Source organism: Longimicrobium sp., assembly GCF_036399935.1.
GTDB lineage: Bacteria > Gemmatimonadota > Gemmatimonadetes > Longimicrobiales > Longimicrobiaceae > Longimicrobium.
The window spans coordinates 1-54,778 of sequence record NZ_DASWMD010000063.1; the positions used below are offsets into that span (position 1 = coordinate 1).

Here is a 54,778-nt window from a genome sequence, read left to right on the forward strand (position 1 = left end):
GGCGCTGCCGCCGTTTGAGCAAGGACTACGAGGGCCTGCCGGAGAGTAGCGAAGCATGGATCCATCTTGCGATGTCGGGTCTCATGCTCCGTCGGCTTCGGCCAAGTTGACGTTTCTCAACACCCTCTGAGGCCCAGGCGCACCGCACTCGCCCGCAGAGCATCCCTCGCGGGCCGAAGGATCTTGCATGGGGCACGTACCAGCCCGGGGCGCGGCAGCGGGCACCGGGCCCGTGACCTCGGCGCGGCCCTGAGGTATGGTGTGCACGTCGGGATCGCCGGCGAGCTTTGGTGCGGTACAGCAGAGGCCGGCGCAGTCCCCGGCTGCCCTCTCCCCCGGCCCCTCTCGCAAGCGGGAGAGGGGAGAATTCGATCGCGCTTCGGCAGGTGCGGCGCGCGTGGTGTTGAAGCCCCGAACGGACGCGCCAGCGGCCGTGTCGGGGCTTACCGCTTTTCCAGCCGCGGGTTCACCCGCCCATGGCGGGGGTGCGCACCGGGCATTCGGGTGCCTGCATGCCACCGAAGCCACCCGGCCCTTTGGGAGCCTTTCCGCGTTCGTTGCGGCGGATTCATCCGCTCCCACGGCTGCGGCGACCGACTCCGCCTATCCTGAAACCCGCGCACTGCTAAACCCGTAGCACCCCCAAGTAAACCACCTGGCCACTTGCTGCATCCAATATCCGTTCTGCAGGACCATGCAGCACCCAGACTCGGGGCAGCGCCCATGAACAGAATCCAAACCACCATCGCCGCCCTGCTCGCAGCAGGCGTGCTCGCATCACCCGTCGCCGCGCAGGACACACACCCGGCGGGCACGCCCAGCGTGTCGGCCCACCGCGCCGCGGGCATCGTGCTGGACGGGCGGCTCGAGGAAGACGTGTGGAAGACGCCCGCACCGGCCAGCGACTTCCGCCAGGTGGAGCCCAACGAGGGGCAGCCCGCCACGCAGCGCACCGAGGTGCGGTTCGCCTACGACGAGACCGCCCTGTACGTGGGCGCGCGGATGTACGACTCGCTGGGCGCCGCCGGCGTGCGCAAGCAGCTCACGCGTCGCGACCAGAACGTGGAAAGCGACTACATCCAGCTGACGTTCGACACCTTTCACGACCACGCCGGCCGCACCGTGCTGCAGGTGAACCCGTCGGGCGTCAAGTACGACGCCGGGCAGGCCTCGGCCAACGCCGACCCGTCGTGGGACCCCGTCTGGGTGGCCCAGACGCACGTCGATTCGCTGGGGTGGACGGCCGAGATGCGCATCCCCTGGAGCCAGCTGCGCTTTTCCAGCGCCGTCGAGCAGACGTGGGGCATGCAGATCATGCGGCAGGCCCAGCGGCTGAACGAAACGTCGATGTGGTCGTTCTGGGGGAGCAAGGAAACGGGCGGGCCGCCGCGCTTCGGGCACCTGGCCGGCATTCGCGTCGAGAGCCGTCCGCGCGGGCTGGAGATCATGCCGTACGCGGTCAGCCGTGCATCGTACGTTACGCCCACGCAGCCGGGGAGCCCCTTCCAGCACGAGCGCGAGTACGACACCCGCGTGGGCGCCGACGTGCGGGCGCTGCTGGGCTCCAACCTCACGCTGTCGGCCACCATCAACCCCGACTTCGGCCAGGTGGAGCAGGACCCTGCGGTGGTGAACCTGAGCGCGTTCGAAAGCTACTTCGAAGAAAAGCGCCCCTTCTTCGTGGAGGGAAGCGGCCTGCTCAGCTTCGGCGGGCTCAACTGCTTCACCTGCAGCAACGTCAGCGGGATGTCGCTGTTCTACTCGCGGCGCATCGGCCGGTCGCCGCAGGGCGGGCTGCCGGAGCAGTACGAGTACGAGGATCGCCCCGCCAACGCGCGGCTGATCGGCGCCGCCAAGCTCACGGGGCGCACGGCGGGCGGATGGCAGATCGGCGCGCTGGAGGCGGTGACGGCGCGCGAAGTGTCGCGCGTGCGCAACGCCACCGGCCCCGTGGCGGAGCACACGGTGGAGCCGCTGACCAACTACTTCATGGGCCGCGTGCGCCGCACCACCGCGGGCGGCGCACGCACCTGGGGGCTGATGGCCACCTCCGTGGTCCGCCGCTTCGGCGACGGCGACGGCCTGCTGCGCGACCAGCTTCCCGCGCACGCCGAGGCCCTCGGCGCCGACTGGAACCTGTACTGGAAGAACCAGACGTACCGGCTGATGGGGAACGTGGCCCTGAGCAACGTCATCGGCGACTCGCTGGCCATCGGGCGCCTGCAGCGCTCGTCGGCGCGCTACTTCAACCGTCCCGACCGCGAGCAGGGCGCCAACGGGGTGTTCAGCGACCGGTACGAAACCGGCGCCACCGCGCTGCGCGGCTTCGGCGGCTACGCGCGGCTGAGCAAGGAGAGCGGCGACTGGCTGTGGGAGTCCTCCGTCAACTACCGCAGCCCGGGCTTCGAGGTGAACGACATGGCGTTCCTCACCCAGGCCGACTACGTGTGGATGCACGGCAACGTGCTGCGGCAGTGGACCCAGCCGGGGAGCTGGTACCGGAACTTCGTGGTGGGCGCGGGCGGGCAGAACCAGGTGAACTTCGACGGCGACCGCACCGACGGCCAGGTGCAGGCGTTCGCCAGCGGGACCTTCCACAACTACTGGGATGCGGGCATCTACGGCCACTATCGGCCCGAGGTGTACTCCGACCGCGCTACCCGCGGGGGCGCCGCCGTTCGCCGCGCCGCCAGCTGGTACGTGGGTCCGCGGATGAGCACCGATTCGCGCAAGCCGGTGGTGCTGTCGATGAACCCCGGCTTCGGCGGGGCGGCGGACGGGGGAAGCTTCGTGGAGGCGAACGCCAGCGTGCGCTTCAAGCCCACCACCAACGTGCAGCTCACCCTGTCGCCGGCCTACAACTACAGCGACAGCCGGGCGTCGTACGTCCGCCAGTTCACGGACCCCACGGCCACGGCCATGTTCGGCCGGCGCGCCGTGTTCGCCGACCTGGAGCAGCACACCGTGTCCATGAGCACGCGCCTCAACTGGACGTTCTCGCCCACGATGTCGCTGGAGCTGTACGCGCAGCCGTTCGTGGCGGCGGGGGACTACCGCAACTTCAAGGAGTTCGAGCGGCCGCGCAGCCTGGACCTGCGCACCTTCACCGACGCGGAGCTGTCCGTAGCCGCCACGCGCGCCGACGGCACCCCGGCAACGTATCGCCTGGATACGGATGGCGACCCCGCGGCGGACCAGGGCTTCCGCTTCGGCAACCCGGACTTCAACGTGCGCTCGCTGCGCGGGAACGCCGTGCTGCGGTGGGAGTACCGGCCCGGAAGCACGCTCTTCCTGGTGTGGCAGCAGCAGCGTTCGGATGGGCAGACGTACGGCGACTTCGAGTTCGGCCGCGACGCGAACGGGATCTTCGATTCCAAGCCCGACAACGTGCTGGTGATCAAGGCCACGTACTGGATCGGCCGCTGATCACTGCATTTCACGCAGAGGTCGCAGAGAACTGAAGGAGGACGCAGAGAAAAGAAGGTGTTTTTCTCTGCGTCCTCTCTTTTGTCCCTGCGTCCTCTGCGTGAAACCAGGATGGTCAGTCGTGTTCCACGTGAAACGCGCGTGCGTCCTGCCATCCCGGAGGCAGGTCCTGCACCTCGTCCACGTCCGTCAGGGGCTCCAGCAGGGCGGGGGTGATGCCCGCCGCCTCCAGGCGCTCCAGCGTGGCCTGGAGCACGCCTGGGGTGCTCCAGGCGATCCCCTCGAAGAGCCCCTCGACCAGCCCCATGAGCCCCAGCAGGTAGTATCCCCCGTCCCGAGCGGGCCCGATCACCGCCTGGTGATCGTCCAGCAGTGAAATCGCGCGGCGCAGCAGCTCGGCCCGCATCTCCGGCAGGTCCGATCCAATGATCACCACGCGCCGATGTCCATCCGAGAACGCCTGGGCAAAGGCATCGCGCATCCGTTCCCCCAGGTCGCCGTCAGCCTGCGGCAGCAGCGCCGGCCCATCGCCAAGCCATGCGCGTACGGGCGCCTCCGCGTCGGCCGGGGTGAAGTGCACCCGCACCTCCGCGCCGGCGACGTCCAGCGCCTCGCGAACCGCGTGCTCGGCCAGGCGGCGGTACACGCGCAGCGCGGCCTCCGCGCCGATGGAGGCGGCCAGCCGCGTCTTCACCCGGCCCGCTTCGGGGGCGCGGACGAACACCAGGATGGCCATCGGCGCGTGTGGAATGTCCTGTGCAGACACGCCGGGCCTTGCGGCGTGGCGGGAACCTCGATCACTCACGTGGAATGCCGAATTCAGAAGCGGGGCAGGGCACGCGCACGGCGGCGGTCGCCATGGTCAGCGCGGGCCTGGTGGGCCTCGCATGGATGGTCGAGGCCTCTGCCCGGCAGAACCGCACGCGCATGATGCACCGGCGGATGGTGGAACTAGCGCTGAACGCACTCAGCGCGGGCGACCCCGTCACCGCGCGCCACAGCCGCCGCGTCGCCGACCTCTGCTATGCGCTGGGCCAGGCCTGCCGGATGCCGCGCCGCGAGCTGCCAACGCTCCGCGTCGCCGCGCTGCTTCACGACATGGGCAAGATCGACGACCGCTTCTTCCACATCGTGCACTCGCGCAAGCGGCTGAGCAAAAAGGAACGCTCCGAGATCAAGTCGCATCCGCACGAGAGCGCCCATATTCTGGCGCCGCTGGAGCCCGAGCATCCTGGGATCCGCGCCATCGTTTCGTCGCACCACGAGTGCTGGAACGGCAGCGGCTATCCGTGCGGCCTCAAAGGCGACGACATTCCGCTCGGCGCGCGCATCATCGCCTTGGCCGATGCCTTCGACGCCATGACCCAGCCCCGGAAGTACCGCGACGCCATGCCGCTGGAAGACGCGCTCGAGGAGCTGAGGAAGGGAGCTGGCTCGCAGTTCGACCCGGCCCTGGTGGAGCTCGCCCACACTCCCGCCGTGCGGGAGCGGTGGAACGACGTAGCCGAGCGTGATCTGTTCGCCGAGCGCAACGCGGCGTCTGGGGTGACGGAATAGGATGGTAAAGTCGGGGTTAGGCTGCGATCGGCGCGGCCGGCGCAGTTCCCGGCAGTCCTCATCACCCCGGCCCCTCTCCCGCGGCGGGAGGTCGAATTCGTGTGCGTTTCGGCTGCATTCGGTGCGGCCCACGGCGCCCCCCATCCCCAACCCCTCCCCCGCAAACTGCGCGGGGGAAGGGAGCCAGCCCGGTGCGCTTCAGCGGGCCTGGCGCGCTCGGCTACGCGTGCAGTCCGCGAAGGCGGACTTCGTGACGTTCCAGCCGCGGTTTCAACCGCCGGGGCGGGGGCCGCGGGCGCGCACTCGACGGGGGACGACGCACCCAGTTGGGGAGCTACAGCCCGGTAGGATGGTGAATGAACGACCATTCAATCGCGAACTCCGCCTCCAGATGCCGCGCCAGCGCCTTCACCCCCCCCGTTTCCGTCGCGTAGTGGCCACCCAGCAGCAGGTTCACACCGCCCTCCTCCGCGTCGAAGAAGTTGTGGTGAGCCCCCTCGCCGGTCACGAACGCATCCAGCCCCAGCGCCGCCGCGTCCCCCACGCTCCCTCCCGCGCCGCCGGTAATCACCCCCACTCGCCGGACGAGCTCCGGTCCGCCGGGCGCCATCGTGACCGGACCCTCCAGCAGCTCGCTCAGACGTGCGGAGAGTGCGTCGCGGTGGATTGCGTCCATGGTTCCCCAGACACCCACCTGGAGGCCCTTGTAGTCGCCCATGCCGCCCTGGATGTCGATGCCCAGCTCACGGGCCAGCACGGCGTTGTTCCCGACGTCCGGATGTACGTCCAGCGGCAGGTGCGCCGAGTAGAGCGGCAGGTCGGCGTCGAAGAGCGCCTTCAGCCGGGCGTAGCGCCTTCCGGTGACGGCTCGATTGCCGTCCCAGAACAGGCCGTGGTGCACGATCAGCAGGTCGGCCCCGCCGGCGATCGCCCGGTCGATCGTCACCTGCGCGGCGTCGACGGCGACGGCGATGTGCCGCACGTCGGTGCGGCCCGAATCTACCTGGAGCCCGTTCAGTGCGTTAGGATAATCGAGTACGTCCGTGGCCCGAAGGTACCGGTCCAGGTAGGTGACGAGGGCGCGAAGCTCCACGTTGGGAACGGGTTGTGGGCCTTCCCACAAGAATGTGGAAAACCCCGGTGGATAACGGGGCACCCTGCCTGTGGAAAACAGGCAAGCCGTTGCAGTGCAACGGCTTGAACCTGTTCGGCACGGATGTGGATAAACCTTACGCGTCTGTGGAGTTCTCTGCGCCGGAGCCCGGCGGAAGCGCCGCCATCTGGCCCTGGTCCAGCATCTGGATCTGGCCGTTGAAGCGCGCTCCCTCTTCCAGCTGCAGGTGCTGCGCGGGGGCGCGGATCTGCCCCTCGATGTCGCTGGTGGCCTGCAGCTCCAGCCGGCTCTCGGCCACCAGGGTGCCGCGCAGCCGCCCGCCGATCACCGCGTCCTGGGTGATGACGTCGCCCACCACCTCGCCACTCTTGCCGATGATCACCGCCTTGCCGGCGCGCACGGTGCCCTCGATGCGGCCCTCCACGCGCACGGTGCCTTCGGTCACCAGGTCGCCCGTGATGTTCATGCCGGGGCCGATGATGGACATCGATCCTTCTCCCGCCGCCGCACGCGCCGCCACCGCGCGATCGTCCGCGCCCTTCCGTCCCAGCATTCGGCTACTGTGTGTTCGGGTTGTGGATCATCGTAACCGGGTCTACCGGCTGCCCGTTCCTGCGAATTTCGAAATGGAGGTGCGGCCCGCTGGAAACGCCCGTGCTGCCGCTGAGCGCAATCACCTCGCCGGCCGGCACCCTCTGCCGCGCCCTCACCAGCAGCTCCGAGGCGTGCGCGTACAGCGACTCGTACCCGCCGGGATGCGCGATGCGCACGTAGCGGCCGTACACGCTGTCTTCGCCCACCTCCGACACCACGCCGGACCCGGATGCCAGGATGCGCGACCCCGAGGCCACCGCGATGTCCATGCCGGGGTGCAGCCCGCCGCGCGTGCGCCGCTGTCCGCGCGTCACGTAGCCCCGCGCCGCCAGCGGCCAGCGGCGGGGCAGCCCAGCGCGTGAGGACGCGGTGGCCGTGGCCCCTGCGTCGCCCTCCGCCGAGTCGCCCGAGGCGGTGTCGGCCGCGGGCGTCGCGGAGCCGGCCTCCTCCACCCGGGGCAATGCCGCGGAGTCGGCACCCAGCATCCCCCTTACCTTGGCGTACTCGGTGCTGATCTCCTGCAGCTGCCGCGAAAGCTGCTGCATCTGCACGCGGTCGCGCCTGAGCTCGCGCACCTCCGTGCGCAGGCCGGGCACCCGCGCCGCCTGCCCCGCCAGCCAGATCCACGACCCCGCCATCATCAGCAGCACGAACGCGGTGATGCCCCCGCCAACCGCCAGCCGCCTCAGCCGACGGTAGGTCAGCTCGAAGGTGCGGGTGTTGTCGCGGTCGTTGGGAACCACGATGACCGTCATCCGGCGTTCGTCCGGCATCTTGAACTGCAGTGCGTGAGTGCGAGGTGCGTTAGTGCGTAAGTAACCCGGTGCGTGGGCGAAGTGCGGAGCTCCAGGCGTGGTGCCGTTCACTTCCGCACTACTTCGTTCTGTCGTGCCCGAGCAGCTTCTCCATGAGTCCATCGAAATCGTCCGCGTTCAGGAACGGGATCTCGATGCGGCCCGCGGTGCCGCTGTGGTGAATGCGGACGCGCGTGCCGAACTCCCGTTGCAGCTCCGCTTCCAGCCGGCGGACCTCGGCGTCGCTGCCAGTGGCGGGCGGCTCCGGCGACTTGCCTTTGCCGACGGGGCGGCGCGTGCGGACGCGGTCTTCCACGGCGCGCACCGTCATCCCGGTGTCGGCGGCCTGGCGCGCGAGGTCCGCCATCTCGCGCTCATCCTCCAGGCCCAAGAGCGCCCGGGCGTGGCCCATGGAAAGCGCGCCCTCGTTCACCAGCCGCTGCACCGACGCAGGTAGCGCCAGCAGGCGCAGCAGGTTGGCTACGGTAGACCGCTCGCGCCCCACGCTCTCGGCCACCTCGGCCTGCGTAAAGCTGAACTCGTCCATCAGCCGCCGATAGGCCGCGGCCTCTTCCAGCGGCGACAGGTCGGCGCGCTGCACGTTCTCGACGATGGCGACCACCAGCATGGCCCGGTCGTCCAGCTCGCGGACCACCACCGGCACCTCGGTCCACCCCAGCCTGCGGACGGCCCGCCAGCGGCGCTCGCCCGCCACCAGCTCCCACTCCGCCCCGTCCGGCGCATCCGCGCTCGCCCGCCGCACCACCAGCGGCTGCAGCAGGCCGTTCTGCCGGATGGACTCTTCCAGCTCCGACAGCTGCTCGGGGGTGAACTCCCGGCGCGGCTGGAACGGGTTGGGCGTAATGTGCGAGGTGGGAACCGAGCTGGGCTGCTCGGTAGCCTCGGCCGGCGGCTCATCCGTGTACTCGCCCATCAGGGCGCTCAGGCCGCGGCCCAGCCGGGCCTTCTTTGCCATCGCCATGGCCTACTCCCCCGCCGCCAGCGCGGGCGCCTCGGCCGCCGCGCCCTTGCGACCCTTGCGGGCGATGACCTCCTTGGCCAGGGCCAGGTAGCTCTTGGCGCCCACGGAGATCACGTCGTAGAGGACGATCGGTTTCCCGAAGCTGGGCGCCTCGGCGATGCGCACGTTCCGCGGGATGGTGGTGCGGTACACCTTGGGCCCGAAGTACTCCTTGGCCTCGTCGGCCACCTGGCGCGACAGGTTCAGACGGCTGTCGAACATGGTCAGCAGCACGCCCTCGATCTGAAGCCCCGGATTCAGGCTCTTCTGAACGATGGTCACCGTGTTCAGTAGCTGCGACAGCCCTTCGAGCGCGTAGAACTCGCACTGGATGGGGATGAGCACCGAGTCCGACGCGGCCAGGATGTTCAGCGTCAGCAGGCCCAGCGACGGCGGGCAGTCGATCAGGACGTAATCGTACCGGTCGCGCAGCGTGGCGATGGCGTTGCGCAGGATGTTCTCGCGGCCGGTGCGATTGACCAGCTCCACCTCGGCGCCCACCAGGTCGCGGGTGGCGGGCAGCACGTCCAGGTAGGGAAAGTGGACGTTGCCGATGATGGCCTCGTCGGCCTTCATCCCCTCGATGAGCACGTCGTAGATGGACCGCTGCACCTCTTCCTTGTCGATGCCCAGGCCGCTGGTGGCGTTGCCCTGCGGGTCCATGTCGATGACGAGCGTCTTTTTCTCGGCCACGGCCAGGCAGGCGCCCAGGTTGATGGCCGTAGTGGTCTTGCCGACGCCGCCCTTCTGATTCGCGATGGCGATGATGCGCGACACGCTCGTCCTCACGATGAGGTGGGGTTGGATGCTGCCCGGGCAATATACGCGCGCGCGCGCGTGGAAAGAAGTGGAAGAACGGGCGAGAGCACGATCGTCACGCTGCCGCCGAAAGGAGCCGCTTCAGAGATGTTTCACGTGGAACACAGGCGAGTATTTCGCACGAGAATCGCTTTTGTCGCGTTTCAGCCTCGCGGGCGGCGCACCACCCTCGTAAGTGCACGATCGTGAGCTATAAACGATTCTGAGAAGCCGCTTTTGTTCGGCAGGCTTTCGGAAATCGTCTCAGTTGGGTAGAAAATGGCCGTGTCTGCGACGCGGGCCACCCCCATGAACGGGCGCCAGCGTCAGCCCCGCTTGCGAACCTCCATCACCAGGTTCTGCAGATCGCTCGGGCTGACACCGGGGATCCGCCCGGCCTGCGCGAGCGTCGCCGGCCGGATCCTGTCCAGCTTCTGCCGCGCCTCGAACGAGAGCGAGTGCAGCTCCGGGTAGACCAGCGCGACGGGCAGGGCAAAGTCGGCCTGACGGCGCAGGGCCTCGGCACGGTTGCGCTCCTTTTCCAGGTACCCCTCGTAGCGAAGCTCCATCTCGGCCGTGGTCAGCGCGTCCGCAAACTCGTGGGCCTCTGCCTCCGGGGCGCCGCCGACCGCATCCACCAGGGCCGCCGCCGGAACGTTCGGCCGCTTGATCAGCAGCGACAGGCGCGTGGGTTCGCGGAGCAGGGAAGACCCTGCGGCTTCCAGCAGCGGGTTCACCTGCGCGGGCGAAGCGTTGGTCACCTTCAGCCAGCCATCCATCTGCTCGGACAGCCGCAGCCGTCGGTCCAGTGATGCCTTCTGCGCATCCGTCAACAGGCCGCGCTCGGCGGCCATGGGTGCGAGGCGCTGGAGTGCGTTGTCCTGCCGCAGCGTCAGGCGGAACTCGGCGCGCGAGGTGAACAGGCGGTAGGGCTCGTCCGTGCCCTTGGTCACCAGGTCGTCCACGAGTACGCCGACGAACGCCTGGTCGCGCTCCAGGATCAGCGGATCGCGGTCCAGCGCCGCGAAGGCCGCATTGGCACCCGCGAGCAGCCCCTGGCCGGCCGCCTCTTCGTACCCCGTGGTCCCGTTCACCTGGCCCGCCAGGAACAGCCCGTCCAGCGCCTTGCACTCCAAGGTCGATCGCAGCTGGTGGGGAGGATAGTAGTCGTACTCGATGGCGTACCCCACCTTGGTCATCCGCACGTTCTCCATCCCCGGAATGCTGCGCAGCATCCGCAGCTGCACGTCGCCGGGAAGGGAAGTGGAGAGGCCGTTGACGTACAGCTCGTGGGTATCCAGCCCCTCCGGTTCCAGGAAAACCTGGTGACGCGCGGCGTCGGGGAACTTGACGATCTTGTCCTCGATGGACGGGCAGTAGCGCGGTCCGCGCCCCGCGATCTCGCCCCCGTACAGTGCCGACTCGTGAAGGCTGCCGCGGATGATCTCCTGCAGCGGCTCTCCCGTCCAGGTGATCCAGCAGGGGAGCTGCGGCAGCAGGGGCGCGCGCTCCCAGACGGAAAGGCGGTACTCGGGGGTTTCGCCCGGCTGCAGCTCCAGTGCATCCAAGTTCACCGAGCGCCCGTCCACGCGGGGCGGCGTGCCCGTCTTGAAGCGCGCCACCTCCATCCCCAGCGCCTCCATCTGCTCGGCCAGGGAGATGGACGGCGGATCTCCCGCACGCCCGGCAGGCACCGAAGGCGATTTGCCGACGTGGATGCGGCCGCGAAGAAAGGTGCCCGCGGTCAGGACGACGGAGGGAGCGCGGAACTCGTATCCCGCCTCCGTGCGCACCCCGGCGACACGCTGCCCATCCATCAACAGCGACCCGACCATGCCCTGGAAAAAGTGGAGGCCGGGGTTCCGCTCCAGCAGCGAGCGGGCCGCGCGGGGGTACAAACCGCGATCGCACTGCGCACGGGGCGCCCACACGGCGGGGCCCTTGGAGCGGTTGAGCATGCGGAACTGGATGCGCGAGCGGTCGGTCGCCATCCCCATGATGCCCCCCAGCGCATCTACCTCGCGCACGACGGTGCCCTTGGCCACACCCCCGATGGCGGGGTTGCAGCTCATCTGCCCGATTCCTTCCAGGTTGGGCGTCACGAGCAGCGTGCGCGCGCCGACGCGGGCGGCCGCACCCGCGGCCTCCACTCCGGCATGCCCCCCGCCGATCACGATCACGTCGTACCGCGTTTCCATCATTGCCTGTGCGTGTGATGATGCGACGCTGTCCTGTACATCGTGAGCAGGGGTGTGTTCCACGTGGAACAATGAAGTGCGTGAGTGCGTGAGTGCGTGAGTGCGTGAGTGCGTGAGTGCGTGAGTGCGTGAGTGCGTGAGTGCGTGAGTGCGTGAGTGCGTGAGTGCGTGAGTGCGTGAGTGCGTGAGTAACGGTAGGCGATTGAGGCGCACACACTAACGCACTAACGCACTTCCGCACTCACGCACCCCCTAACCCTTGGCATACGTGTTGCACCCCCAGGCGACCCCAAGCACGGGAACCAGCAACGGGGAGGATGAGGATGCAAGACGAACGGAATACCGGGACGGGGGGCAGTGGCTCCAGCCTCGGTTCGACGGGCGGAAGCACGGGTGGGCTGGGCGCGACGGGCAGCACCTCCGGAGGCGGCTCGACGAGCGGTGGATCGTCCACCGGCGGCGGCGCGAGCAGCAGCGGTGGGAGCACCGGCGGTTCGGGGCTGGGCGGCGGCGCCGCGACCCTGAGCGGATCGACCGGCACCACGGGATCGGGTGAGACGACGGGCGGCACCAACCGCGTGAGCGGCGTGGAGCAGCTGCAGGAGCGTGCCGACCAGATGCTGGAGCAGGCGGCCGAGCAGCTGGAGAACGTGGCCGAGAAGCTCGACAGCGTCGCCGGCCTGATCCCCAAGAAGGGCGTGGGCGAGCGCGCCAACCAGTACGGCCACACCGCGGCTGACACGCTGGAAAGCATCGCGCGCTACCTGCGGGACAACGACACCACCTCGCTGCAACGCGAGCTGGGCGGCATCGTCGCCACCCGCCCCCTGAGCACGCTGCTGCTGGCGGTTGGCGCCGGCTTCGTGGCTGGCAAGGTCCTGCGCTAACCGGAGGAAACCATGGCGGACCTTCACACCACACCCGGCCGGTCCGACGGCATGGGCACGGGATCGGGAGATGCCCCGCTCGGCGACCTGATCCGGCAGCTGGCGCAGGACAGCGCCACGCTGGTCCGCCAGGAAGTGGCGCTGGCCAAGGCCGAGCTGCAGGCCAACGTCAAGAGCGTGGCTCGCGACCTTACCATGGTGGCGATCGGCGGCGTGATCGCCCTGATCGGCGCCATGGTGCTGATCCTGTTCCTGGTGCTGGCGGTGGGCGATGCGCTCAACGAGTACTGGCTCGGCGCGCTGATCGTCGGACTGCTGTTCGTGATCGTCGGCGGGCTGCTCGCCAAGAGCAACCTGAACAAGCTCAAGCACGAGAGCGTGGCGCCGACCCGCACCCTCGAGACTCTCAAGGAGGACAAGCAATGGCTTCAGAGCGAGATCAAGCAGGCCAAGCGGGATCTGGCATGAGCGGCACCGGACGCAACGCCGGCGGCTCGGCCGCAATGGGCGACAAGGGCGGATCCGGCGAAGTGCATAGCGGCCTGCACAGCGCCGGCGGCGGCGACCAGTACGAGGGTCTGCAGTTCGCGGGGAGCGAAGAGGGCGGCAGCCGCAGCCGGCTGGGCGGCGCGGCCGAGGCCATTCGCGACCGCGTGGGCGAGGGTGCCCGCAACCTGGCGGGCGAAGTGGGGCCGCGGGTGGCACGCGCGGCCAGCACCACCCGCGAGCGGGCGAACCGCGCGATGGAGCAGCGCGGCCTGGTAGACCGCCTTCGCGACAACCCGCTGCCCATCCTGGGCGTGGCGTTCGCGATCGGCTTCGTGATGGCGGCCCGTGACGACGACGGGGACGATGACTACGGCACGTCGAAGGCGTCGCGCGCGCGGCGGGAGCTTCGCAGCGCCCTGATGGGCGGCATCAGCGCCGGCATCGCACAGGGCGCGCGCGGGTTCCTCAGCCAGACCAACAGCCAGGGCAGCGGCTTCCTGGCCGAGCTGATCGACGGCTTCATGGGCGGCCAGCAGGGCGGGGGCAGCCAGGGCGGGTCGGCCGGCGGCTCCACCAGCCGCGCCTCGGGCAGCGGCAGCTCGGGTGGACGCACCGGCGGCTCGACGGGCGGGGCCAGCGGTGGCGGGTCGGCGGGTGGTTACGGCGGCGGCGGCGGCGGCGGCTCGACCGCAGGCGCCAGCCGGGCCGGCACGTCGGGATCGGGGGCGGGGAGCACGGGCGGATCGCGTCCTCCCAGCCACCAGGAAGACCTCTGACGGGATGGCCGAGGCTGGCTATCGCGTGACCGGCCGGGTACAGGGAGTGGGGTTCCGCTGGTGGACCCGCTCCCTCGCTAACCGGCTGGGTGTTTCCGGCACCGTCCGCAACCTGCCGGACGGTGCCGTCGTCGTACACGCCCGTGGGTCCGAGGCGCGCCTGGCGGAGCTGCGCGCACAACTGGCGAAGGGCCCGCCCGGGGCGCTGGTGGACGCCGTCGAACTCCTCTCCTTCTCCTCGGACGGCTTCCGCAACGGGGAGTTCGCCATCGTCCGCTGAATCCGAAGCTATCCCGAAGAAACACGGCCTACGAGATTCGCGATAGACGAGCGATCCCGAATTCGGGAATACTCTGCCTCGTCTGGGCCATTCGCGCGCGATGAAAGCGAATTTCGAGCGAAATGTCGCCCGGCAGCGTCTCGCGAGGGCTACTTGCCCACGCAGAAGCTGCCGAAGACGCGATCGAGCACGTCATCCACCGATACCGCCCCCACCAGGTCCTCCAGTGCCCCCGCGCCCCCGCGAAGGTGCGTGGCCGCGAACTCCATCGGCACGTCGTCGTCCAGTGCGGCCAGAAAGTCGTTGACCTCGTCGCGCGCGGTCCGCAGCGCACGCGCGTGCCGCTCGCGGGTGACAAGGGGCACCTCTCCCGGTTCGCCGAGGATGCCACCGAACGCCCTCGCGAGCAGCGCCTGCCGAAGCGCCGGCAGACCATCCCCCGTCACGGTGGAGACGGCCACGCCCGGAACCGCGCCCGACGCGTCCGCCGCCGCCCCGCTGTATCGGTCGCGCTTGGTCCGCACGAGCACCAGGCGGACGGGGTCGACGCTGGCGACGAACGCCGCCTCGTCCTCCTCCATCTCCCGTCCGGCCTCTACACAGAACAGCACCAAGTCCGCGGCCGCAAGGTACCGGCGCGCCACCTCGATCCCCATCCCCTCCACCGTGTCCACCGTCTCCCGCAGCCCGGCCGTGTCCACCAGGCGGAACGGATAGCCGTCGATCGAGACGGACGATTCCAGCGCGTCGCGGGTCGTCCCCGGAATGTCGGTGACGATGGCGCGCTCGGTTCCGAGCAGCGCATTGAACAGCGACGACTTCCCGGAGTTGGGGCGGCCGGCGAGCACCGTCAGCGCGCCCTCGCGCAGCAGCTCGCCTTCCGGCGCCGTAGCCAGCAACGCATCGATCCGCCCGATGACGTCCCCGGCCGAGGCGCGAATGCGAGCCGGGGGAACGGGCGGCTCGTCCTCCTCGGGAAAGTCGATGGAGTAGGCGATCAGCGCCTCGGTGCCGATGATGGCGTCGCGCAGCTCGCCGATGCGTCGCGACAGGCCGCGCTCCAGCTGGTGCACGGCCGCGCGGTGAAGGGCGCGTGACCGGCCGTCGATCAGGTCGGCGACGGCCTCGGCCTGCAGCAGGTCGAGCTTGCCATTGAGGTACGCGCGGCGGGTGAACTCGCCCGGCTCGGCCGCACGCGCGCCGGCCGCCAGCAGGGCATCGAGCACCAGCTGGGGCGTCAGCACGCCGCCATGCGTGGCGATCTCCACGGTGTCCTCGCCGGTGTAGCTGGCCGGCGCGGCGAAGTACGTCACCAGCCCCCGGTCCAGGAGCTCGCCCGTCTCCAGATGGCGAAGCGCCACCAGGCGCTGCACCCGCGGTGCGATCTCGCCCAAGGTGGGTGCGATGGCGCGGAGAATGTCGATTGCACGAGGGCCGGACAGGCGCAGCACCGCCACGGCGCCCCGCCCCTGCGGCGTGGCGATGGCGGTGATGGTGTCGGCGGGGAAGGGAAGCGAGAGCATGGCGGGATGATGGGGCGGGGCGGAGGCGCGCGAAAGGGAGGACCCTCTCCCCGGCCGCCCCGGGCGACTGAAGTCGCTGCAACGACCCCACGAAGGCCGCCTTCGCGGACTGGCCTGTTCTCGTGCGAGGAGGACCGTGAAGCTCGCCCGGGGCTGTGTGGCGGATCCCTCAGTCGCTGCGGTCCGGGATGCACGGGCAGGGCTGATCGTGGCCGCTCCGTCGGGATGACAAGCGCCCTTCGTCCATGCAAAAGCGCCCGCCCTCCACCAGGAGAGCGGGCGCTCTGACGACCACCAACGCTGGCGCTACTTGCGCTTCCGATTCGCCGGAATGCGCTTCAACGCATCGTGCTTGACGGCCACCTTCTGCTCGGCCTTCTGCTTTTCCGTCGCGCGGCGGCGCTCGTTGGCGATCAGGATCTGCTGCGGGAACGAGGCGACGTTCGTGGAAGCATAGTACAGGTTCAGCCCCGACGGCATGGCGAAGAAGAACATGCCCATCATCACCGGCATCATGTACATCATCATCCGCGTCTGCTCGTTCTGCTCCATCCCGCTGAGCTTGGTGCTCACCCACTGCAGCCCGAACATCGACACCACCAGGAACACCGGCAGCAGGTACAGCGGATCGCGCAGCGACAGGTCGGGGAACCAGGCGAAGCTGGTGCCGCGGAACTCGATGGCGCTCTGGAACACGAAGAACAGCGTGATCATCACCGGCATGGGGATCAGCAGCGGAAGACACCCCGACATCATCGACAGCGGGTTGACCCCCAGCTCCTGGTACAGCGCCATCATCTCGGCGTTCATCTTCGCCGGGTCGCCGCGGTGCTTCTCCTGAATCTCCTTCATGCGCGACTGCAGCACCGGCTGCACCGCCATGTTCTTCATCTGCGCGCGCATGGCCCGCGCGTTCAGCGGCCAGGTGACGCCGCGCACCAGGAAGCCGAACAGGATGAGCACCCACCCGTAGTGAAGGCCCAGGGTGTTGTGAAGGCCGTTCAGGGTCCACAGCACGGCGGCGGCGATGGGCCGCACCACCGGCCGCAGCCAGCGGTAGCCGTACGGGTTCACCTCTTCCAGCTCATGGCCCACGGCGGCCAGGCGCGCGTGCTCCTGCGGGCCCAGGTACGCCTGCTGCCGGAACGTGCCGCCGGCGCCCAGCGGCTGCACGGCGCGGGCGCGGGCACGGGGCGACTGCAGGGTGTCGCCGTTGAGCGTGTACTTGATGTCGCGCGCCGGCTCCATCTCTACCCGGCTGAACTGCTCGCGCCCGGCGTTGATGAGGGCGATCAGGAAGTAGCGGTCCTTGATGCCCGTCCACACCAGCGGCCCGGCGAGGGTGTCGGGCGCCTGGATTCCGCGGATGGCCTCGCGCTCCACCCGCTCGCGGTTCCATCCCACCACCGCCAGCTCGTTGGCCGAGCCGTGCTCGGGCGAGTCGTGCGGGGCCAGCCCGGTGCCCAGCTCCGTCACCATCTGCGGCTGCACACCGGCGGGCAGGCCAGTGAAGCGCCCCTGCACGTCGACCGCGTAGTCGTTGGGCCGGAAGGTGTAGGTGAGCTCGGCGCGCACGGAACCCACCGGGTCCGACACGAAGCGCAGCTGCCGCGGTCCGTCGCTTTCACGCAGGACCAGCGACGCGGCATCGGGGGTGAAGTGCACGCCGCGGAAGTCAAGCGTGTCGCGGCCCACGACCAGGCGGCGCGCCAGCACGTCGCGCGCGCTGCGCGGCACCAGCTGCACGCTGCCGCCGTCCTGAACGTAGCTGGAAAAGCGCGGGAGCGTGGCCGCGTTCAGCGCCGCGCCGCGCGTGGAGAAGCGGTAGTCGTACAGCGGCGAGCGCACGTGCACGAACCGCTCGGGCTGGCCGGGTTGTGACGGCCCCGTAAAAGGCAGCGAGGCGGGCAGCCCCGGCGCCGGCGTCCGGGCCGGGCTGCTGGCTGCCGCGGAATCCGCCGGGGGGCGCACGGGTGCCGGGGGGGTGCGCGGAAAGAGCGCCTCCCACGCGAAGATGAACGCCGTCGAGAGGACGATGAAGAGAATGAGCCGCTTGGTCTGATCCATCTTGTGGTGGTTCCACCGGGTACGGGTCGGCCCGCTCAGGGAACGGGGTCGAAGCCACCCTTGCACAGGGGGTTGCAGCGCAGCAGCCGCTTCAGCAGCAGCCACGAGCCGCGCGCCGCGCCGTACCGCTGCAGCGCCTCCAGCCCGTAGTGCGAGCACGTGGGATGAAAGCGGCAGACGGGAGGCTTCAGCGGCGAGATCCCCTTCTGGTAAAAGCGGATGGCTGACATCATCGCGCGCGCGAGCACAGCTCCTCCGTGAGCGCGGCCACCTCGTCGCGAAGGTCCGCGAACGAGGCCGTGTAGGCTTCGGGGCGGGCACGGAACAGTACGTCCAATGCGAGCCCGCGGTTTCGGAGTGCCGGCAGCACCACGGTGCGCCCCAGGTCGCGAAGCCGGCGCTTGACCAGGTTTCGCTTCACGATGGTGCGCTTGTGCTTGGGAACCACGACGCCCAGGCGCGCAAACGGAGCGGGGGAAGGGGAGACGAACGCGTCCAGGTGGCGCGTCTTGCTCCTCTTCCCCCGTCTGAACAATGCGCGGATCTCATCCGAAGAGGTGATCCGCGCCCGCCTGGGCAGGCCGAAGCCCTGCCGTTCGCCCGCGCCGTCCGGGTCCATGGACCGGGGTGCGCTGCGCGCGGCGTTCGGGACGCCGCTCAGTACTTGCTCGGAACTTCGACCACCAGCTTGTGGCGCCCCTTGCGGCGGCGGGCGTTCAGGACGGCGCGGCCGCCCTTGGTGGCCATCCGGGCCCGGAACCCATGCTTGTTGATCCGCTTGCGGTTGCGCGGACGATAACTCGGCTTCATCGGTCAACCCCTTCGGGTGCTGCGTCGTAACGAGAATGGAGGGCCGGGAAGGCCTTTGTGGCAAAGACAGTGAATGTAGCGGAGGTGGCCGGTTCCGTCAACCTGCGACCCCGTCCACGACGGGAGATCCGAATCGTCAGCCTGGCGGGTCGCGCGGGGGAAGGTTGGACAACGAGACCCGGTCATACCCCCGGGACTTCCGGTCCTCGGGATGTGGCTCCAGGCCGACCACCGTGATGTGGCCGTCCTCGGGCCCGTACAGATACGACTGAAAGACCTTGCGTCCGTACCGGCGCGACAACGGTTCGATCTCGTGTGTCCGCAAGCCAGGGTGCCGGGGGTCGTCACGGAGAAGCGCAATCGCCTTCGCCCAGCGTTTGAAGAGCTCGCGATCCGCTGGAGAGAGGGAGTTCTGCCGGTGGCCCTTCAGGAGGCGCTTCCAGAGCTCCAGCATTTCGGGTACGCCCTTCCGAACCACATACGGCATCCGCCCAGCTTGGTTCAGGGTTCGTCGATCAGGTCCCGCACCTCGTCGAGATCGAATTCGTCGCCAACGACGCCGGTGGCAAGGTTGGTCACCGCCTCGTCCACATGAGCAAGCGTGCGCCGGGAGATCGCATCGGGGACACGCAGCACCCGGGGCTCCAGCAGAATGCGCCCGTCATCATACCGGCTCATCCGGTAGTGCTCGTACTCCGCACCGGTCAGCGTCACTCGCTTCTTGCTGTCCACCCGGACGTCCCGCTCCGCGACTACTTTCATCCAAGCCTCCTCCATCAATGGTGGGAATTCCCACTGTGGGCTTCCAAGGCTATACAGGCGCCCCACGTGGGTCAAGTGCGCTGGCTACCTGTTCGGGGGAGCTTCGGAAGCCTGCCGAATCCGCAGGCGGCCCGGATGCGACACCGCTCGTACTGGATCACAAACGCAGGTAACTCCAGGCACTTAGCGGGCTTTCTTGACTTATCCACAAGGCAGTTCTACGTTGCCCGGGTGTCGTCTGCGGTCGCCGTCCTGCTGCTGGATGTGATGGAGCTCACTGCCGGGGAAATCTGGTCGCGCATTCTGGAGAGCGCCAAGACCGCGCTGCCGGACCAGGCTTTCCGCACGTGGCTGGCGCCCACGCAGGCGATCGCCGTCTCCAACGATCTTCTCGTCGTCGCCACTCCCAATCCGTTCGCCGTGGAATGGGTAGAGGAAAAGTACGCCGACCTGCTCACGCGCATCGGTGAGCACCTGTTCGGGCGCCGCTTCACCCTCTCCGTCCAGTACCAGGGCAACGGCAAGGCCCCATCCGTGCCTGCCGCCATCGAGTTCGCAGAGCCCGCTCCGCCCCCGGCGCCCGCGCCCCGCGTGGACACCGCGCCCGCACCGTCCGCCGCGAACGCACCGGCGGGGCACGCCGCACCGCTGAACCCGCGCTACGTCTTCACGCGGTTCGTGGTGGGCAACAACAACCAGCTGGCGGCCGCCGCGGCGCACGCGGTGGCCGAGGCGCCGGCGCGGGCGTACAACCCGCTGTTCATCTACGGCGGCGTGGGGCTGGGCAAGACGCACCTGATGCACGCCATTGGTCACGCCATGCTGGAGCGCGAGCCCCACAAGCGCGTGCTGTACATCTCTTCCGAGCGCTTCACCAACGAGCTGGTGAGCGCCATCCAGGAAGGGACGATGGCCGAGTTCCGACGGCTGTACCGGCAGATCGACCTGCTGCTGGTGGACGACATCCAGTTCCTGGAGGGCAAGGAGCGCACGCAGGAGGAGTTCTTCCACACCTTCAACGCGCTCCACGACGCCCAGCGCCAGATCGTGCTGACGTCGGACCGGCCGCCCAACGCCACGGGCCTGGAGGACCGCCTAGTCAGCCGCTTCGAGTGGGGGCTGGTGGCCGACATCAAGCCGCCCGACTTCGAAACGCGCATCGCCATCCTTCGCCGCAAGGTGGAGGAGGACCGGCTCGAGATCCACGACGCCGATGACGTGCTCTCGTTCATCGCCCGCAACCGCACCTCGTCGGTGCGCGAGATCGAGGGCGCGGTCATCAAGCTGCTGGCGTACTCGTCGCTCACGCGGCGCCCCATCGACCTGGCCCTGGCCCGCGAGGCCCTGGGCAACCCGCTGGGCACCGACGCGTCGGGCGCGCCGGGCGGCGTGTCGCCCGAGCGGGTGCGCGACAAGGTGGCGCAGGCGTGGAACACCACCAGCGAAGCGCTGCAGTCCAAGAAACGCACCAAGGACCTGACCATCCCGCGACAGGTGGCGATGTACCTGATCAAGGAGATGTTCGACCTGGCCCTGGTGGAGATCGGAAGGCTGTTCGGCGGGCGCGACCACAGCACGGTGATCCACTCCGTCTCCAAGGTGGAGGAGGACCTGGTGGCCGACCCCGAGTTGCGCCGCAAGGTAGACGAGCTGCGCGCGTCGCTCCGGTAGCGCAAACCGTCCCACCCGACCGTCCGGAAGAAGGATGGATCCGGACGGAGGGACGCCGGAAAACACCGTGGACAACCGGTGTGGGAAGTTCGTGGAGAAGTTGTGGAGTACCGGGCGCGGCTGTGGGAATGGGGACGGCGTGGGGAATCGGGCAGTTCTCCACAACCTCAATCCACAGGGTCCGAACCGGTTCAGGTGGTTGCGGGAGCACAGGTTGGTAGGGCGCGAGGGACGGTATCCACAGATCCACACCCTCTACTACCAATACTAGATTGGATATCTATATGGTGGTAAGAACCCTTCCCCGTGGAGAACGGGTCACCCTCGAGCGTTGGCGACCGACGTATGCGATTCACGATCACGCGTGAAAACCTGCAGCAGGGGCTGGGCGCGGTGGCGGGCAGCATTCCCACCCGCACCACGCTTCCCGTGCTGTCGAACATCCTGATCGAGGCCGAGGACGGCGCCGTCAGGATGAGCGGTACCGACCTGGACACCGCGGTGTCGGTGCGGGTGGCCGCCGACGTCGCCGAGGCGGGCGCCATCACCGCGCCGGCCAAGAAGCTCCAGGAGATTGCCCGCGAGCTTCCCGGAACGGTGGAGTTCGGCACGCAGGGCGACGCCATCCAGATCACCAGCGGGCGCACCAAGTACCGGCTGAACGGGCTGCCCCGCGACGAGTTCCCGGCCTTTCCCAAGGTGGACTTCGCCGAGAGCTGGCGCGTCACCGGGCAGGAGCTGCAGCGGCTGATCACCCACGTGTCGTTCGCCGCGTCGACCGAGGAGACGCGGCCCATCCTGAACGGGGTGCTCTGGCAGCTGGGCGAGGGAGAGATGCGGATGGTGGCCACCAACGGACACCGCCTGGCCAAGATGACGCTCTCCGTGGAGAACGGCGCCGCCGCGGTGCCGCCGGGCGACTTCATCGTGCACCCCAAGGCCCTGGGGCAGGTGCAGCGCCTGTTCAGGCCGGACGAAACGGTGGAGGTGGGGCGCAGCGAGAACCACATCGGGTTCCGCGGCACCGACGTGCAGATCTTCACGCGGCTGATCGAGGGGCCGTACCCCAACTACGAGCAGGTCATCCCCAAGGACAACGACAAGTCGATGGTGGCCGACAAGGGCGCGCTGCAGGCGGCCGTGCGGCGCATGGCCATCGTGGCGAGCGACCAGACGCACCGCATCCGCCTGTCGCTGGGCGGTCCCATGCTGCGTTTCGCCGTCGAGACGCCCGACGTGGGCACGGCCACCGAGGAGCTGCCGGTGGAGTACGATGGAGACCCGCTGGAGATCGGCTTCAACGCGCAGTACCTGCTGGAGCTGCTGCGCTACATGCCGACCGACGAGGTGAAGATGAGCTTCAAGGCACCGGAGCGCGCCGCCACCATGCAGCCCATCGGCAACGAGGACACGCCCGACTACCTGTGCCTGGTGATGCCCCTGCGGCTGCTGAGCTGAGGGATGGTGCCGCCGGCGACCCCCTCGCCGGCGGCACCATCCTGGTTCGTCCTCCCTCTTCCGTGTGACCCAGCCACCCGAACATGCCCCTGCTGACCTACGGCCGGTTCCTGGCAGCCGGCGTCCTTCTCTGTTGCACCACCGTCGAACTCCGCGCCCAGGACAGTACCCGGCCTGAGGCGATCCTGACCCGCGACGAGCTGGTCGCCACGGGCCGGCCCACCGTGGAGGCCGCCGTGCGCCGGCTGCGGCCCCAGTGGCTGCGGTTCCGCAGGTCGGCCGACCGGTTCGTGCAGGTGTACGTGGATTCGGTGCTTGCCCGCGATTCGGCGGTGCTGCGAACGCTGCAGCCGCACGAGGTGCGGTGGGTTCAGTACTCGACGCCCGCTGAGGCCCGTGTACGCTTCGACTCGCTGAACCGGTCCGGCGTTCTGCACGTTTCCACCCGCCTGCCGCTGTCCGCTGCGCACCCGCCACTCCCCGCGAACCCGGGGTTCGATCCCGGCGCCGGGCTCTCGCTGGCGGCGCTGCACCTGCAGCCCGTGTGGGGCCACAACTACTTCGAGTTCATGGAAGGACCCGGGGCGGCGGTCACCGGCTCGCTTCCCATCGGTGCCGGAACCATGCTGATGGGCACGGTTCGATACGCGAACCTGGACGAGACCTGTTCGTGCCGGAATTTCGAGGGTGCGCCGAAAGAGGCCGCCACCATGCTCGGTGGAGAGGTGGGCGTCAAGCTGTACGGAGGCGGATCCCGCGCGTACGCGCCGTTCCTTACGGCCCTCCTGGGGGTTCACCAGGTGAGCTGGAAAGCGGCGGGTACCCTGCACCCGGCCGTCTCCCAGTCCGGCACGGGGGCTTCCGCGGGCGCGGGCGTCGACGTACGCGTGGGTGCGCGAATGCTCCTGAATGCCGAAGCCCGCGTGTCGTTCGTCGGTTTCCAGAACGGCCTCGCGGGTCGGCTGGGCTCGCTGGGCCTGGGTACCACCGTCCTGCTGGGCCGCTGACCCCCCGAAGGCAGCCGCCCCATGCGCCGCAAACCGCTGATCTCCCTGTTCCTTCCGGCGCTCGCCGCGTGCACGGAAGGCCCTACGCAGCAGCCGCCCGCCGAGGTTCCCGCCATCGTGTTCTGCCGCGGTGGAATCGTGACCTGCTGGCTGACGGCCGTGAACCCCGACGGCACGGGGGCACGGCGGCTGTCGCCGGATCCCGCCACGGAGCCCGCCTGGTCGCCGGACGGCAAGCGCGTGGCGTTCATCAACTGGAAGGACCAGAACGCCGAGCTCTATGTCTGGAGCGTGGACGGATCCACGCGCCGGCTGACGCATACCGAGGCGCGGCGTGAGATCTCCCCCGCCTGGTCGCCGGATGGGACCCGGATCGTGTTCGCGGGATGGGGGCCGGGGGTGGAGCAGCACCTTTTCGTGATCGATGCCGATGGGACCGGCGAGCGCCAGCTGACCAGCGACGTGCGCCAGGGCTGGAGGCCCGACTGGTCACCGGACGGGCGGACGATCGCGTTCCAGGTTCATCGCCAGATCATGCTCATAGACGCCGACGGCTTCAACACGCGGTCGCTGATTTCCGGCGAGGCGCCGGCGTGGTCGCCGGACGGGACTCGCATCGCCTTCGCGCGCGATGGGTCGTATTGGCCGGAGGGCGGGCTGTTCACCATGGCGTCCGGCGGCGTTGACGTGCGACGGGTCACGACGGGTTTGGACGACAGCGAGCCGGACTGGTCTCCGGACGGCAGCCGGATGGTCTTCGCGCGGAACAGCGGCGGACGGCGGGCGCTGCACGTGGTGAACGACGACGGCAGCGCCATCCGCGCCATCGCCAGCGACTCCCTGCGCAACCTCCGCCCCTCGTGGCGCCCCTGATGGGACGCGGGCGATGAGAGGATCGAGGACATCTTCCAACCCACCCGGGCTGGCGTGCGGAAGATGAGAGGGCGCCGCATGCCGCGCCGGCGAACACTTCTCCTCGCGGGACTCTGCATGGCGCTCCTGGGCGGCATCCTCTGGTGGCGTAGCACGCGGCCCTCGCACGAGCGGGTGTGGCGTCCGGAGCAGGCCGTACTTCCCCAGGTGACGTTCGACGGCAGCCGCGTGCACGTGACGAACGTGCGCGACTTCACCTTTCGCTCCGCCACCGACTTCACCCCCGGGTACCGCGACCGCACCTACGACCTGGGCCGCATGAAGCGCGTGTGGTTCGGCCTGTCGCCCTTCAACACCGACTGGCGCGGGCCCGCGCACACCTTTTTGTCGTTCGAATTCGCGGACGGGCAGTTCGTCAGCGTGTCGGTGGAGGCGCGGCGGGAGGCGGGCGAGGAGTACTCGATCTGGAAGGGGCTGCTGCGCCGGTTCGAGGTGATCTACGTGATCGGCGAGGAGCGCGACGTGATCGGCGTGCGCGCGGTGACGTGGAAGGACGCCGTGTACCTGTATCCCGCCAAGGCGACGCCGGACCAGGCGCGCGCACTGTTCGTGGACATGATGAAGCACGCGCAGCGGCTGGAGCGGGAGCCCGAGTTCTACAACACGCTCTGGAACAACTGCACCACCAGCATCCTGGAGCCGGTGAACCGCATCGCCACCGAGAAGATCCCCTTCGGCGTGCGCGTGGTGCTTCCGGGCTATTCCGACAAGCTGGCGATGGACCACGGGCTGCTGGACACCGACCTGCCGCTGGAGCAGGCGCGCCGGAAGTTCCAGGTGAACGAGCGCGCCCAGGCTTCCATCCACGCCCCGGATTTCTCGACGCGCATCCGCTCGTGACCCGCCGATCCCGCGTCGGTTGGCGGGCTCGCACAACGAAAGCGCCTCCGCACCGACGAATCGGCACGGAGGCGCTTTTCACATAGCGGGGGCGGGATTCGAACCCGCGACCTTCGGGTTATGAGCCCGACGAGCTACCAGGCTGCTCCACCCCGCGGCCATGGACAACGCAGAGAGTGTGTTTGAAGCCAGATACTTGGGTATCGGTGGGTGCCATCCCCTCGGTTTCCGCGATGTCAATCAAGACTCCGCGTCTGCCTTGGGCTCAGGCCCCGGCTTCAGAACTATCGGCTCAAACGTGAAGCTCTCTGCGCCGTCACGCAATGAATGTATCAGCGCTCTAAGTTTTTGTCAACCAACCGCTTAGCGCTTCGCCACGATGCGGGACAGGATCTCGCCCGCCAACTCCCGGTTGTAGTCGGCCCGGCCTTCGCGCACCCGGACGAATACCTCGGAGCTCGCGTTGGTCTCGCGCTCGATGGCTACGACCACCTCGGCGGTGCCGCGCCGGCCGTTGATGGTGATGTCGTTGCCCAGCGCCGAGCCGCCGCGACCGGTCCGGCCCTGCCGGTCCGTCAACTCGATGCCCATTTCCTCGAACACGGCGGCCGTGGACTCGAACACCTCAGGGACCTGGGCGTGCACCAGGGCCGTGGCACCGCGTCCCGTGTAGCCGATGCCGCCGGCGGCGCCCACGGCCGTCGGGGCGCACGCGGCCGCCACGAGGCAGAACAGGGCCAGGCCGATCCGGGTTGCCGATCGGGGGGTTGCACGCATTGTCATTCTCCTGGAGGATGGCTGGATGCTCGGGGTGGAACGTTCATGCCGCGCAGACCGTGACGGATCTCGCGCGCAGGTCGCGAGAACGCACGGGGCGCGGAGGATCATCCGGCCCCGTCGTTGCTTGTACAATGCGCGGGTGCGAACACGATGGCAACAGGGACGAGCGATGACGAGCGCAGCGGCGACGGCGGGCGGGGAGGGGTGGACGCACCACGAGGCGGTGGTGAACAACGTCCGGCTGCACTGGGTACAGGCGGGCGAGGGGCCGCTGGTGATCCTCCTTCACGGGTTTCCGCAGTTCTGGTGGGCGTGGCGCTGGCAGATCCCGGCGCTGGCGGCCGCGGGCTATCGCGTGGTCGCGCCTGACCTGCGCGGCTACAACCTGTCGGAAAAGCCTGCGCGCGTGGCGGCGTACCGCATCGAGCAACTGATGGCGGACGTGGTGGGGCTGGTCCGGCACCTGGGAGTGGACAAGGCGCACGTGGTCGGCCACGACTGGGGCGGGGTGATCGCCTGGTGGATGGGAATGCTGGCGCCCGCGCAGGTGGACCGCCTGGTGATCCTGAACGCGCCGCACCCCAGGGCGTTCGCCCGGGAGCTGATGACGCCCGACCAGATGCTGCGGTCGTGGTACGCCGCGGCCTTCCAGCTGCCCATCCTTCCGGAGGCGGCGTTCCGGCGCGGCGATTTTGCGCTGCTCGAGCGCATCTTCCGGGGCGAGGCGGTGCGGCCCGGCGCGTTCAGCGACCAGGACATCCAGCTGTACCGCGAGGCCGCGGCGCGCCCGGGCGCCATCAAGGCCATGCTCGACTACTACCGCGCGGCGGCCCGCCACTCGTCCCCCCGCTCCCGCAGGATCGCGCTGCCCACGCTGGTGATCTGGGGCGACCGCGACCCGGCGCTCTCGGTACGGCTGACGCACGGGCTTCAGAAGTGGGTTCCCGACATCCGCGTGGAGCACCTTCCTGAGGCGAGCCACTGGGTGATGGAGGAGTTTCCGGACCGGGTGAACGAGCTGCTGCTCGGGTTCCTGCGCGAGGGGGCGAGTTCGCATGCGTAGGACTCGTCGCGCCACGGTCCGGGCATGAAGCGCGAGCTGGCGCGCAAGGCGATCCACGTGTCGTCGACGGCGCTGCCGCTGCTGGTGTGGCTGGTGCCGCGCCCCGTGGCGCTGGCGATGCTGCTGCCCGGTGCAGCGATCGCGCTGGGGGTAGACCTGGCGCGGCACCGGCACCGCGGCTTTCGCTACCAGTTCCTTCGCCGCACGCGCACCATGCTGCGCACACACGAGCGTCACGGGCTGGCGGGGGCCACGTACATGGCCGTCGCCTACGCCGCGGCGCTGGTGCTCTTTCCCAAGCCGGTCGCCGTCGCCGCGATGCTGTTCAACGGCCTGGGCGACGCGGCGGCGGCGCTCGTCGGCAAGCGGTGGGGGCGGCACCGCACGTCGTGGGGCAAGAGCTGGGAAGGGTTCGCGGCGGGGCTGGTGACGGACCTGGGGGTGGCGGGCGCCGTCTGCCTGGTGGCCCCGTCGGTGCCGTTCGCGGCCGCCGCGTTCGGGGCGCTCGTGGCTTCCACGGTGGAGTTCGCCCCGCTGCCCGTAGACGACAACGTGCGCGTGACGCTCGTCGGAGGCGCGGCGATCGTGGTGGGAATGGTGCTGCTGGCGTAGTGCCGTGGGGCCCTCACCCGTCCTCGCTTATGCTCGTACACCCTCTCCCACAAACAGCGTGGGAGAGGGTGTACACTTCGGGATTGGATGCGCATCCAAGCCGTTGGTGCGCAACGACCTGTCATCCTGAGGCCAAGCCACGCCGCGCTTGCCCGTCCACGAGGCTACGCGGGCCGAAGGATCTTGCCGGCGTCGCTTCTCAACCCGGGCGCGGCAGCGGCCACTGATGCGTGGGGCCTCGGCTGAGCTGGGGCGAATGAATTCGCGGCAACGACGGCCCAAAGTCCGCCTTCGCGGACTGCATCCGCCCGCCGCGCTGACACGCGGCCCATTGAGGATGTGCGCCGAGAACGCAGAAGGGGGAAGCCGGAGGTTGCGTCGGAGTGCCAAGGCGCATCACACGCCGATCGTCGACTCATCGGTAACCCCCCAGAGCACCAGACTGGCGCCCTTCCCCCGCGGGGTTTTGCGGGGGGGGATGGGGGCGGTGCGGCAAGCGCCAGACACCGTCGTTCCGCCGTGGCTCCGGTCGCGTCTCGGGTCTGGGTGCTCGCTGCCGCGCCCGTGCTTCAAGGTGTCAGCCGCTAGATCCCTCGCCCCGCAACGTTTGGAGGGCGGGCCGGTACGGTGCGCTTGGGGCTCAGGATGACAGACCCCGCGCCCGCGTCGGCCGAAGCGCAATCGAATTCTCCCCTCTCCCGCTTGCGGGAGAGGGGCCGGGGGTGAGGGCAGCCGCGGAGTGCGCCGGACCCGGTCGAGACTCGTGCGGAACCCGCCCTGGCTCCGTTTCCGCCAAAGCGCACAATACCGGCTCCCTTCCCCCGCGCAGTTTGCGGGGGAAGGGCTGGGGATGGGGGGCGGCCGAGGCATGCGCCAAAGTCGGTCGAGACGCTCCGAGCCATCGTCGCCCGCCCGCCGCCTCACTTCTCCACGAGGATGCCCTTCCAGAACGCCACGTGGCCGGCGATTTTCTGTGCCGCGTCCTTGGGCTCCGGGTAGTACCAGGCGGCGTCGACGTTCTCCTGCCCGTCCACCACCACGGTGTAGTAGCTGGCCGTGCCCTTCCATCCGCAGACCGTGTGGGTTTCGCTGGGCCGCAGGTGCTCGCGCCGCACCGCGCCGGGCGGAAAGTACACGTTGCCCTCCACCACCTCGTACGCGTCGCTCTCCGCGATCACCACGCCGTTCCAGGTCGCCGTCGCCATCGTACACCTCTTCTGAAGTTCAGCGCGCCAGGATGCCCGCCGCGCGGTCCGCCGCGGCGTCCAGCGCCGTAAAGGGGAGCAGCTTGCCCGTGGCCGTCTCGTAGACGAACGCCCGCTGGCGCATGCGGTCTTCCGCCACCTGCTGGCCCTGCGGCGGCTCCAGCGCATAGACCAGGATGCGGCCGGGCCCGATGGCCTGGTGCTCCAGCAGCCGCATGGGAGGCCGGATCACCGGGCGAAGGTTGCGGCCCTCCAGGTCCGTCACGTACAGCGAGCGCGGGTCGCGGTCGTCCAGCTGCCCGTTGCCGTTGCCGTCCTCCATCGCCACCTGGTACGAAATCCAGTTCTGCGACGTGCTGGCCGAGGGATCGCGGGGGCGCGGATACCGGACCTCGGTGATGTAGGCGGCCCTGTCCAGCAGCAGGCGGGCACCCTGGTCGTCCAGGAACATCACGTTCACCATCGGCGCGCCCTTATGGCCCGCATAGCCACGCATGGCGAACTCGCGCACCAGATAGTCCCGGCCGTTCCCCACCATCGCGATCATCACGCTGCTGCCGCGGATGGAGTCGGGCATGCCCACGCGCACCGCCCGCGCCTCTTCCCGCGGCTGTCCGCTCTCCCTCGCCACGCGCACGGCGGCCTCGTCCGCGCCCATCGTGCGGATCCACCCCGTGACCGCCACCACGGCGAACACCAGCAGGAACCCGAGCAGCAGCACGCCGATGGCCAGCCAGATGGCTCGCAGGGCGCGGTCGACGGAAAGCTTCATCGCGGAGGGGGGGAAGTGGGGAACGGCGGGATGCACAGCACGCAAAGTGAAGCGGGGCGGGGGCCCCGGCAAGGAACCCCGCCCCGCTGCCCACGTCGCCACCGCGCGCCTACCGCGAAGGCGACGGCCGAAAGCGCTCCAGGAAGCGGGTGGCGTGCACCAGGTCGTAGTCGGGGTGCTCGTCCACGTACCGGCGCAGCAGCGGGCCGTGGCCGGTGCCCATGATCACCAGCACGCGCTCACCGGGACGCGCCACGCGGGTGACGTTGGCGAAGATCTTCAGGTTGCGCGCGTACCAGTCCGCCACCATCTCCGCACCCACGAACGAGGTGTCGTTGCCGATGGGGACGAAGTGCAGGTACAGCGACTCCAGGCTGTCGGTGGCGGGGCTGTTCTCCAGCCGCAGCACCTCGCCAAGCGGTGCGTCGGCGACGGCGGCGCTCTTTTCGGCCACCAGCTGCTGGATCATCCCGCCGATGCGCTGGGCGGCGTCGGCCTGCCCGTTCTGCGCGGCCCATCCCAGCACGGCGCCCACGTCCAGGTCCTGCTTGTGGTCCACCGCGTACACCCGCGCGTGCCCGAGCATGTTCGCCAGCCGAAAGCCGATCTGGTCGATCTCGTTGCGGCCGAGCGCGATCTCGCCCCGCCGATAGGCCGCGTACCGCGCGTTGATGGCGGAGTCGCCCGCCACCGGCACCTCCACGGCGATGCGCGTGGGCCGGAACTCGGCGAGCGCCGCGGCCAGCGCGGCGATCTCCGCCTGGCGTCGTTCAGCCAGCACGTCGTCCACCCGGGTGTTGCTGTAGTCCTGCCCGGGATTGTCCCAGTGCGGCGTGCCCAGGACCATCACCTGGGCGCGGGGCGCCGTCTGCGCGGACGCGCCGGTGGCCAGCGCGAGCGCGGCCAGCAGGGCGGGGAGAGTGCGGGTGCGTGCGGCGGCCTTGGGCGGCATGGGATCAACGTCTCCGTGGACGGGTTTTCTGACGATGGAGATCGGGCGACGAGGGGAGTACGCGACGCGGACGGGGATGGTTTCCGCCATCGGCCGGGTCGATCGACCCAGGGGAAACCCGCGGCCGGCACGATCCGTACGGAGACCACGGGGAGCCCCGGACGGGAGCCGCCACGAAGGGAGGAACCTTCGCCGTGCCGGTCGGTATGACCCGTCGGCCCCAGACGGCGCCCCGCGAAAGATGCACGGCGGGGCCGTTGACGGGCCGGGCGGGGCGCTCTACCTTGTGCGCCCCAACAGTCACAAACCCCAACCTTCTGGCGTTTTCACGCATGACTCGCTTGCACCCTCACGGCGGTACGGACCTGCCCGGCTTCATCCGGGTACGGCTTCGCATGCCCGTGGCGGCGGCATGCGGGCCAGGGGGCGGCACGCGAAGCGCGTAGGCATCCGCCACGCGCAGAAGCAGCCGCCGCCCGGACGCTCTCTCAGCGCCGGGCGGCTTCGTTTCGGCCTGCGGCAGACCTTTTGCAAGTCCGAACCGATCCGCGCTCGCGCGGACGGCGGACCTTTCAGGAAGAGCACGTGAAGAACGACGACATGGCTACGACGCAGCGAAAGGCAACTCGCAAGCGCAAGCGGCAGGCACCCAGCCTGGACGCGGGCTTCGCCGTCGCCGCCGAGGACCAGAGCAGCCTGGACCAGTACCTGAAGGAGGTCAGCACGCACTCGCTGCTGACCCCCCCGCAGGAGATCGAGCTGGGCAAGCGCGCGCAGGCGGGCGACGAGATCGCCGTCGCCGAGCTGGTGCGCGCCAACCTGCGCTTCGTCATTTCCGTCGCCAAGAAGTACCAGAACCGCGGCGTCTCCCTGGCCGACCTGATCCAGGAGGGCAACGTGGGGCTGGTGACGGCCGCGCGGAAGTTCGATCCCGACCAGGGGGTGAAGTTCATCTCCTACGCCGTGTGGTGGATCCGCCAGGCCATCCTGTCGGCGCTGGCCAACCAGGGGCGCAGCGTGCGCGTGCCCCTGAACCGCGCCAGCGACCTGGCCAAGATCTTCCGCGAGCGCGAGCGGCTGAAGCAGGAGCTTCGGCGCGACCCCACGCCGCAGGAATTGGCCGAGGCCACCAGCCTGTCGGTGGACATCGTCGAGAGCCTGCAGACGCTGAACGCGGCCGAGATCCGCCTGGACGCCCCCATCGGCGACAGCGACGACAGCCAGCTGATGGACCGCTTCGTGGCCGACTCGGCCATCGAGACGGAGGACGAGGTGGAGGAGCGCCTGCTGTCCGAGCGCATCGACAAGGCGCTGGGCACGCTGCAGCCGCGCGACGCCAAGGTGCTGAAGCTGTACTTTGGCCTGGAGGGCGGGCGCGAGCACACGCTCGAGGAGATCGGCGACATCTTGGGCGTTACGCGCGAGCGCATCCGCCAGCTGCGCGACCGCGCGCTCAAGCGGCTGCGCGAGGGCGAGATGGGCGACGCGCTGGCTTCGTTCGCGGCCTGATGCGCGGGCATCCCCTCCCGGTCCGGTCGTTCACGGCACCTCTCCATCCGGAGGGGTGCCGTCGTCTTTTCACCCGAAGCCGTCACGTCGCGGACGGCGTATCCCCTATGAAGGCTTCATGCTGACGGGCACGGTTCGCAGGGCGCAGGGCGGGTTGTACGAGGTGGAAACCCCGGACGGGGTGATCGAGGCGGTGCTGCGCGGCCGGTTGAAGCGCGAGCAGCGCACCGGCGAAAAGGTGGTCGTGGGCGACCGCGTCGACGTACAGCGCGAGGGCACGGGCGAGGAGGAGGAGGCCTGGACCATCGAGAACGTGCACGAGCGCACCACCGTCCTGGCCCGCAAGGCGCCGGGCAAGGCGCCGCGCGCCAAGGCCATCGTCGCCAACGTCGACCAGGTGCTGGTGGTGTTCGCCGCCGCGAAGCCCGATCCCCACCTGCGCATGCTGGACCGCTTTTTGGTGATCGCGGAGTCCAGCGACATCGCCCCGCTGATCATCGTCAACAAGGTGGACCTCACGGGCATCGACGCGGCGCGGGCGATCTTCGCCCACTACGAGCGGGCCGGGTACACGGTGATGTACACGGCGGCCAAGGCGGGGCTGGGGGTGGCGGAGATGGGCGAGGCGCTGTGCGGCCGCCTGTCGGCGCTCACCGGGCCGTCGGGCGTGGGCAAGAGCAGCCTGCTGAACGCGGTGCAGCCGGGGCTGGGGCTTCGCGTCGCGGCCATCAGCGAGGCGGTGAACAAGGGCCGGCACACCACGGTGACGGCGCAGCTGATTCCGCTGGAGTGCGGCGGCTGGGTGGCCGACACGCCGGGGCTTCGCGAGCTGGGGCTGTGGGAGATCGACCGCGACCAGCTCCACTTCTACTTCCCCGAGTTCGAAAACCTGCTGGACGACTGCCGCTATCCCGGCTGCACGCACACGCACGAGCCCGGCTGCGCGGTGCGCGCCGCCGTGGACGCGGGGCAGATTCATCCCGGGCGCTACGACAGCTACCGCCGGATGTACGCCGGCGAGCAGGAAGAGGGCGGCTGGGACGGCTGACCCCGAAGCCGGACCTGGACGCACTCCGCTACGAACCCTCCGGCGGCCTGCCGCGGGAGGGTTCGTTGCCGTGTTACGGTTGCAGTGTGCTGATGTGACCTCCGCGCGGGCACCTCGTCTTCTCCGCAAGCGCCGGCAAATCACCGGCAGACACACCAAGAGAGACGAGCAGACACATGTTCAAGCACGCGACGGGGATCCTTCTCCTGCTCGCCGCGCTGGCCCTCGCCGCGTGCGAGGGCGGCACGGGGAGCGACCAGGCCCGGCTTTCCATCCGCCTGACCGACGCGCCCGGCGACCTGGCGCAGGCGTGGGTCAAGATCGACCGCATCTACCTGCAGGGCTCGGCAGCCGACAGCACCGGCGGCCGCACCGACGTGCTGACGGCGCCCACCGGCTGGGTGGACCTGCTCACCCTTTCCGGCGGCCGCACCGCCGAGCTGGTGAACGGGGCCGTCGTCCCCGCCGGCCGCTACTCGGAGCTTCGCTTCGTGGTCTGCGAGGCGTACGTGGTCACCAGGACGGGCGCCGTGCACGCCACCAAGGACGCCGAGCTGCCCGCCGGCGTGGCCGCCACCGGCCAGCTGCAGCTTCCGTCGGGGTGCTCCAGCGGCATCAAGGTGAAGTTCCCCGGCGGCGACGACGCGGTGGAGCTGGAGAGCGAGTCCGCCATCATGACGGTGGACTTCGACGTCACCCAGAGCTTCGGGCACCAGGCCGGCAACTCGGGGCGCTGGGTGATGCACCCGGTGCTGCGGGCCACCGGCGTCGGCTTCGCGGGCGGCATCACCGGTGCCGTGTCGCTGGCCCAGGGCGTTACGCTGCCCGCGTGCGGCGGCTCCGCCGTGACTCTGCAGGCGTTCACGCCGCGCGCCCTCGCCGGCGCCGACTCGCTGAACGCCACCGTGGGCACGGACGCGCGCTACCGCATCACCGCCGGGCCCGGGACGTACACCATGACCTACGTGCCCGTGGTGGGCTACACCAACGGCGACTCGCTGAAGGTGACCGCCGCGCCCAGCGCGCCGACGGTAACGGTGGCCTCCGGCGCCACGGCCACGGCGGACTACAGCATCACCGCCGCCACCTGCAAGGCCAAGCCCGCGGGCTGATCTCCCCGCTCGCGGACGGAAGCACGCCAGGATCGGCGCGGCCCCCACGGCCGCGCCGATCGTCGTTTCAGGAGCTGGTGGGGTGGTGCGCGCCCAAGGCGCCATCGCGTCGAAGGGAACGGATTGTTCGCGCGCGCCGGTTGAGTTACCTTGGGCGAACTCGCCACAGCAGCGTCCATCCGCGGCCCCGCTCGGCCGCGCCCCCGCTGCACCGCCGCCCGCCCTTCCCCGCGCCCATGGATCTTCGGGACGCCATCATCCGCGTGTACGAAAGCACCGACATGGCCTCCGCGGTGCGCGCGGCCGCGGCGGCGCTGCCGGACGACGTTTCGGCGTGCGCGGTGTGGGTGGACGGGTCCGGAAGCCGCCGGGCCGCCGTTCCCGAGGGGGTGAGCGTATCGGCCGACCTGGCCCGCGCCGCCCGCGAGGCGCCCTGTCCCGTGGTGCATCCCCTCTCCCCCGCCTTTCCCGAAGACGCCGCCGACCATCCCGGCGACTCCGCGCTGGTCCTGCCGCTGTCCGACAACGGTTCCGGCCCGGGACCCGCGGGCGCCGTGCTGCTGCTGGCCCCGCCGCGCGCGTTCCCGGCGGACGCGGCGTGGCAGCCGCTGGCGGCGGCCCTGGGGCAGGTGGCGGCGCGGATGGCGCGGGCCGCGGCGCTGGAGGAGGAGCGCGAGACCTACCGGCGGCGGGCGGAGGAGAGCGAGGCGCTTCACGTGCTGGGGCTGGCGGCCAACCGCACGCTGGACCCCGACGAGGTGCTGAACATGGTGGCGCGCTTCACCCGCACGCTGCTGGGCGCCCACTACGTGACGGTGAACGCCACGCAGGGCGGTCGCATCCGCACCCTGGCCGCGGCGGGGCTGCGCGCACCGGAGGGCACCGGCGACGATCCGTTCGCGGCGCGGGTGACCGACGCGGGCAAGCCGCTGACGCTGCGGGCGGGCGAAGACGGCCCCGCGCCCGAGCCCTTTCACGCCGCGGAGGGGATGCGCGTGGCGCTGGGCGTGCCCCTGGCGCTGTTCGGCGAAACCTTCGGGGCGCTGGTGATCGGGTACCGCCGCGCCTACGAGATCACCTCGCGCGACACCCGGCTGGCGCTCACGCTGGCGGGGCACGCGGCGGTGGCCATCAGCAATGCGCGGCTTCACGAGGCGCTGGCGGGGCGATCGCAGGAGCTGGAGCGCGCGAACGAGGAGCTGCAGTGGAGCGCCGCCGCCAAGGACCGCTTCTTCGCCTCGGTCAGCCACGAGCTGCGCACGCCGCTGAACGCCATCCTGGGATACAACGCGCTGCTGCTGGACGGGGTGGTGGGCCAGGTGCCCCCCGAGTCGCAGGCGTTCCTGCAGCGCGCGCAGCGGGCCACGCACAACCTGCTGTTCCTGGTGAACGACGTGCTGGACCTTTCCAAGATGGAGGCTGGCAAGCTGGAGCTGGTCATCCAGCCCGTGTCGCTGTACGAGGTGGTCGACGAGGCCATGTCCACCGTGGAGCCGCAGGCCCGGGAGAAGGGGCTGGTCGTCGCGGTGACCCCCGCGGTTCCGCTCCCCCCCGTTTCGGCCGACGCCGACCGGGTGCGCCAGATCCTGGTGAACCTGCTTTCCAACGCCATCAAGTTCACGGACCGGGGCACGGTCAGCGTCTCCCTGGCACGGGTGGACGACGCGGACGAGGGCGAGCCCCGGCGGTGGGCGGAGCTGCGGGTGAGCGACACGGGCCCGGGGATCGCGCTGGAGGACCGCGAGCGCATCTTCCACGAGTTCGAGCAGGTGTCGGGCGCGGCGGCGCGGGGCGGCACGGGGCTGGGCTTGCCCATCTCGCGCAAGCTGGCGCGGCTGCTGGGCGGCGAGCTGCGGGTGGAAAGCCAGCCCGGGCGCGGCTCCACGTTCATCCTGCGGCTCCCGGCCGATGGTTGACGCAGCGGTGACCCGCCGGGCCGCGGGAACCCACGACGCGCACGGGCTGTCGGAGCGGGCGGCGCAGGAAGAGGGGCTGGGACGCTGGGACGCCGCGGCGCGCCTGTACGCGCTGACCTTCCGCGCCTCGGTGATGGACCGCGATCTGGGCGCGGCGGCGGACGCCCTGCGCGGCCAGGCCCGGGTGCGCAACCAGCAGCGCCGCCACGAAGAGGCCGAAGAGCTGGCACTGCTCAGCCTGGAGATCGCCGAGCGGAACGAGCTGCCCCAGGCGGCCGCCCGCGCGCTCAACGTGCTGGGAGTGATCCGTCACTCCACGGGCGACTGGGCGGGCGCCCGGCCGCTGTACGCGCAGGCGCTGGACCGGGCGCTGGACCTGGGCGACGACGATTTGGCGGGGCTCGCGTGCCAGAACGCGGGGGTGATCGCCCACCATCGCGGCGAGCTGTACGACGCGCGCACGCTGTACCTGGAAAGCATCGGCTCGTTCGTGCGCTCCGGCAACAGCGTCAACTGCATGAACGCCTACCACAACCTGGGCATCGTCAGCGTATACCTGGGCGAGTGGCTGGAGGCGGAGGTGTTCTTCAGCCGGGGGATCGAAATCGGCGAGCGGACGTCGAACGCCCCGGGGCTGGCGCGGCTGTACATGAACCGCTCGCACCCCCTGATCCAGGTGGACGAGCTTTCCCGCGCCATCGCGACGGTGAACCGGGCCGAGGAAGAAGCCAGGATGGTGGAGGACCGCGCCACGCTGGCCGACGTGGAGCGGTTCCGCGGCATGCTGGCCCGGATGGAGGGCCGGGTAGCCGAGGCGGAGTCGCACCTGTCGAGGGCGCTCGCGATGAGCGAGGGGGAGGGGACGGGCTTCGTGCGCGGCGGGATTTTCTGGGAGCTGGCCCGGCTGCGCGCCGGGCAGGACCGCCCCGGTGATGCCCGCAGCTTCTACGGCCGGGCGGCGGCGGCGTTCGGGGCGGTGGGGGCGCGGTACTACGAACGGGCGGTGACGGGCGAGCTGGAGGCACTGGCCCGGTAAGCGCAGCGCGTGCCGGCGGGCGGAAAATCTTTCTCGGGACGCGCCGGACCCGCGCGGTTTGGTGCCCCCGGGAGAGTGGCGCCGATGCGGCACGGGGATTGCCTTTCCTCGGGGCCGAAATCAGCCCTGTGGGAACGTTGTAAAGGAGGACCGTATGAGCCGCACGCGCATCATCTCGGCGATCGCACTCGTCATTTCCGTTGCCGCTTGTGGCGACGCCGGCGGCAACCCTGTAGCTCCGGACGGTCCCAGCTTCGACAGCGGCCCCATCCTGGGGGGAAACCGCACCGGCTCCGATTCTACGACGACGACCACGACGTCGAGCACCACCACCACCGAGCCGGACTCTACCGGCTACAGCGGCCCCATCCTGGGCGGCAACTGAAGAGACGTCGGCTGTCCTTTGCAACGGACGGAGGCCCGCGGGAGCGAATCCCGCGGGCCTCTCTGTTTCCGCCGGGGCTGCATTCGGTTGCAGGCGGGCGGCGGTATGCACGAAAGTTGGGCAATGTGCAAAGTTTGCACAATGTTCACGCCGTAGACCCGGGGGCGGGCGCCAGGTAGCCGCGGGCGACCGCCTCGTCCAGCAAGCGCACCACGGCGGGCCAGAGTTCCGGCGCGCCCTGTTGGATGGGCGCCATGCGGACCATCACCTGGTCGTGCGTCACCCGGTGCTGGCGCCAGCTTCCGCCCTCGCCGCCGAAGTTGAGCAGCAGCGGCTGCAGCCGGTCCAGCGCCACGGCGAACCGCGCGTCGGCCGAGGCGCCGGACTCGAACTCCTCCCACAGCCCCCGCAGCTCGTTCGCCTGCTCCGCCGGCAGCAGCCCGAAGATGCGCTCCGCCGCCGCCCGCTCGCGCTCTTCCTTGCCCACGTTGGCGTCTGCGTCGTAGCAGAAGGCGTCTCCCGCGTCGATCTCCACCACGTCGTGCACCAGCACCATCTTCAGCACGCGCGACAGGTCGATGCCCCCCGGCGCGTGCTCCGCCAGGACCACCGCGCAGAGCGCCAGGTGCCACGAGTGCTCGGCACTGTTTTCCTGCCGCGCCGCGTCCAGCACGCGCGTCTGCCGCAGGATGCCCTTCAGCCGATCCAGCTCCATGATGAACGCCAGCTGCTGGCCCAGCTTCGGGTCGAGGCCGGGGATCATTCTTCGTCCTGGTCCGCGATCCTCCGCTCGCGCCGGCGTTCGGCGGCGGCGTGAAGGCGGCGGTCCTCGTCGGTCTCCAGGATCAGCGGGGGGACGACGGCTGGCTTTCCGTTCAGCTTGTCGAGCGCCACGTACGTGAGGTAGCAGATGTTGGTGCACCGGCGCCGCCCCGTCTCGATCTGCTCGGCCTCCACCGTCACCATCACCTCCATCGACGTGCGCCCCACGTGCGTCAGCCGGCCGTGCGCCTCCACGAAGTCGCTGGCGTAGATGGGCTCGCGGAACTCCACGCGATCCACCGCCACCGTGACGACGGGAGACCGCGCATGGCGCCGTGCCACCACGCCGCCGCACTTGTCCACCAGGGCCAGGATCTCGCCGCCGAACACGTTTCCGTGGTGGTTCAGCTGGTCCGGCATCATGCTCTCCGAGAGCGTGGACGCGGACTCGCGCGCCGTCTTGCCCGCGGGTGTATCGTTCTCTGCCATCTTTGCTCGAGCCGTTCAGGGTTCGCCCGCAACCTATCGGATGCGGCGCCGGGCCGCACGCGGCGGCGCTCGCCGGGAGAAAACGGAGAGGGGCGGACCGATCTCCCGGTCCGCCCCTCGCGCACTCCGTCGCCGGCCGACCGCTACGGCTGCGACGCGACTACGGGCGCCGCCGATTTCGCGCCGGCGTCCTGGATCGCCGCCGCGCCCGGGAGCCGCGCGGACGACGCCGTGTCCGCGGGGGCTGCCCGGCGCTCAGCGAGGTGCTGGCGCATCTCGGGCGAGCGGGCGGCCAGGTCGCCCATCTCCGACCCCCAGACGCGGCGGTTGAGCACCAGCGTTTCGCCGGCGCGGACGGTCACCGTCCCCAGGTCGATCCACACCGGCTCGCCATCAGCGCTCGTGACCTCGATGCGCACCGGGTGCTCGCCGGGCGCCAGCGTCATGCGCGCCACGGACACGCGGTCGGGAAGGAGCGACCAGCTGCGGGTGTCCGCACGTTCCAGGTGGTTGCTCGCAAGATTGCTCAGCCGGCCCAGGATCCATCCCACCGCCTCGCCGCCCTGCTTCTCGCCCTTGGCTTCGACGGCGCGCGTCAGCATGAACTTTCCCGCGCCGCGCACCACCGTCCTCATCAGCGCGGCCCGGCGCGCCTGCTCCCAGCGGGTGAGCATGGCGGCGGACAGGTCGCCCGTCACCGGCGCGTCCACCACCTGGTCGCCCACCACCAGCCGCACGGTGGGCGCCGAGCACGATTCCAGGCGGTACACCGGCCACGACAGCTTCATGATGTAGGCGCCGTCCAGCGCGTCGGCCACCTGCTGAAGGGCGTTCTCTTCCCACGCCTCGCCCCACTGCGCCTGGTCGGCCAGGTTGACGGCGGTGTGGATGAGCACGTTGGCCAAGGCCTCGGGATCGCCCTCGGCCAGGCTGTCGGCCTCTTCGGAAAAGATGGGCACGTGGATGTCGGCGTGGCCGCGGTGGGCCACCCACCCGTGCTCCACCAGCACGACGAGCTCGCCCGCCGCGCTGTCCGCCGCCGCGGCCGAAAGCCGGTAGCGCGCCGCCGCCGAATCCGCCACCTGTGGCACGCCCGTGCGCACCGCCGAGCGGTACAGCCACTCGCCCAGGTCGGGCGGGGCGGCCGCGCCGCCGCACGCGTCGAAGGCGCGCTCGGCCTGGCGGAAGGAGACCAGCGCGTCGTTGTGCGCCCCCGCCCGCCCGAACGACAGGCCGGCCACGTACTGCACCAGTCCCTCGCCCGCGCAGGGGTCCGCCGCGCCCGCGTCGCGAAGCCGGGCGAAGAACGCCCCCGCCCGGCGGGCCTCCACCGCCGCGCCCTCTGCCTGGCCCAGCGCCAGGTGGTTGAGCATGCGGTAGTACGGCACCATGGCCCGCTCCGCCGTGGGCGGCACGTACGCGATGGAGGCGTCGTTCACCAGCAGCGCCGCGGCGGTCTGCGACAGGCTCTGCGTGTAGCGCCGCTCGGCCTCGTCGTCGGCCCAGGCGAGCGCCTGGTTGCTTTCTTCGTACTTTCCGGCCTGGTGAAGCGCCACCGCCAGCTGAAGGTGGCGCACCAGGGGATCGCGCGGGGCGCCGCGCCCATGGAGCATCTCCACCGCGCTGTCGGCCGCGCCCGACATCACGTAGTGCCGCAGCCATGCGTCGCCCTCGCCCAGCGTCTGGCTGGCCAGGGGCGAGCCCTCGGGCAGCGTTTCGGGCGCGGGGCGGGCGGGGTAGCGGCTTCCCGGCGCGCATGCTGCCAGGGCCGCCCCAACGGCGGCGAAGGCGAGCGTGCGCCGGGCGCGGCGTGCGGTGTTCATCTGCCGCGCTCGAGAACGATGATCCGCTGGCGCGCCTCGATCATGGCGCCCGACAGGTGCGCGTACGCCTCGCCGTGGGCCCGGATGCGCTCCAGCTCCATCTGGTGAAGGAACAGCTGGTAGCGGATCTGCGCCTCGTACGGCCGCAGCGCCTTGTCGAGCGCGCGGGCGATCTTGAGCGTGGTCTCGGGATTTTCCGGGTCCACCAGGTCGGCGCGGTCGTAGCGGTCCAGGGCCTCGTCGAAGCGGCCGGCCAGCGCCATCTCGTCGCCCTCGCGCAGCAGCGCCGCGGCGCGGGCCCGTGCCACGCCCTCGCTGGACGCGTCGGCGCGCGAGGCCACCAGCCGCAGCCCCTGCGGCTCGCGGTAGGCATAGCTCCGCACCATGCCGTCTTCCAGCGTGACCATCGCCACCGGTGCGACCACGTCCGACGGGTTCACGCCGTCGCGGGCCGCCAGCGTGGTCACCCGCCCGCCGCCGCGCACGTCCCAGGCGGCCAGCGAGCTGCGGGTGGCGGCCAGCACCTGCTCGCGGGTCATCCCCACGGCCAGCTCGCCGCGGGTGATGGCGTCGCAGACGGCGCCCGAGCAGCTGGCCAGGGCGGCCTGGGCGTTCCGGTCGCTTTCCTGGGCGATGCGCTCGCGCTCGGCCCGGCCCTCGGCGCGGGCGTCGGCCACCACCTCGTCGGCGCGCGAGGGAACGACCTGGCCGTTGCGGTAGATGGGCCGCACGGGGTCCATCCGCGGGGCGCACGCGGCGGCGCCCAGCAGCAGGAGGACGAAGGGAGAATGCTTGATCATGGACCTGCCCTTTCGTGCGGGGATCAAAGGCGGAAGCGCGGGCGCTCGACCATCTTCTTGATGCGGTGCTGCCCGGTCCACACCTTTTCGTTGGTCTCGATGTCCACCAGCGTGGCGTCTACCTGGTAGTACACCACGCGGCGGCCGCCCTCGCGGTCTTCGATGGATTGCACGTCGCCCTGCAGCATGAAGTTGGCGCCGCGCTCGCGGGCCAGCCGGGCGCGCGTGTCGGCCGTGGCGTTCTCCTGCTGGTCTTCGCGCTCGGCGCGCACCTCGCCCCGCTCGTCGGCGCTGGCCACCACCTGCACCTGGCCGCTGGACAGGTAGGCGCGCTCCAGGTCGCGCACGAAGGTGCCGACGGCGATGTGCTCCATGCTGGCGTTGCGCACGGTGCCCACGATCACGATGGGGCGGCGGCCGGCGTGGGCCTGCATGTAGCGCACGGCCCAGTCGCCGCCGCGGTTGGCGTCGAAGCTTTCGCGGATCAGCGCGTCGGCCACCAGGCGGCTGTCGGCGTCGTTCCAGCGGCCGCTGAGGTCGATCTGCTGCTCGGGGCTCACGCGGGTCACCTGCGTGGCGCAGCCGCCGAGCGCCATCAGGCCTGCCAGCGCCAGGGTGGCGAGGGGGCGGGCACGGGTCGTCATCATTGGGGTCTCCGCTCCGGGTTCTGCTCGGGATGCTCGTTCTGGGGATGGGACGGGAAGGAGTTCCACCCGCGCTTCGAGAAGGGCATTCCGCATACCTGCTGCAATCTAAAACGGAAGCGGTTGATGCGGAATGATTTAGATTGGAGTGTCCTCCGTCCTCCCATCCCTCGCTGTCCTCGTTGAGAGACAGGCAGGTGCGGTGCAGTGGACGGCTTCAACGGCAGTTTCACGCAGAGGACGCAGAGGGAACAGAGAGGACGCGGAGGGCTACCGCCGTTCCTCTGCGTCCTCTCAGTCTTCTCTGCGTCCTCTGCGTGAAACGTCTTTTCAGTAGCCCGGCGGAATGCGCCGGTGCCAGTCGGTGCGCCGCTGCAGCTCGCGGCCGATGGCGATCAGCTTGCCTTCCGTCCACGCGCGGCCCGTCAAGGCGATGGACGTGGGCAGGTTCTCGCGCCCGAAGCCGTTGGGCATCGCGATCCCCGGAAGCCCCACCAGGTTGGCGGCGCCGCTGATGGGCTGCCCGCCCCAGGTGGCGTCTTTGTACGCGTCGTCGAAGTTGCCCGTGGCGGGGAACGCCACCGTGTTCCACGTGGGATGCACCAGCGCGTCGAAGCGTCCCTCCACGAACAGCCGGTCCAGCGCCTCGCCCGCGGGCCTGCGGACGCGCATGGCACGCAGGTAGTCCTTCGCCAGCACCACCTGTCCGGCGTACCCGCCCGTGCGGTCTTCCGGCGCGGTCAGCTCCTGCACGCGCCCGCTGGATACCAGCTCCTCGAAGATGCTGGCCGCCTCGGCGTCGATGATGATGGACGCCGCCGCGTTGTACGGGATGTCGGGCAGCTCCACGTCGCGCACCAGCTCCGCGAAGCCCGACAGCACCTCCAGCGACGCATCGAAGTTGCGGCGCACCTCGGGCTGCGAGCCTTCGGCGTTCCCCTTGAGCACGGCGATGCGCGGGCGCGGCGGAAGCCGGGTGTCCTGCGCCGCGCGGAAGGTGCGGTCCACCGTGCTCTCGTCGCGCGGATCCAGTCCCGCGATGGCCTGAAGCACCACCCCGCAGTCGTCCGCCGTGCGGCACATGGGGCCGATCTTGTCCATCGTCCACGACAGCGCCATCGCCCCGCGGCGGCTCACCCTTCCGTACGTGGGGCGCAGCCCGGTGACGCCCGACAGCGCGGCGGGGGCGAAGATGGAGCCCCACGTTTCGCTGCCCAGCGCGAACGGCACCAGCGCCGCGGCCACCGCGGCGCCCGGGCCCGTGGACGATCCGCCGCTCCAGTAGTCGCGGTTCCATGGCGTGCGGCCGGGCCCCGTAAACGACGCGTTCGCCTGCTCGTAGCCGAAGCCGCCGGCCAGCTCCACGCTCGCCAGCTTGGCCACCAGCACGGCACCCGCCGCCTTAAGCTTTTCCACCACGGCCGCGTCGGGAAGGCGCTGCTCGCGGTACGGCTGTGCGCCCCACGAGGTGGGGTATCCCTCGGCGCCCATCAGGTCCTTGGCGCCGTACGGCATTCCGTGCAGCGGCCCGCGGTAGCGCCCGGCGCGGATCTCGTCGCGCGCCTGGCGCGCCTCGGCCAGCGCGCGCTCGCGGGTGAGGGTCACCAGCGCGCCCAGGTCCGGCCCAAAGCGCTGAAGCCGGTCCATGTACGCCTCGGCCAGCTCCACCGGGTCGAGACGCCGGGCGCGAATGCCGGCGGCCAGGTCGGCCAGCGGCAGGTACAGCGTTTCGTCGGGGATCATCGCGGCGGCCCTCCCGCCACGCGGTAGACGAACGCGGGCTCGGCGGCGATCGGCAGCGGGTAGCGGCGCAGACGCTCGGCCGTGTCCAGCCCGCCGGCGATGCTGCGCCCCACCTTGGCCATCTGCTCGTCGTTCATCCGGTCGCCGTACTGCACGCGGATGGCGTCGGTCAGCGCGCGGGCCAGCGGCGAGGGCTGCTTCTCGTCGTTGGTGCCCTGCGGCGCGGCGGAGGGGGTGGCGGCCTGGCCCGTGGGCGCCGCCGCGGGTGCGGGTGCCTCGGCGGGCGGCGTAGTGGTGCACGCGGCGAGCGGCGCCAGGATGGGCACGGCCACGGCGGCCACGGCCGCCTTGGCGAAGCCGCGCCGGGTGAGTTCGGTCGGTTCGGTCATGGGTTCGAGATGTGGGTAGAACTATTGGTCGATTTCACGGACGGTCGTGCACGCCGCGAGAGGCCCCTCCCCCGGCCCCTCCCCCGGCCCCTCCCCGCACAAACTGCGTGCGGAGAGGGGGGAACTTCGTGCTGGATGAGGCTGGCTGGCGGTGCATGTCCTGGGAGCCCCCTCCCCCCGGCCCCCTTCCCCCGCTGCGCAGGGGAGGGGGAGACCTGAATCGCGCTTCGGCCGGCCTGGCGCGCCGGGTTGGCTGGGGATGGGGGGCGCCGGCCCGGGTGCCGGGGCCTGCCTCCGTGCGCCTTGATCCAGCCAGCCTCCTACAGCCCGTACTCCTTCAGCTTCTGCCAGAGCGTGGTGCGGCCCATCCCCAGCGCGGCGGCGGCCTTGGTGCGGTTGCCGTCGGCCTGCTCCAGCGCCTGCAGGATCGCCTCGCGCTCCGAATCCGCGTCCGGCGCCTGGTACCGCCGTACCGGCTCCGCCTGGCGCGCGTACTCGTGCCTGCGCCCGTCGCCCCCGTTGGTCGTTGGGAAGGTGGACGCGCCCTCGCGCACCTCCTCGGGCAGGTTGTGCGGCATCACTCGCCCGCCCTCGCAGACGATGCACGCGTACTCGATGGCGGCCATCAGCTCGCGCACGTTCCCCGGCCAGTCGTACGCCGCCAGCAGCGCCATGGCGTCGTCCGATACGCCCTGCACCCGGCGCGGCGCCTCCACCCGCTCGTTCCACCGCGCAAGCGCGGCGCCGACCAGGGCCGGGATGTCCTCGGGGCGGTCCTTGAGCTCGGGAACGCGGATCTGGAACACCTTCAGGCGAAAGTACAGGTCCTTCCGGAACGACCCGTCCTCCACCATCGCCTCCAGGTCGCGGTGCGTGGCCGCGATCACCCGCACGTCCACCGCCACGCTGCGGGCCGTGCCCACCCTCACCACCTCGCGCTCCTGCAGCACGCGCAGCAGCTTGGCCTGCATCCCGGGCGACACGTCGCCGATCTCGTCCAGGAACACGGTGCCGCCGTGCGCCTCCTCGAACAGGCCCTTCCGCTCGTTCACCGCGCCCGTGAAGGCGCCGCGGGCGTGCCCGAACAGCTCCGATTCCAGGATCCCCTCCGCCAGCGCCGAGCAGTTGACGGCCTGGTACGGACGATGGCGGCGCGGGCTTTCTTCGTGGATGGCGCGGGCGATCACCTCCTTGCCCGTGCCAGTCGCCCCGCGCAGCAGCACGGTGGATTCGGTGGATGCCACACGCGAGATGGCGCGCAGCACCTCCTTCATGCGCGTTCCCGTGCTGACGATGCGCGCCGCGCCGTCGCCCAAGACGGGCTCCCGGCGGGCCAGGATGGACTTGATCTTGGAACGCAGCTGCGCGTTGTCGCAGGGCTTGGTCAGGTAGTCGTCGGCGCCCAGCTTCAGCGCCGCCACGGCCGAATCTACCGTGGCGAAGCCGGTGAGCATCACCACGGGCACGTCGTTGCCGGACCCGCGCAGCTCCTCGAGCACCGAGAGCCCGGTGCGCCCCTCCATCCGCAGGTCCAGCAGCACCATGTCGAACTGCTCGTGGCGCAGCAGGTCCACGCCCTCGTCGCCGCTGGCGACGGCCTGCACGGCGTAGCCCTCGTCGGACAGCAGCGCGCCCGTTCCCACGCGGAACGCGCGGTCGTCGTCGATGATGAGGATGCGCGGAGTCTCGGATGTCGCCACAGTTACGATCGTCGGAAAGTAGTAAGTACGGGAGTACGAACAGGCTCCGGTGCATGCCGCGGGTGGCCCCTCCCCCGGCCCCTCCCCGCACGAACTGCGTGCGGGAGGGGAGAACTTCGATCGGGGTCCGATGGGTTGCCGGGGCTGCCTCTGGGAGCCCCCCTCTCCCGGCCTCTCCCCCATACACCCCATGGGGGAGAGGCGACCTCCGGCTGGCCTCGCGCGCCGGACTGGCTCCCTTCCCCCGCGCAGTTTGCGGGGGAAGGGCTGGGGATGGGGGGCGCCGGCCCGAGCACCGGGCCTGCCCTGACGCACGCTGGACCCGAAGTGTATCCCCTCTCCCACGCTGTTTGTGGGAGAGGGTCGCACGCGTGTCAGCGCGGCGGGGTGAGGGCCCCACGGCAGCCGCGGCCTCTGCTTCTGTGACCGCTGCCGCGCCCAGGCCTGTACCCTTCCGCGGCTAGATCCTTCGGCCCGCGACGGTTGTGCTGCGGGCCGGTGACGTGCGCCTGGGCCTCAGGATGACAGGGTGCCTGGTGGAACCAGACAGCCTACACTCCCGCCGGCTCGCGCGCCTCCGCCGCCGCGTCCTGGTTGGCGTCGGACAGCGACTCGTCGAGGGTTTCGCGCGGCAGGCGCACGATGAAGCGGCTGCCCTGCCCCGGCGTGCTCTCCACGTCGATGCGTCCGCGGTGCCCGCGGATGATCCCCTCCGACACGAACAAGCCCAGCCCGATTCCCGTCACCGCCGGCTTGGTGGTGTAGAACGCCTCGAAGATGTGCGGAAGGTCCCGCTCCGCGATCCCCTGGCCCGTGTCCTCCACCACCACCTCCACCGCCTCGTCCACCGCCCGCGTGGCCACCCGCAGCCGCCCGCCCCCCGGCATGGCGTCGCTGGCGTTGGCCACCAGGTTGGCCAGCACCTGCTGGATGGCCTCGGGGTGCGCGACCACCGGCGGCAGGTCCGGGGCCAGGTCCGCCCGCAGCTCCACGCCCCGCTCCCGGATCTCCGGCCCCGCCAGGGTGAGCACGCGCGTCACCAGCGCGTTCAGGTTCAGCAGCGAGCTGGCGTCGGACTGGGGGCGGCTCTGGTCCAGCAGGCGCCGGGTGAGCGACGCCATCCGCGACAGCTCCTCCTGCGCCAGCGTCAGGAACTCGCGGTTCGGATCGTTGGGGTCGCCGCGCCGCTCCAGCGCCTCCAGGCAGTTCTGGATGTTGTAGATGGGGTTGTTGATCTCGTGCGAAAGCTGCGCGACCAGGCGCCCCATGGCCGCCAGCTTTTCGCGGTGGATCATCTCGGCCTGCGCGCTCCGCAGCCGCCCCTCGCGGTCGGCGATGGCCCGGCGCATCTCGCCGAAGGCGCGCGCCAGCTGGCCGATTTCGTCCGTGCCCGCCCGCGGCAGCGGCGCCGCGAAGTCGCCCCGCGCCATTCGCGCCGACGCCTCGGCCAGCGCCTGCGTGGGACGCGCGACGATGCGGGCGATCACCGCCGCCAGCACGAGCGCCAGCACCAGCGCCGCGAACCCGATCCCCCACAGCGAGCTCTTGATAGCCGACGCCACCTGCAATTCCTGCGTGATGGGGCGCAGCAGGATGGCCGTCGTCGGCAGCCCGCGCGACGCCAGGTTGAGCGGGCGCGCCATGTACGCCTGCCCCGCGTAGATCTGGCGCGGCACCGGGGCCACGCTGCCCTTGAGCGCCAGCAGCTCGCTGCGGCTCAGCGCCGCCTCGGCCGTGTCGGAAAGGGTGGTGCCGATCAGCGAGTCGCCCACCAGCAGCACCACCTCGGTGGTGCGGTTCAGCTGCTCCTTCAGGCTGGCGGCGCTGAAGCGGGTGCCCACGCCCACGCGCCCCAGGCGAACGCTGTCGGCCCGCACATCCTCCAGGGCGAAGCGCACCGGGTCGCCCTTTGCGGGAAAGGCGATCGTCGTGCGCCCCTGGCCCACACCGGCCACGGAGCCGGCGTCGATCTTCGGCCCCAGGATGAACCGCCCGGTGCTGTCGATGACGAACGGGCGGACGTCCTCTTCAAGCCCCAGCTGGATGATGCGCTGCACCTCGCGCATGTCGCCCGCCTGCCACGCCCGCGCCAGGTCGGCGTCCAGCGCCCGCGCGCGCGCCGCCTCGGCCAGCAGCAGGTCGCGGATGTCCCACGCCTGCTGCACCGAGAGCATGGCGCCATCCAGGTCGTCGCGCGCACGCTCGTACACTCCCCGCTCCACGGCCCGCGCGATCAGCAGCAGGGCCGGCACCACGATCAGCAGCGACGTGGCGGCGAAGAGAAAGAAGATCTTGGCACGGAGCGGAAGCCCTCGCATGTGGTCCCGTTCGTTCGGTGCGGCACCCGTCCCGTGTGTTCACTGAACACCCGTGCGGTGTTCACTGAACGGCGGCGGACCGGTTCCGTGCGGTCCGCGAACGGTGGGCGGCAGGGTGCCGAGTGCCCGAAAGCTAAGGCGCGGCGCGGATTTGCGCCACCGTGGCCCGGCACCCGGCGTACGGCATACCCGTTGCCATTTCCTGGCCCAACCGCGTGAAGGCCGCGCGGATGGATTCCGGGAGTGAGGAGCGGCGGATGATCAAGCATGTTTTCCCGATCGTGATGGTGGCAGTGCTGGCGGCCTGCGGCGGCGACGCCGGCGAGGACGCTTCGGTCGCGGTCGATTCGACAGCGGGCGCCACCATCCAGGGGGTGGATCCGGCGGCGGCGGCCACGCAGGCCGCGCCGCTTCCGATGGACAGCGTGACGGGCGCGACCACGCCCGCGCCGATGGACAGCACGGCGCACGCGGACTCCGGCCACGCCGCCGGCACCGACTCGGCCGCGGCGCACTGACCATGAACAAGGTGATCGCTTCCCTGGCCCTGGTGGCGCTGGCCGCCTGCGGCGGGGGCAACGAAGCGGGCGCGGTGGTCGAGGACACCACCTCGATCCCTGCCACGAGCGAGGCCCCGGCCGTTTCGCCGGCGCCCTCGCCCGCGGACTCGGCGATGATGCAGGGAACGGTGGTGGACAGCGCGGCGTCGGTGCGTGGCACCACCGGCGACAGCGCCACCGGCACGACGCAGCAGTAAGCAGGACACCGCCCCGCATCTACGCGGGGCGGCGGATGAACCACACCGGACAAGGAACACGACCATGAAGAAGCTCATCGCGATTTTCGGCCTGATGGCGCTTGCGGCTTGCGGCGGCGACGACGCGGCCTCCGAGGGCGAGGCCACCGACGTGAACAGCACCACCACGGTGGTTCCGGGCAGCGACACGGTCGCCACCCCGACGGTCGTCCCGACGCAGGACACCGTGACGGCCACGACCACCACGACGGTCGACACCACCCAGGGCCAGGCCCAGACCGGCACGACCGGCACCGCGACCACCGACACGGCCGCGCACTGAGCTACACGAGTAACGGGCCGCGCATCGCTGCGCGGCCCGATTTTTCACGATGGACAAGGAATACGGACATGAAGAAGCTGATCGCGATTTTCGGTGTGATGGCGCTTGCCGCGTGCGGCGGCGAGGGCGGTGAGGGCGGCGACACGGCCGTGGTCGACAGCACGGCTGCCGGCACGACCGTCGAGGCGGCCCCGGTGACCACGCCGATGCCGGCCGACACCAGCATGGCCACCACGCCCGCCATGGGCACCGACAGCGCCGCGGGCGCGGCTGGCGCCACCACGACGACCGGCACCGACTCGGCCGCCGGCGCCGCGGGCACCACCACCACCCCGTAATCCCGACCGGCGCTTACGCGCCGCTCTCAGCCGGGCCCGGACCATCGCGTCCGGGCCCGGCTTTTTTCAATGCGGGAGCAACCCGGGACACCCCGGGGCAGGGGCGCCGCCGATCGCCGACATGCGCGCCAGGGCATGGAGTCCACGAAGGTGGACATCGTGTGGTCGTTGCCGCGAATTCATCCGCCCCAGCAGGCCCGGCCACCCCCACCGGCCCGCCTCACCCAGCAGTGCCGGCCCCGACCCCCGGGACCCTATCGCCCCGCCCGCCGCGCCCCATCCGCCGCCCCGGTCGCCCCAGCAGGGCCTGTTCCCTATATTCCGAGGGAGAGCGCTCCACACCCAGGCCCCGACACACCAAAGGACGCGTGACATCGGCATCCGAGCAGCCCACGATCGACCCCGCCGCTGCCCGGCGGCTGCTGGACCAGGCCCGCGAGGTGCGCGCCCAGGCCTACGCCCCCTACAGCAACTTTTCCGTCGGCGCGGCGCTGCTGGCCGAAGACGGCCGCGTGTTCACCGGCGTCAACGTCGAGAACGCGTCGTATCCCCTGGGCACCTGCGCCGAGCGCACCGCCATTGGCAACGCCGTCACGCAGGGGGCCCGGCGCTTCGTGGCCATCGCCGTCGTGGGCCCCGAAGACGATGCGGCCTGTGCGCCCTGTGGCGGCTGCCGGCAGGTGCTCAACGAGTTCGGCCCCGACATGCCGGTGATCATGCCCGGCGGCGGCCCCGCGGGGGTGCAGATTACCTCGGTGCGGGCGCTGCTTCCCGGCGCCTTCGACCAGGACCGGCTGAACGCCACCCGCGAGGCGCGATGAGCGGCTCGACCCCCTCCACCGTCGAGCTGATTGAGCGGAAGAAGCGCGGCGGCGAGCTGTCGCCGGACGAGATGCGCGGGTTTCTGTCCGGCTACCTGGCGGGCGAGGTGCCCGACTACCAGGTGGCCGCCTGGCTGATGGCGGTGGTGTGGCGCGGGATGACCGAGGGGGAAACGCTGGAGTTCACCCGCGCCATGGTGGACAGCGGCGAAACGCTGGACTGGCCCGGGCTGGACCGCCCCACCGTGGACAAGCACAGCACCGGCGGCGTGGGCGACAAGACGTCCATCGTCCTCGTGCCGCTGATGGCCGCCGCCGGGGCCGCCTTCGTGAAGATGTCGGGGCGGGGGCTGGGGCACACGGGCGGCACGCTCGACAAGCTGGAGGCCATCCCCGGCTTTCGCTGCGAGCTGCCGCTGGACGAAATGCGCGCCCAGGTGCGGCGCATCGGCTGCGCGCTGGTGGGCCAGAGCGGCGAGCTGGTGCCGGCCGACAAGAAGCTGTACGCGCTCCGCGACGTGACGGGAACGGTGGACAGCATGCCGCTGATCGCCGGCAGCATCATGTCGAAGAAGCTGGCGGGCGGCGCGCGCAGCATCGTCCTGGACGTAAAGTGGGGCTCCGGCGCCTTCATGCAGACGCTGGACGATGCCCGCGAGCTGGCGCGCACGCTGGTGGCAATCGGCAGCGGGGCCGGGCGGCGCACGCGGGCCGTGCTGAGCCCCATGCGCCAGCCGCTGGGCCGCGCCGTGGGCAACGCGCTCGAGATCCGCGAGGCCATCGACACCCTGCACGGCCGCGGCCCGGCGGATTTGTGGCGGCTGACGCTGGAGCTGGGGGCGCACCTGCTGGAGATGTCCGGGCTGGCCAAGTCCGCCGACGAGGGGCGCGCCGCGCTTACCTGGCTGCGCGACTCGGGGGCGGGGGCGCGCACGCTGCAGACCCTGATCGAGGCGCAGGGCGGCGACGCGCGGGTCGTGGACCAGCCGGATCTGCTTCCCTCGGCGCCGGTGATCCACCCCTACACCACCGACCTTCCCGGCTGGGTGGCCCAGGCCGACGCGCGTACCATCGGCGACGCGGCGCTGGCGCTGGGCGCGGGGCGAAAGACCAAGGCCGACCCGGTGGACCCCGCGGTGGGCATCGTGGTCCGCGCGCGCATCGGCGACCGCGTGGAGGCGGGGCAGCCGCTGGCCGACGTGCACGCGCGCTCCGAGCCGGCGGCGCGCGAGGCCATCGAACGGCTGCGCTCCGCGTTCGTGCTCTCCGTCCGCCCGGCGGAGCCCGTCCCCGACGCGTACGAAACCGTCGGCTGAAGCGCGCGGGGGGCGCCGGGCGGCGGGGGGAATCCTCCGCCGCCCGGGGGGATGATCCCCGACGTTCTCCTTGCGCCCGGCACCGTCCACACCTATCCCTTTCTCATCCGGCAGACCGCCGTCGCCCTCCCCTTCCGCCCCGCCGACTACCCATGAAACCACCGCCCCTGCCGCGGCGCACGTTCGCGGCCATCGCGTTCCTCGTCGCCGCCGCCTTCGCCCCGGCGCTGGCGGCGCAGACCGGCACCCTCACGGGCCGGGTGACCGACGCGGCCGACGGCTCGCCGCTGGCCGGCGCCGCGGTACGCCTTTCCGGCGCCTCCAGCGGCGTCACCCGGGCGGACGGCACGTACCGCCTGCAGGCGGCGCCGGGCTCGTACGAGCTGGTGGTTTCGCGCCTGGGCTTCGGCACGGTGCGCGTTCCCGTGGCGTTGACGGCCGGGGGAACGGCGACCCGCGACGTGCAATTGGCGGAGACGGCGGCGCTGCTGGAAACGGTGGTGGCCGTGGGCACCCGCCGGCCGGACCGCACCGCCACCGACGCGCCGGTGCCCGTGGACGTGCTGACCGCGGCCGACATCCAGGCCACGGGCCTTACCGAGACGGCGCAGATCATCCAGCGGCTGGCGCCCTCGGTGAACTTTCCCCGCGCCTCCGTTTCCGACGGCACCGACCACGTGCGTCCGGCCACGCTGCGCGGGCTGGCGCCCGACCAGTTGCTGGTGCTGGTGAACGGCAAGCGGCGCCACAACAGCGCGCTGGTGAACGTCAACGGCAGCGTGGGCCGGGGGAGCACGGCGGTGGACCTGAACGCCATCCCGGCGTCGTCCATCGAGCGCATCGAGATCCTGCGCGACGGCGCCGCGGCCCAGTACGGCTCCGACGCCATCGCGGGCGTGGTGAACATCGTGCTGAAGACGGGCGGGCGCCGCGAGGCGATGGCCACCGTGGGGCAGACCACGGAGGGCGACGGCACCGTGGTGCAGGTGGCCGGCTCCGGGGGCATGGACTTCGGCGAGCGCGGATTCGTGTCGCTCAGCGCCGAGTTCCGCGACCGCGAGAACACCAATCGCTCCCTTCCGGACACGCGCCAGCAGTACTTCCCCAACGATCCGCGCAACAACGGGCGCGCCGTCGTCAACCACCGCCAGGGCGACTCGGACTCGCGCGACGCGGGCGTGTTCCTGAACAGCTCGTTCCCGCTGGCCGCGTGGGCCGAGGCGTATGCGTTCGGCGGGCTGTCGCGCCGCGACGGCGAGGCGGCGGGCTTCTTCCGCCGGGCCAACGACGCCCGGACGGTGCGGGCCATCCACCCCGACGGGTTCCTGCCGCTGATCGGCTCGCGGATCGTGGACGGCTCCGGGGTGCTGGGCGCGCGCGGCAGCGTGGCGGGGTTCCGGTACGACCTGTCGGGGGTGCACGGGGCCAACAGCTTCCGCTTCGACATCAGCAACAGCAACAACGTGTCGATGGGCACCGCCAGCCCCACCGAGTTCTACGCGGGAACCCTGAAGTTCGACCAGACGACGTTCAACCTGGACCTGTCGCGCGCCTTTTCGCTGGGCCTCCCCGAGGCGGTGAACGTGGCGTTCGGCGCCGAGTACCGCCGCGACGGCTACGGCATTGCCGCGGGCGACTCCGCGTCGTGGAAGAACGGGGGCGTGCCCATCCTGGACGGCCCCACCGCGGGCCAGGTGGCCGCCGTGGGCGCGCAGGTGTTCCCCGGCTTTCGCCCCTCCGACGCCAAGGACGTGTCGCGCCACAACACGGCCGGCTACGTGGACGTGGAGATCACCCCCGTGCGCGGGCTGCTGATCAACGCGGCGGCGCGGGTGGAGGACTACAGCGACTTCGGCAGCACGCAGGACGGCAAGCTGGCGGTGCGCTTCGAGCCCATCCCCGGCTTTGCCCTGCGCGGCGCGTACGGCACGGGCTTCCGCGCGCCGTCGCTGGGGCAGTCGTTCTTCTCGTCCACCGCCACCAACTTCCTGGTGATCAACGGGGTCAACACGCCGGTGGACGTGCGGACCTTTCCCGCCGGCAGCCCCGAAGCCAAGGTGCTCGGCGCCACGCCGCTGCAGCCGGAAGAGTCGGTGAACTACAGCGCCGGCGTGGCGTGGGAGCCGTCGCCCGCGCTGTCGCTGACGGTGGACGCGTACCGCATCGACATCGACGACCGCATCGTCTTTTCCGAGAACTTCACGGGCACCGCTATCCGCACGCTCTTTCAGAACGCGGGGTTCGCCGGGGTCACGGGCGGGCGGTTCTTCACCAACGCCATCGACACCCGCACCACGGGCGTGGACGTGGTGCTGCAGTACGCCCGCCCGCTGGGTGCGGGGATGCTGCGGTTCACCGGCGGCGGCAACCTGACGGAGACGGAGGTGCTGACCGACTCGGTGCAGACGCCGCCGCAGCTGGCCGGCCTGGGCGAGGTGCTCTTCGGGCGCGTGGAGCGGGGCCGGCTGGAGCGCGGGCAGCCGCGCAACAGCCTGAACCTGTCGCTGAACTATGCGCTGGAGCGGCTGGCGGTGAACCTGAACAACCGCCGCTTCGGCGAGGTGTCGGTGTTCGGCACGGCGGCGGTGGGCTCGCCCACCAACACCGACCAGACGTTCGGCGCGCGGTGGATCACCGACCTCGACGTGTCGTACCGCGTGCGCTCGGGGCTGACGGCGGCGGTGGGCGCCAACAACCTGTTCGGCGTGTACCCCGAGCAGAACTTCCGCAGCCCCACGGGCGCCGACAACTCCAACGCGGGCATCTTTCCCTTCAACCAGGTTAGCCCGTTCGGCTTCAACGGCGCGTTCTACTACGTGCGGCTGAGCTGGCAGGGCCTGTAGGTCTTCACGTCCATTCCGGTGGATGGAAAGGGGCCGGGCCGAGTGCCCGGCCCCTTTCTGCTTCCGCCACACCCGTCGGGAGCGGGTGAACCCGCCGCTTGGAAAGCGGTAAGCCCCGACACGGGCCGCTGGCGCGTCCCGTTCGGGGCTTCAACCGCACATGGCGATAGTGCCAGAGCCTGTCATCCTGAGAGGGTGTTGAGATAACCGAACAAAGTACGAACATGCACAAGTAGACGGTGTATGCGGCTGGCATGACTAGCCACAGATATCCGACAGACTTGACCGATTCGCAGTGGGAGCTGCTGCGCCCGCTCA

The 54,778-nt window shown here is 70.6% G+C and carries 52 protein-coding genes, 1 tRNA gene and 1 pseudogene; 27 read left to right on the forward strand and 27 right to left on the reverse strand.

Annotation, left to right across the window (positions count from 1 at the left end):
* Window positions 1-110: pseudogene (locus VGB24_RS19160) on the forward strand (IS5/IS1182 family transposase); the annotation flags it as partial.
* 613 nt (window positions 111-723) lie between these two features.
* Window positions 724-3,426 (forward strand): DUF5916 domain-containing protein, encoded by a 2,703-nt coding sequence (locus VGB24_RS19165; protein WP_331074556.1) that lies wholly within the window; start codon window positions 724-726, stop codon window positions 3,424-3,426.
* Window positions 3,427-3,541: 115 nt separating this feature from the next.
* Here the strand turns inward: VGB24_RS19165 and VGB24_RS19170 are convergent, their stop codons facing one another.
* Window positions 3,542-4,162, reverse strand: coding sequence for a TIGR04282 family arsenosugar biosynthesis glycosyltransferase (locus tag VGB24_RS19170; protein WP_331074557.1), 621 nt, complete (start codon window positions 4,160-4,162; stop codon window positions 3,542-3,544).
* A 74-nt stretch (window positions 4,163-4,236) separates the two neighbouring features.
* Between VGB24_RS19170 and VGB24_RS19175 the strand changes: the two genes are divergently transcribed.
* Window positions 4,237-4,983, forward strand: coding sequence for an HD-GYP domain-containing protein (locus VGB24_RS19175; protein ID WP_331074558.1), 747 nt, complete (start codon window positions 4,237-4,239; stop codon window positions 4,981-4,983).
* A gap of 334 nt (window positions 4,984-5,317) precedes the next feature.
* Here VGB24_RS19175 and VGB24_RS19180 read toward each other — a convergent pair whose 3' ends face one another.
* From VGB24_RS19180 to mnmG, 6 genes are all read right to left on the reverse strand, one after another.
* Window positions 5,318-6,076 (reverse strand): Nif3-like dinuclear metal center hexameric protein, encoded by a 759-nt coding sequence (locus tag VGB24_RS19180; protein ID WP_331074559.1) that lies wholly within the window; start codon window positions 6,074-6,076, stop codon window positions 5,318-5,320.
* Window positions 6,077-6,212: 136 nt separating this feature from the next.
* The gene (locus VGB24_RS19185; protein WP_331074560.1) at window positions 6,213-6,584 is read right to left on the reverse strand and encodes a polymer-forming cytoskeletal protein; all 372 of its coding nucleotides are present in this window, start codon (window positions 6,582-6,584) and stop codon (window positions 6,213-6,215) included.
* Between the two features lie 70 nt (window positions 6,585-6,654).
* The gene (locus VGB24_RS19190; RefSeq protein WP_331074561.1) at window positions 6,655-7,464 is read right to left on the reverse strand and encodes a M23 family metallopeptidase; all 810 of its coding nucleotides are present in this window, start codon (window positions 7,462-7,464) and stop codon (window positions 6,655-6,657) included.
* 100 nt (window positions 7,465-7,564) lie between these two features.
* Window positions 7,565-8,467: a ParB/RepB/Spo0J family partition protein gene (locus VGB24_RS19195; protein WP_331074562.1), complete on the reverse strand. Its 903-nt coding sequence runs from the start codon at window positions 8,465-8,467 to the stop codon at window positions 7,565-7,567.
* A gap of 3 nt (window positions 8,468-8,470) precedes the next feature.
* Window positions 8,471-9,283, reverse strand: a complete 813-nt coding sequence (locus VGB24_RS19200) for an AAA family ATPase (protein WP_349263942.1) — start codon at window positions 9,281-9,283, stop codon at window positions 8,471-8,473.
* A 347-nt stretch (window positions 9,284-9,630) separates the two neighbouring features.
* Window positions 9,631-11,505 (reverse strand): tRNA uridine-5-carboxymethylaminomethyl(34) synthesis enzyme MnmG, encoded by a 1,875-nt coding sequence (gene mnmG / locus VGB24_RS19205; protein WP_331074564.1) that lies wholly within the window; start codon window positions 11,503-11,505, stop codon window positions 9,631-9,633.
* 320 nt (window positions 11,506-11,825) lie between these two features.
* Between mnmG and VGB24_RS19210 the strand changes: the two genes are divergently transcribed.
* From VGB24_RS19210 to VGB24_RS19225, 4 genes are read left to right on the forward strand one after another with little or no spacing between them, the layout of a single operon-like run.
* A complete protein-coding gene (locus VGB24_RS19210; RefSeq protein WP_331074565.1) occupies window positions 11,826-12,389 on the forward strand; it encodes a hypothetical protein in 564 nt (187 codons plus the stop codon).
* Between the two features lie 12 nt (window positions 12,390-12,401).
* Window positions 12,402-12,857: a phage holin family protein gene (locus VGB24_RS19215; RefSeq protein WP_331074566.1), complete on the forward strand. Its 456-nt coding sequence runs from the start codon at window positions 12,402-12,404 to the stop codon at window positions 12,855-12,857.
* Window positions 12,854-13,654, forward strand: a complete 801-nt coding sequence (locus VGB24_RS19220; RefSeq protein WP_331074567.1) for a hypothetical protein — start codon at window positions 12,854-12,856, stop codon at window positions 13,652-13,654. Before VGB24_RS19215 ends, VGB24_RS19220 begins: the two co-directional genes overlap by 4 nt.
* Before the next feature lie 4 nt (window positions 13,655-13,658).
* A complete protein-coding gene (locus tag VGB24_RS19225; protein WP_331074568.1) occupies window positions 13,659-13,934 on the forward strand; it encodes an acylphosphatase in 276 nt (91 codons plus the stop codon).
* A 149-nt stretch (window positions 13,935-14,083) separates the two neighbouring features.
* Here VGB24_RS19225 and mnmE read toward each other — a convergent pair whose 3' ends face one another.
* The 6 genes from mnmE to VGB24_RS19255 all read right to left on the reverse strand — a co-directional run bounded on the left by mnmE (window position 14,084) and on the right by VGB24_RS19255 (window position 19,096).
* Entirely contained in the window at window positions 14,084-15,457 is a 1,374-nt protein-coding gene (mnmE, locus tag VGB24_RS19230; protein WP_331074569.1) for a tRNA uridine-5-carboxymethylaminomethyl(34) synthesis GTPase MnmE, read from the reverse strand.
* Window positions 15,458-15,763: 306 nt separating this feature from the next.
* Window positions 15,764-17,524 carry a membrane protein insertase YidC gene (yidC, locus tag VGB24_RS19235; RefSeq protein WP_331074570.1) on the reverse strand — a complete coding sequence of 587 codons (1,761 nt, stop codon included), beginning with the start codon at window positions 17,522-17,524 and terminating at the stop codon, window positions 15,764-15,766.
* A gap of 35 nt (window positions 17,525-17,559) precedes the next feature.
* Entirely contained in the window at window positions 17,560-17,757 is a 198-nt protein-coding gene (gene yidD / locus VGB24_RS19240) for a membrane protein insertion efficiency factor YidD (RefSeq protein ID WP_331022195.1), read from the reverse strand.
* Window positions 17,754-18,143: a ribonuclease P protein component gene (gene rnpA, locus VGB24_RS19245; protein ID WP_331074571.1), complete on the reverse strand. Its 390-nt coding sequence runs from the start codon at window positions 18,141-18,143 to the stop codon at window positions 17,754-17,756. Before rnpA ends, yidD begins: the two co-directional genes overlap by 4 nt.
* A 38-nt stretch (window positions 18,144-18,181) precedes the next feature.
* Window positions 18,182-18,334 (reverse strand): 50S ribosomal protein L34, encoded by a 153-nt coding sequence (gene rpmH, locus VGB24_RS19250; protein ID WP_331022193.1) that lies wholly within the window; start codon window positions 18,332-18,334, stop codon window positions 18,182-18,184.
* 501 nt (window positions 18,335-18,835) lie between these two features.
* Window positions 18,836-19,096: a hypothetical protein gene (locus VGB24_RS19255; protein ID WP_331074572.1), complete on the reverse strand. Its 261-nt coding sequence runs from the start codon at window positions 19,094-19,096 to the stop codon at window positions 18,836-18,838.
* Between the two features lie 231 nt (window positions 19,097-19,327).
* On the opposite strand from VGB24_RS19255, the gene dnaA reads away from it, so the two are divergent.
* The 5 genes from dnaA (at window position 19,328) to VGB24_RS19280 (ending at window position 25,005) form a co-directional block, all read left to right on the forward strand.
* Window positions 19,328-20,767: a chromosomal replication initiator protein DnaA gene (gene dnaA / locus VGB24_RS19260; protein ID WP_331074573.1), complete on the forward strand. Its 1,440-nt coding sequence runs from the start codon at window positions 19,328-19,330 to the stop codon at window positions 20,765-20,767.
* A gap of 345 nt (window positions 20,768-21,112) precedes the next feature.
* Complete coding sequence (dnaN, locus tag VGB24_RS19265) at window positions 21,113-22,225, forward strand: DNA polymerase III subunit beta (protein WP_331022189.1); 1,113 nt, start codon at window positions 21,113-21,115, stop codon at window positions 22,223-22,225.
* 83 nt (window positions 22,226-22,308) lie between these two features.
* Entirely contained in the window at window positions 22,309-23,232 is a 924-nt protein-coding gene (locus VGB24_RS19270; protein ID WP_331074574.1) for a hypothetical protein, read from the forward strand.
* A 21-nt stretch (window positions 23,233-23,253) separates the two neighbouring features.
* Entirely contained in the window at window positions 23,254-24,105 is an 852-nt protein-coding gene (locus VGB24_RS19275; RefSeq protein WP_331074575.1) for a hypothetical protein, read from the forward strand.
* A gap of 117 nt (window positions 24,106-24,222) precedes the next feature.
* On the forward strand, window positions 24,223-25,005 hold the full coding sequence (locus tag VGB24_RS19280; RefSeq protein WP_331074576.1) for a DUF4105 domain-containing protein: 783 nt from the start codon (window positions 24,223-24,225) through the stop codon (window positions 25,003-25,005).
* 83 nt (window positions 25,006-25,088) lie between these two features.
* Here VGB24_RS19280 and VGB24_RS19285 read toward each other — a convergent pair.
* Both VGB24_RS19285 and VGB24_RS19290 read right to left on the reverse strand, forming a co-directional pair.
* Window positions 25,089-25,162, reverse strand: a tRNA-Met gene (locus VGB24_RS19285).
* A 206-nt stretch (window positions 25,163-25,368) separates the two neighbouring features.
* Entirely contained in the window at window positions 25,369-25,782 is a 414-nt protein-coding gene (locus tag VGB24_RS19290) for a hypothetical protein (protein ID WP_331074577.1), read from the reverse strand.
* Between the two features lie 172 nt (window positions 25,783-25,954).
* On the opposite strand from VGB24_RS19290, the gene VGB24_RS19295 reads away from it, so the two are divergent.
* Window positions 25,955-26,848 (forward strand): alpha/beta hydrolase, encoded by an 894-nt coding sequence (locus tag VGB24_RS19295; protein ID WP_331074578.1) that lies wholly within the window; start codon window positions 25,955-25,957, stop codon window positions 26,846-26,848.
* Window positions 26,849-26,872: 24 nt separating this feature from the next.
* Entirely contained in the window at window positions 26,873-27,460 is a 588-nt protein-coding gene (locus tag VGB24_RS19300; RefSeq protein WP_331074579.1) for a hypothetical protein, read from the forward strand.
* A 920-nt stretch (window positions 27,461-28,380) separates the two neighbouring features.
* Here the strand turns inward: VGB24_RS19300 and VGB24_RS19305 are convergent.
* The 3 genes from VGB24_RS19305 to VGB24_RS19315 form a co-directional block, all read right to left on the reverse strand.
* Entirely contained in the window at window positions 28,381-28,665 is a 285-nt protein-coding gene (locus VGB24_RS19305; RefSeq protein ID WP_331074580.1) for a DUF427 domain-containing protein, read from the reverse strand.
* A gap of 19 nt (window positions 28,666-28,684) precedes the next feature.
* The gene (locus VGB24_RS19310; RefSeq protein WP_331074581.1) at window positions 28,685-29,437 is read right to left on the reverse strand and encodes a hypothetical protein; all 753 of its coding nucleotides are present in this window, start codon (window positions 29,435-29,437) and stop codon (window positions 28,685-28,687) included.
* A 109-nt stretch (window positions 29,438-29,546) separates the two neighbouring features.
* Window positions 29,547-30,389, reverse strand: coding sequence for a DUF5694 domain-containing protein (locus VGB24_RS19315; RefSeq protein WP_331074582.1), 843 nt, complete (start codon window positions 30,387-30,389; stop codon window positions 29,547-29,549).
* A gap of 585 nt (window positions 30,390-30,974) precedes the next feature.
* Between VGB24_RS19315 and VGB24_RS19320 the strand changes: the two genes are divergently transcribed.
* From VGB24_RS19320 to VGB24_RS19345, 6 genes are all read left to right on the forward strand, one after another.
* Window positions 30,975-31,898, forward strand: coding sequence for an RNA polymerase sigma factor RpoD/SigA (locus tag VGB24_RS19320; protein ID WP_331022243.1), 924 nt, complete (start codon window positions 30,975-30,977; stop codon window positions 31,896-31,898).
* A 118-nt stretch (window positions 31,899-32,016) separates the two neighbouring features.
* Complete coding sequence (gene rsgA / locus VGB24_RS19325) at window positions 32,017-32,946, forward strand: ribosome small subunit-dependent GTPase A (RefSeq protein WP_331022242.1); 930 nt, start codon at window positions 32,017-32,019, stop codon at window positions 32,944-32,946.
* 176 nt (window positions 32,947-33,122) lie between these two features.
* Window positions 33,123-34,058 (forward strand): DUF4382 domain-containing protein, encoded by a 936-nt coding sequence (locus tag VGB24_RS19330; RefSeq protein ID WP_331074583.1) that lies wholly within the window; start codon window positions 33,123-33,125, stop codon window positions 34,056-34,058.
* A gap of 236 nt (window positions 34,059-34,294) precedes the next feature.
* Complete coding sequence (locus tag VGB24_RS19335) at window positions 34,295-35,974, forward strand: GAF domain-containing sensor histidine kinase (protein ID WP_331074584.1); 1,680 nt, start codon at window positions 34,295-34,297, stop codon at window positions 35,972-35,974.
* On the forward strand, window positions 35,967-37,010 hold the full coding sequence (locus VGB24_RS19340; protein ID WP_331074585.1) for a tetratricopeptide repeat protein: 1,044 nt from the start codon (window positions 35,967-35,969) through the stop codon (window positions 37,008-37,010). Before VGB24_RS19335 ends, VGB24_RS19340 begins: the two co-directional genes overlap by 8 nt.
* Before the next feature lie 154 nt (window positions 37,011-37,164).
* Window positions 37,165-37,395: a hypothetical protein gene (locus tag VGB24_RS19345; protein WP_331074586.1), complete on the forward strand. Its 231-nt coding sequence runs from the start codon at window positions 37,165-37,167 to the stop codon at window positions 37,393-37,395.
* A 145-nt stretch (window positions 37,396-37,540) separates the two neighbouring features.
* Here the strand turns inward: VGB24_RS19345 and VGB24_RS19350 are convergent, their stop codons facing one another.
* The 9 genes from VGB24_RS19350 to VGB24_RS19390 form a co-directional block, all read right to left on the reverse strand.
* Window positions 37,541-38,158, reverse strand: a complete 618-nt coding sequence (locus VGB24_RS19350; RefSeq protein WP_331074587.1) for an HD domain-containing protein — start codon at window positions 38,156-38,158, stop codon at window positions 37,541-37,543.
* Window positions 38,155-38,646 carry an acyl-CoA thioesterase gene (locus tag VGB24_RS19355; RefSeq protein WP_331074588.1) on the reverse strand — a complete coding sequence of 164 codons (492 nt, stop codon included), beginning with the start codon at window positions 38,644-38,646 and terminating at the stop codon, window positions 38,155-38,157. The genes VGB24_RS19350 and VGB24_RS19355 overlap by 4 nt, the downstream gene beginning before the upstream one ends.
* Before the next feature lie 143 nt (window positions 38,647-38,789).
* Entirely contained in the window at window positions 38,790-40,469 is a 1,680-nt protein-coding gene (locus VGB24_RS19360; protein WP_331074589.1) for a hypothetical protein, read from the reverse strand.
* Entirely contained in the window at window positions 40,466-41,269 is an 804-nt protein-coding gene (locus VGB24_RS19365; RefSeq protein ID WP_331074590.1) for a hypothetical protein, read from the reverse strand. The genes VGB24_RS19360 and VGB24_RS19365 overlap by 4 nt, the downstream gene beginning before the upstream one ends.
* A gap of 23 nt (window positions 41,270-41,292) precedes the next feature.
* Window positions 41,293-41,916, reverse strand: a complete 624-nt coding sequence (locus tag VGB24_RS19370; RefSeq protein ID WP_331074591.1) for a penicillin-binding protein activator LpoB — start codon at window positions 41,914-41,916, stop codon at window positions 41,293-41,295.
* A gap of 327 nt (window positions 41,917-42,243) precedes the next feature.
* Window positions 42,244-43,656: an amidase gene (locus tag VGB24_RS19375; RefSeq protein WP_331074592.1), complete on the reverse strand. Its 1,413-nt coding sequence runs from the start codon at window positions 43,654-43,656 to the stop codon at window positions 42,244-42,246.
* Window positions 43,653-44,045 (reverse strand): hypothetical protein, encoded by a 393-nt coding sequence (locus VGB24_RS19380; protein ID WP_331074593.1) that lies wholly within the window; start codon window positions 44,043-44,045, stop codon window positions 43,653-43,655. The genes VGB24_RS19375 and VGB24_RS19380 overlap by 4 nt, the downstream gene beginning before the upstream one ends.
* A 320-nt stretch (window positions 44,046-44,365) precedes the next feature.
* A complete protein-coding gene (locus VGB24_RS19385) occupies window positions 44,366-45,745 on the reverse strand; it encodes a sigma-54 dependent transcriptional regulator (protein WP_331074594.1) in 1,380 nt (459 codons plus the stop codon).
* A gap of 551 nt (window positions 45,746-46,296) precedes the next feature.
* A complete protein-coding gene (locus VGB24_RS19390) occupies window positions 46,297-48,063 on the reverse strand; it encodes a sensor histidine kinase (protein WP_331074595.1) in 1,767 nt (588 codons plus the stop codon).
* A gap of 257 nt (window positions 48,064-48,320) precedes the next feature.
* Between VGB24_RS19390 and VGB24_RS19395 the strand changes: the two genes are divergently transcribed.
* The 7 genes from VGB24_RS19395 to VGB24_RS19425 all read left to right on the forward strand — a co-directional run bounded on the left by VGB24_RS19395 (window position 48,321) and on the right by VGB24_RS19425 (window position 54,460).
* Entirely contained in the window at window positions 48,321-48,581 is a 261-nt protein-coding gene (locus tag VGB24_RS19395) for a hypothetical protein (protein WP_331074596.1), read from the forward strand.
* A 2-nt stretch (window positions 48,582-48,583) separates the two neighbouring features.
* Window positions 48,584-48,820: a hypothetical protein gene (locus tag VGB24_RS19400; protein ID WP_331074597.1), complete on the forward strand. Its 237-nt coding sequence runs from the start codon at window positions 48,584-48,586 to the stop codon at window positions 48,818-48,820.
* A gap of 64 nt (window positions 48,821-48,884) precedes the next feature.
* Entirely contained in the window at window positions 48,885-49,142 is a 258-nt protein-coding gene (locus VGB24_RS19405; RefSeq protein ID WP_331074598.1) for a hypothetical protein, read from the forward strand.
* A gap of 68 nt (window positions 49,143-49,210) precedes the next feature.
* Window positions 49,211-49,480, forward strand: a complete 270-nt coding sequence (locus tag VGB24_RS19410; protein WP_331074599.1) for a hypothetical protein — start codon at window positions 49,211-49,213, stop codon at window positions 49,478-49,480.
* 368 nt (window positions 49,481-49,848) lie between these two features.
* Window positions 49,849-50,301 carry a cytidine deaminase gene (cdd, locus tag VGB24_RS19415; RefSeq protein WP_331074600.1) on the forward strand — a complete coding sequence of 151 codons (453 nt, stop codon included), beginning with the start codon at window positions 49,849-49,851 and terminating at the stop codon, window positions 50,299-50,301.
* Window positions 50,298-51,617: a thymidine phosphorylase gene (locus tag VGB24_RS19420; RefSeq protein ID WP_331074601.1), complete on the forward strand. Its 1,320-nt coding sequence runs from the start codon at window positions 50,298-50,300 to the stop codon at window positions 51,615-51,617. The genes cdd and VGB24_RS19420 overlap by 4 nt, the downstream gene beginning before the upstream one ends.
* 152 nt (window positions 51,618-51,769) lie before the next feature.
* On the forward strand, window positions 51,770-54,460 hold the full coding sequence (locus tag VGB24_RS19425; RefSeq protein WP_331074602.1) for a TonB-dependent receptor: 2,691 nt from the start codon (window positions 51,770-51,772) through the stop codon (window positions 54,458-54,460).
* Window positions 54,461-54,778 lie beyond the last annotated feature (318 nt).

Excerpts from the sequence above, each read along its gene's own strand:
- VGB24_RS19375 (WP_331074592.1), bottom strand. The coding sequence starts at position 43,656 with ATGATCCCCGACGAAACGCTGTACCTGCCGCTGGCCGACCTGGCCGCC.
- VGB24_RS19275 (WP_331074575.1), top strand. The coding sequence starts at position 23,254 with ATGCGCCGCAAACCGCTGATCTCCCTGTTCCTTCCGGCGCTCGCCGCG.
- VGB24_RS19400 (WP_331074597.1), top strand. The coding sequence starts at position 48,584 with ATGAACAAGGTGATCGCTTCCCTGGCCCTGGTGGCGCTGGCCGCCTGC.
- VGB24_RS19360 (WP_331074589.1), bottom strand. The coding sequence starts at position 40,469 with ATGAACACCGCACGCCGCGCCCGGCGCACGCTCGCCTTCGCCGCCGTT.
- VGB24_RS19305 (WP_331074580.1), bottom strand. The coding sequence starts at position 28,665 with ATGGCGACGGCGACCTGGAACGGCGTGGTGATCGCGGAGAGCGACGCG.
- mnmG (WP_331074564.1), bottom strand. The coding sequence starts at position 11,505 with ATGATGGAAACGCGGTACGACGTGATCGTGATCGGCGGGGGGCATGCC.
- VGB24_RS19220 (WP_331074567.1), top strand. The coding sequence starts at position 12,854 with ATGAGCGGCACCGGACGCAACGCCGGCGGCTCGGCCGCAATGGGCGAC.
- VGB24_RS19370 (WP_331074591.1), bottom strand. The coding sequence starts at position 41,916 with ATGATGACGACCCGTGCCCGCCCCCTCGCCACCCTGGCGCTGGCAGGC.
- VGB24_RS19340 (WP_331074585.1), top strand. The coding sequence starts at position 35,967 with ATGGTTGACGCAGCGGTGACCCGCCGGGCCGCGGGAACCCACGACGCG.
- VGB24_RS19280 (WP_331074576.1), top strand. The coding sequence starts at position 24,223 with ATGGCGCTCCTGGGCGGCATCCTCTGGTGGCGTAGCACGCGGCCCTCG.
- rsgA (WP_331022242.1), top strand. The coding sequence starts at position 32,017 with ATGCTGACGGGCACGGTTCGCAGGGCGCAGGGCGGGTTGTACGAGGTG.
- rnpA (WP_331074571.1), bottom strand. The coding sequence starts at position 18,143 with ATGGACCCGGACGGCGCGGGCGAACGGCAGGGCTTCGGCCTGCCCAGG.
- VGB24_RS19420 (WP_331074601.1), top strand. The coding sequence starts at position 50,298 with ATGAGCGGCTCGACCCCCTCCACCGTCGAGCTGATTGAGCGGAAGAAG.
- VGB24_RS19425 (WP_331074602.1), top strand. The coding sequence starts at position 51,770 with ATGAAACCACCGCCCCTGCCGCGGCGCACGTTCGCGGCCATCGCGTTC.
- VGB24_RS19330 (WP_331074583.1), top strand. The coding sequence starts at position 33,123 with ATGTTCAAGCACGCGACGGGGATCCTTCTCCTGCTCGCCGCGCTGGCC.
- VGB24_RS19295 (WP_331074578.1), top strand. The coding sequence starts at position 25,955 with ATGACGAGCGCAGCGGCGACGGCGGGCGGGGAGGGGTGGACGCACCAC.
- VGB24_RS19365 (WP_331074590.1), bottom strand. The coding sequence starts at position 41,269 with ATGATCAAGCATTCTCCCTTCGTCCTCCTGCTGCTGGGCGCCGCCGCG.
- dnaN (WP_331022189.1), top strand. The coding sequence starts at position 21,113 with ATGCGATTCACGATCACGCGTGAAAACCTGCAGCAGGGGCTGGGCGCG.
- VGB24_RS19195 (WP_331074562.1), bottom strand. The coding sequence starts at position 8,467 with ATGGCGATGGCAAAGAAGGCCCGGCTGGGCCGCGGCCTGAGCGCCCTG.
- VGB24_RS19290 (WP_331074577.1), bottom strand. The coding sequence starts at position 25,782 with ATGCGTGCAACCCCCCGATCGGCAACCCGGATCGGCCTGGCCCTGTTC.
- VGB24_RS19165 (WP_331074556.1), top strand. The coding sequence starts at position 724 with ATGAACAGAATCCAAACCACCATCGCCGCCCTGCTCGCAGCAGGCGTG.
- mnmE (WP_331074569.1), bottom strand. The coding sequence starts at position 15,457 with ATGCTCTCGCTTCCCTTCCCCGCCGACACCATCACCGCCATCGCCACG.
- VGB24_RS19185 (WP_331074560.1), bottom strand. The coding sequence starts at position 6,584 with ATGTCCATCATCGGCCCCGGCATGAACATCACGGGCGACCTGGTGACC.
- VGB24_RS19355 (WP_331074588.1), bottom strand. The coding sequence starts at position 38,646 with ATGGCAGAGAACGATACACCCGCGGGCAAGACGGCGCGCGAGTCCGCG.
- VGB24_RS19380 (WP_331074593.1), bottom strand. The coding sequence starts at position 44,045 with ATGACCGAACCGACCGAACTCACCCGGCGCGGCTTCGCCAAGGCGGCC.
- VGB24_RS19215 (WP_331074566.1), top strand. The coding sequence starts at position 12,402 with ATGGCGGACCTTCACACCACACCCGGCCGGTCCGACGGCATGGGCACG.
- VGB24_RS19175 (WP_331074558.1), top strand. The coding sequence starts at position 4,237 with ATGCCGAATTCAGAAGCGGGGCAGGGCACGCGCACGGCGGCGGTCGCC.
- VGB24_RS19345 (WP_331074586.1), top strand. The coding sequence starts at position 37,165 with ATGAGCCGCACGCGCATCATCTCGGCGATCGCACTCGTCATTTCCGTT.
- VGB24_RS19395 (WP_331074596.1), top strand. The coding sequence starts at position 48,321 with ATGATCAAGCATGTTTTCCCGATCGTGATGGTGGCAGTGCTGGCGGCC.
- VGB24_RS19390 (WP_331074595.1), bottom strand. The coding sequence starts at position 48,063 with ATGCGAGGGCTTCCGCTCCGTGCCAAGATCTTCTTTCTCTTCGCCGCC.
- VGB24_RS19300 (WP_331074579.1), top strand. The coding sequence starts at position 26,873 with ATGAAGCGCGAGCTGGCGCGCAAGGCGATCCACGTGTCGTCGACGGCG.
- VGB24_RS19335 (WP_331074584.1), top strand. The coding sequence starts at position 34,295 with ATGGATCTTCGGGACGCCATCATCCGCGTGTACGAAAGCACCGACATG.
- VGB24_RS19255 (WP_331074572.1), bottom strand. The coding sequence starts at position 19,096 with ATGAAAGTAGTCGCGGAGCGGGACGTCCGGGTGGACAGCAAGAAGCGA.
- VGB24_RS19310 (WP_331074581.1), bottom strand. The coding sequence starts at position 29,437 with ATGAAGCTTTCCGTCGACCGCGCCCTGCGAGCCATCTGGCTGGCCATC.
- yidC (WP_331074570.1), bottom strand. The coding sequence starts at position 17,524 with ATGGATCAGACCAAGCGGCTCATTCTCTTCATCGTCCTCTCGACGGCG.
- VGB24_RS19210 (WP_331074565.1), top strand. The coding sequence starts at position 11,826 with ATGCAAGACGAACGGAATACCGGGACGGGGGGCAGTGGCTCCAGCCTC.
- VGB24_RS19350 (WP_331074587.1), bottom strand. The coding sequence starts at position 38,158 with ATGATCCCCGGCCTCGACCCGAAGCTGGGCCAGCAGCTGGCGTTCATC.
- VGB24_RS19315 (WP_331074582.1), bottom strand. The coding sequence starts at position 30,389 with ATGCCGCCCAAGGCCGCCGCACGCACCCGCACTCTCCCCGCCCTGCTG.
- VGB24_RS19270 (WP_331074574.1), top strand. The coding sequence starts at position 22,309 with ATGCCCCTGCTGACCTACGGCCGGTTCCTGGCAGCCGGCGTCCTTCTC.
- VGB24_RS19410 (WP_331074599.1), top strand. The coding sequence starts at position 49,211 with ATGAAGAAGCTGATCGCGATTTTCGGTGTGATGGCGCTTGCCGCGTGC.
- VGB24_RS19190 (WP_331074561.1), bottom strand. The coding sequence starts at position 7,464 with ATGCCGGACGAACGCCGGATGACGGTCATCGTGGTTCCCAACGACCGC.
- VGB24_RS19405 (WP_331074598.1), top strand. The coding sequence starts at position 48,885 with ATGAAGAAGCTCATCGCGATTTTCGGCCTGATGGCGCTTGCGGCTTGC.
- rpmH (WP_331022193.1), bottom strand. The coding sequence starts at position 18,334 with ATGAAGCCGAGTTATCGTCCGCGCAACCGCAAGCGGATCAACAAGCAT.
- yidD (WP_331022195.1), bottom strand. The coding sequence starts at position 17,757 with ATGATGTCAGCCATCCGCTTTTACCAGAAGGGGATCTCGCCGCTGAAG.
- VGB24_RS19170 (WP_331074557.1), bottom strand. The coding sequence starts at position 4,162 with ATGGCCATCCTGGTGTTCGTCCGCGCCCCCGAAGCGGGCCGGGTGAAG.
- VGB24_RS19225 (WP_331074568.1), top strand. The coding sequence starts at position 13,659 with ATGGCCGAGGCTGGCTATCGCGTGACCGGCCGGGTACAGGGAGTGGGG.